Origin of the sequence: Candidatus Kapaibacterium sp. (genome assembly GCA_023957315.1) — a bacterium.
Classification (GTDB): Bacteria; Bacteroidota; Ignavibacteria; order Kapaibacteriales; family UBA2268; genus PGYU01.
Genome location: JAMLHE010000001.1, coordinates 173,015 through 230,685 on the forward strand (window position 1 = coordinate 173,015; position 57,671 = coordinate 230,685).

Below are 57,671 nucleotides of genomic sequence, written 5' to 3' on the forward strand. Positions count from 1 at the left end.
CTTGGGTTCGATTCAGACAAACCGGAATTGATTAGTTTGTAAATTTATTAAAATTCGCTTTCTAAATCAAATGCCGAGATTTTCCTATACAAGGTTCTGACGCTGATACCTAATGATTCAGCTACCATTCGGCGATTTCCCTTGAATTTTTTCATCGCAAACTGAATGATTTGTTTCTCAAATTCCTCAAGATTTAGGTCATCAGAATTTTGCATCAAATCTTCGATTGATTTGACTTCTTCAACTGAGTGCATGTTGACTGAATCCGATTTTCGGTTCATATCTTCGATAAGAACAGCTACGTTGTGCATGAAACGTTTGATTTCGGTTAGGTCACTTTTTAACTCGAGCAAGGTTCTGAAAATAAGCGATAGCTCAGGAGTTCCCGTATATTCAGGCTCATTCAGCTTCATCAGAGAATTATCATGTTCGATATTTCGGATTTCAAAAGCAGGTAGTGCCGGCGGAATATATTTACGTAGAATATCGGGGGTGACGTGTTCGCCTTTATGAAATGTAATGACTTTTTCAATCATATTTTTCAATTCACGTATATTGCCGGGCCACGGAAGACTTCTCAAAATGCTCATCGAATCGTCAGAAAATCCTTTATAAGGAAGGTTTAATTTTTGGCAAGTTTTACGCGCAAAATGCTCTACTAAAAGCGGAATATCTTGGACATGGTTTCTTAGTGGCGGCAAAACGATATGCACAGTATTGAGTCGATAAAACAAATCGGAACGGAATTTTCCTTCGGCAGAGGCTCTGTTCAAGTCTTTATTTGTAGCTCCGATGATTCTGACATCAACTTTTTTGGTTTGCGAGGAGCCAAGGCGAGTAAATTCGCCGGATTCGAGCACTCTTAATAATTTTGATTGCGTCCCGATTGGCATTTCGCCAATTTCATCTAAAAAGACTGTCCCTTTGTTTGCCGTTTCAAAAAATCCGATTCGCTGGTCAACGGCTCCGGTAAATGCACCTCTCTCGTGTCCGAAAAGCTCTGATTCGAGCAAGGTTTCCGGAATTGCAGCGCAATTAACACTCACAAAAGGTTTGCTCTTGCGTTTTGATAATCCATGAGCAGCGTTGGCAAAAACTTCTTTGCCTGTGCCTGTTTCTCCTGTGATTAATAGGCTCAAATCTGTAGGAGCAGCTTGAATGAGTAATCTGACAGCATTGTCTATTTCGTAAGAGTTTCCGATAATTGAGAATGCTTTTTTTATCTCACTAACTAATGAACCTTCGTTGTAGTAGCTATCCATAAACTATTCTTGCCCCTGATGTTTTGACCAATCATCCCACCCACCGGAATATATAAATACATTTTTATAGCCAAAAGTTTTAATCGCTTCTGCTAATTTGTGGCTCGAATCGCAATTGCCGCCATCACAATAAATTACAATCCGCTTATTGGTCGGCAAATCAAGAATTTTAGGCATAAAGACTGCTTCTTCATCGTAAGGAAATATATTTATAGCTTTTCCGATTTTGCTTTTAGCATACATTTCAGGACTTCGCGCATCAATAATTATGAAATCTGGATTATTGATAATTTTTTTCATCTGCTCATAAGTCACCGTCAATTCGGTATTTTTCGGTAATTCCGAATCCAATGATTCCTTATCCTTTTCAACGACTGCTTTTTTGGATTCAGCAACTTCAATTTTATTTTCAGCTATTTTGTCATCAACTAATTTTTCTTCATTTGGTTGAAAAGTCTCGGGCTCAGTGATTGTGGCATCATTCAAATCATTGTTAGTGTGTTCTTTTGATTGTTCCATATTGCCGAATACGTCTTCGTCGCTCAAAACTTTAATCTCTTTGGGTTCCCAAATCCAAGGCAGTGGTTTCGGCTTGGAGAAGTTATAGGCAATAGCGATAGCTATCGAAGCAAACAGTATTAGAGCAATATCTTTGAAATCTATTTTCATTTTACAAATCCTGCTTTTTCCAATATATCATAGGCAGAGTTCAGTTCTTGCGACTTTCTGCGGGACTTTTCCTGTAAGTCCTTATCCAAATTCACAAATCGGTCGGGATGAAATTCTTTCATTTTAGAACGGTATGCGGATTTAATAGTTGCAGAATCGGCATTGGGAGGCACTCCAAGTTCGGCAAAAGCATTTTTCACATCATCGCTGATATTGCTGCTCTTAGATGTATTCTCACTTTTTTTGTCTGATTCTTTCTTATTGTTCAATTCATCAATAATTCGTTTCAGTTCTTCATCTTCTTGATTTAGAATTTTGTAAGAATCACTGCTTTTGATGCTGTTAGATTGAACTAATTTTGAAATTCTATTTATTATTTGCCACATGTTCTTTTAATAATGAAATTATATTTTCGACCCTCTTTTCATAGATTATATTTGTACATGACTGCCTATTGCCACTTTCTATAGCGTCAATTATTGCTTGCCATTTATCGCCGACACAAATCAATGCTTTAGGGCGTATCAATTTTCTGTCTGTCAATGCGATAACAGTAGCAATTTCGAGCATAGTTCCCCACGACCCGTCAAATACAATATACGCAGAGCCAATTTCTACCAAAGATTTCAAACGTTCTAAATAGTCTTTTGTTTTAATGATTTCGGTGACAAAGGGGTTTGCTTGTTTATCTTTAAAATCTTTAGTAATCACTCCTATTCGCCGTGTATCAAATGCAGAAGCACCTTTGTGAACTGCCTCCATTATACCGCCGTATCCGCCGGTTGCTATATCGAAACCGCTTTGGGCTAAGGCAAATCCAAGTTCAGTGGCATATACGTAGCTTTTATCATCGTATCGTAAAGTGCCACTGCCGAAAATGGTAATGATGTTCATTAGATTACTCTCATACCCAGACTGAAATAAAAATGAGTATCGCCCCAAAAGACTCTATCCGGAGACTTTCGGAAAAAGAAGCTCCTACCAATGCTGAATTTAAGAGGACCAAGTGGAGAATCTAATGCAATAGTGCTGCCAACGCCGTGCTTGAAAGAGCTAAATTTTACATCTTCGGGTATCAGCCAAGTTGAGCCAAAATCATACCGAAAAGTTAGATAAGTATCGTAAAAGACTTGAAAAGGCATCAAGTAGCGATACCCGACTGAACCTCGAAATAGTTGCCGTCCGCGTTCTTCATCTTCGAACATTCCAAAGAATGAATCTTCACCACCGAGCGAATAAAATTCGGGGTAAGGAACAGTAATGTCTGCAACTCCGAATGTCAGAGTCGTGTTTAGAGTATGATTTGCAATTGACCTGTTTGAAGAGTAGCTGAATAAAGCTTTTGAAAAAGCCACCGCTTCAGTAACAGGTAGCAAATTTGTTTCGAGCGATACATCTATAACTCTGCCTTCAGTCGGGAAATCGAGTGATTTACGATTGTCGAAAACAGTACCGAATTTAATTGTCGAGATAGTATAAAAATCGGGAATGACATCAGGCATTTTATAAAATCGTTGCTTCTCGTATCGCATTTGAACATATAATCGCCCCTGTCTTTCGAGTTGCATTCCTATTAGAGCTGACAGACCAATGTCTTCCTCGACCATATCTCGAGTTCGGATATTCGAAAATCTATTGGGTTGATTTACTTCTTTCGGCGAGAAACTATTCCTGTTGATTCTATTGTAATATGCAATAAAAGATGTAGTCAGATAAGTCCTGAAAAAGCGTGGATTTGTGAGTGATAATTCCGTTACGAGAAAAGAATTTGCCATCGCAAACCTAATCAAAAATCCGGCACCGGTATTCCAAATATTATCTTGAAGCAAATCTAAGCCTACTTGTGCATTTCGTTCGTTATCAACTCTGCCGCCGATACTAATTGTTTGAGTCCCGCTTTCGCGAACATGAACGTTCATGTGCATATTGCCATGATTGTCGATAGACGGGTAAATATCAACGTCCTCGAATAGGTTATTAAATTGCAAGTTTTCACTTGATTCAATAATATTTTCAGGTGTTATAAGCTCACCTTTTTGAAATTTCAAATCTCGGTCAATCAGATATGATGCAGTTTGTTTATTTCCGCTTATGATTATATCATCAATAATTCCAAGGTTGCACTCAAGCATCAAAATGTTATGAAGCATGGAAACATTAATAATTTTTGACATAGGGAAATTGAGTTGATTCATTAGTTCTGAAGCATATTCGAAAATTTGATATTTCATCTCATTATCAAATCCTTGCCCGATAAATTTTTCGCCCAAAAGCAATGACAAAGTATCGGCGATTGATAAGTAACCCGGATTGACTTTGATTTGAATAACATTGATTTCCGGATTTTTTTCCGCTTGAATTTGGACTTCATCGCCGTTGATTTGGACTGCAAATGATTTATATTTGGCGAATGATTCCTGATTATACATTATGTATAATGCGTTACGCAAATTACGTAATTGCTCATCATTTTGGCTGACAATTAATTGTGAATCTTCCGAATCGAAGCCTTTTAAGCGAATCTTAGCTTCAGAAACATTGCCAAATATAGATTTCGCAAGGCTATCTAATTTTGCTGATTTGATTTTCTCAATTTTACTGATAATGCTTTGGATTGAATCCATTGCAGCTATGTAGCCGAGTTCTGCAGTAATTTCCAAATCGGTGAAATCCGTATTTTTTTTGTCATCAAGTTTCGGGCTTAATACAAAGTCTGCGAGCAACATTTCATCGTCGGATATTTTTTTCATTGCTGTAGAGATTGCCTGGTCGGCGATATTCCAAGGATTCACCAAATCGAAACTTTGTAATAATGGCGATGAAGCATCTACCGCGATAATCAAATCGGGATTAAATTCTAATGCAGATTTGACGGGAATATTTGCCAAAATTCCACCGTCAACTAAAACCATCGAATCAATTCTGACTGCCGGAAAGCGAAGCGGAATTGTTGCGCTCGCTTTGATTGCTCTCGCTAAATTGCCACTTTTCAACGATATTGACTTGCCTGCCGCCAAATCGGTCGCAATTATTCTGAGTGGATATTTCAATGAATCGAAATTCGTGGTCGGCATATAAGGCGAGCTCCAAATCATACTTTGGATGAATGAATCAAAACCCGAACCCGAATTGATAGCCTGAGGCGGTGTAAAGCGGAAATTATTAAATTTCATTGTAACTAATTTGCGGTCGAATAACTCTTTTTGGTCGAAAAATAAATCGCTTCGATTGCCGGATTCCTTAAGAGCAACTATTCGATTCCAATCATAATCAATAATCAAATCCATCAACTCATCTGCTGTATTACCCGTTGCATACAATCCGCCAATTATCGCACCGATACTCGTCCCGGTGATTGAATGAATTTTAATATTATGCTTTTCGAGGGCTTTCAGTACACCAATTTGGCTTACACCTCTGGCACCGCCACCACTTAACACTAATGTGATTTTGGGATATAATTCATCTTTCGTTGGTAGCGAGTGGGCTTGTTTATTTTGGGCAAAAATCGAAGTAGGAATAGCAAATACAAACCCAATCAGGGAAAGTAAACACAATAGAAAAAAATTTATATGAGCTAATTTTTTCAATTTATCTCGAATGAATTGTGATTATTCTTACATTCCGAGAGTATCATTTCGATACTTGTCACTTGCGAACGTGAGCTTCCTCGTTTTAGAATGCTTTTGAAAAGTTCAATTGTTTGCAAATCGGATTCGACCACACATTCGACGGTGCCGTCGTATAAATTCTTCACATAACCTTTCAAACCCATTTCTAATGCGTTGCGTTGCACGAAATAACGATAGCCCACACCTTGGACATGTCCGTGAATTTTAAAAGTAGCTCTGTTGCATTCGCTCATGATTTTTTCCCATTTTTGGCAGCTTCCATTATTTGTGCAGTTCGCTCTGCTTGCAAAGTAAATGCTTCCAATCTCGCTTCAATAACTTGAGGAAAGACGTTTCCGTCCACCTCTATTGTCAAAAAAGGAATAGACATTTTCCCGTTAAATAGCGACGATAGCTTGAAATTCGGCTCTACCTCATTCCGAACGGCTATTTTCCTTTCCACGGTCATTTCCGGAATTGAAACTGCTTCGGTAAATCGAGTCGGCATACATCCAAAAGGACCAAGATTGATTATGCCGCAGTATTTTTCTAATGTTTCGTACATCGAAATGCCCAATGTCAATCCCGGTTCTCCTTTGAAATCCAATGGGATTATATGCTTGCTATGTTCGAGCAGTGGCTTAATCTCAGTCAATGAATATTTGTAATAACCCGATTTAGACAATGCTTTTTTGATTTTTTTCTCAGCCGAACGCATGAAATAATGTCGAATTTCTCGTTCCAATTTTTTCCGAAACGAATTTTCCGGTTCGAGCAATCCGATTTTCAGCAAATAATCAACGTAGTAAATCCATTCGCTGATGTAGCCGATTTTGAGAACGAATCCCTTTTTGGCAAAAATTTCATTCAAATATTTATGCGAAAACAAGTCTCGCCGAACGTAGATTTCTCCAAGTAAAGCTACGTAACGAGCTTTTTCAATCGGTGTCTCAATCGGCACTTTTTCGTGAATTACTTCCGCAAAATTCTCCAACAAAGTGTAAATATTATCGGGGTCTCGTTCAAATCCTTCGCTGACTATTTTGAATTCGCTATCAAACACTTCAACTCCGAGAGCTGGATTTTTCGCATATGCCATAATTGCAGAGCGAACATCATCCAACACATCGCCAATCATAATTGCTTGGATGGCTCTCATTGCAAATTTTGAACCGAAACCTGCGAATCCGTCTTCATTCATCAAAGTGATTTGGGTGACGTTTCGCCATTTTTTTGATTTAATCAACTGCCTCAAAAATACAGGATATTGTCCTAATCGGCAATTTCCGGCACCTTCCACAGTGAAAAATGCGACATATTCTTCCTTCTTTTGGTTCTCGATGTAATCTGAGAGCGAGCCAGCCAAAATAATCAATGGCAAACATTCTTTTCCGCTTGAAACTGCTTTGCCATATTTGATTATATCAGGATTTGAGGGTGGCAAAGCTTGAGCATTGAAACCCAAACTTCGGAATGCAGCAGCGAACATTTCCGAATTCAAATCCCCCATCGAAGGAATCAGGATTTTCACTCTCGGGTCACTCATTTGGATTCGTTCGCCATCGGAAGTGATATAATAATTCCCATCTTTGCCGAATTCTACATCAGCAGATACGAAATCACTATTATCGGGGTCGCTGATGTTGGATTTCAATTTGATATAATTCTTAATTACGTCAATTGCAGCGTCAATCCTTGTGTTGATTCCTGCATCGGCAGTGTGACCGTCGAGTTCTAATGTCAAAGATGGCTTTGTCCCCATGATTTCGCGGAATGATGACAAAATCATCGAATCCGGTCCGCAGGAAAAATTGGAAATATATGTTGCGAACAACCTGTCATCACGCTTGATAAATTTTGCAGATTTGAGAATTTTCTTGCCACCTTCCCAATACATATGGTCGTCCACTTTGTCATCGTGCAAATCGAAAATATCATTTGGCAAAACATAAATCCCGCGTGAAGCGAATTTTCGTGGAATGCCTTTATTGGCAATGTCGGTAAAAGCATTATACGGGCGACCGACCAATACTATCGCTAAATTATCGGGCTTGGAATAAATCTCTTCAAGAGCTTCCTTGCCCAAATTCAGTAGCTCATTTTGATAACTATTTTGCATTTCGATAGCATCTAAATATGCCTTTTCGGCTGCTTTGGCACTTACGCCCAAGTCCAAACCAATTTGAACGAAATGCTTTAATTCCTTGAGATAACCATTTCCAAAATTCAAATTGGGCGATAAGATTCTTTTGTCGGAAATCAAATCCTTATAAGCCTGTTTCAAATACATTGCCTCGCCGCTAACAAAAACGCAAGTGCAATTGAAATCCAAACGTTGGTATTCGCTGTCGTCAACAAGCATCTCAAGAATTGTTGGTACGAAATAAAAGTCAGGGGCTTTGTCAATCAGATTTTTGAACAATCCCAATGAAAGCTGTGCCGGATAGCAAAATGAAGTATTTTCCCGCTCAATGCCTTCGCTATCAATCTCATTGGGCATTACAACTTCAAAGCCCAATAAATTGAAAAAATTATAAAATAGCGGATACAAAGTGAAAGTATGGAAAGACGCATTCAGCCCGACGCGTTTGGGATTTTCCCCAAGTTGACGTTCAGGAGCAAACACATCGAAAGTCAACAAATGGCGCCTTTTGACATAATCATATTTGTCGTAATCGAAGCTTTGTTCGCCCTTTAGATTATAATACTTGTTGCAAGCACCACCAAATGGAAGTTTTCTGCCTTCAATTTCGATGATATTTACCGAGCATCGTCTGTCACATTTTTCCTTGCCACCGTAACATATGAAGGGTTTGCGGTATGACACTTCCCTACCGGCAAGAGATTGCAAATCAAATTGTCCTTCGTCCATCAGACCAAGAGCGAGCCTTTCACGAACAACAAGTGCTACTCCGAAAGCACCCATCAAGCCCGGGTCGGGCGGAACGATGATATCGGCGCCTGTCAAAGCTGCCATTGCAATGGGAATCGCCTTATTATAGCATACGCCGCCTTGCATGAATATTTTTTTGCCGATAGTGCGGTTGCCCTTGACTCGATTTACATAATTCAAGCAAATCGAATACACCAAACCTGCCACAATATCATCTTTGCTTATGCCTTCTTGCAAGGCTGTTTTAATATCCGAACTGATGAATGCTGCGCATTGGTCGCTGAAATTGGGAGGTTTCATGCCATTCATGGCAATTGATTCGATTTCAGTTACTTTTATGCCTAAAGTTTCGTAAGCCGATTCCTCTATAAATGAGCCTGTACCGGCGGAACAAGCCTCATTCATTGCATAATCGGCAGGGACTTTGTTTACGATGTAAGTGTATTTTGCATCTTGTCCGCCAATTTCAAAGAGAGTATCAACTTCGTCATCGAAAAATACGGCAGCAGTTGCATGAGCAACAATTTCATTTACGACGCCTTCGGTCAGTGCATGAATGCCCGATATTTGCCTGCCAGAGCCGGTTGTACCGATACCGACAATCATGATATCATCGGGTAATTGTTGCATCAAACGAGAGTAACATTCTCGTGATGCTGCAATGGGATTGCCATTTGTGTAGAGATAAACATCGGCGAGTATTTCGGCACCGTCTTCGGAAATGACAACCGCTTTAGTCGTAGTGGAGCCAACATCTAAGCCTAAGATGCAGCGCTGACCGGAAATTGCTTTCGAGCGTTTCGATGGTTTGAATGTAACTTTATTGGCGAAATTTTCAAGGGCTTGATGATATGAGAAAGAAGAACTTTTTTCGATTATGATATTTTCAAGCGAACTTAATGGTTTGATGTCTTTTTTGATTCCATAAATTGCTGCACCAATTGCTTCAAATGAATCGGCATTTTTCGGGACAATAATATTCGGATGAGATGCTTTGACAAAATTCATTACAACTGAGTTGCGAGTTACACCGCCAAGAATCAAGATTTTTCCCTTTGGAACTTTATTCAATAACTCGTCAATTTTTTCGGAAATCATATATGCCAAACCGGCTGCCACTTCAGATTTTGGGGTACCTTTGTTCAAAGCATGAGTGCAATCGGATTTGCAGAAAACTGAGCAACGCCCCGAAACTTTGTATGGATTGGCATCTTTGGCAATTTCGATGGTTTCTTCAACAGTCAAATCCATGCGTTTGATTTGTTGGAGGAAGAATTCACCCGTGCCTGAGGCGCATTGATTTTTCGCTACTACATTATTGATTCGGCATTCGTTATCGAGTGTATAAGCCAAAAAAGTCTCGCCACCGAGCGATGCGATTCCGGTAAAATCATGATGTTCGGGGATTAACTCTAAGAATGCTGTCTCAGTTGCTTCGGGCTCTGAAATAGTTTCTAATGCTACCAATGAGCGAAATTTTCGTCCTGTAACAACGATACTCATATCATTTTGGTAATATTTTTCGAGCAAGTTTGTGAAAATTGCTTTAGGGTCGCCTTGATGGAATATTGACAAAGATTGCTCCACCTCAAACCCCTTGCCATTATACTCGACAATGGCAACAGATACTGACGAAGCACCAAGGCAGAATCCTAAACCTTTTTTCATAATTTGATTCGAATAGTGTAAATTTCAATAATATAAATTTAAGAAACGAATTGGAAAGAATGAAAAATTTTATTTTATCTGACGGTTTCCCATTCCCTTGAAAATGACTTGCCAAACCACCAGACGCTCAAAGAATTAATCAGCCAAATCGTAATAGTGCGGATATAGCCATATTTCCTGAATCGTCGTGGCGATTCGTGCACACTGATTATCGGGTCATATTTGATTTTAGCGATTTTTGAAATCCGATGATATAAATCAAAATCCTCGCCGGCAATAATTTTATCGTTAAAACCACCCACAGCTTCAAAAACTTCCTTTCTTATTATTTGGCATTCGCCACGTCCCATCCCCAAACCGATTATATTCAAAAACCAAACATAATTGTTGTGGATGGCATAAAAAATCCTATCTTTCAATAATTCTTCTTCGGGAAATGAACTAACTTTACAAGCCAAAGCACTATATCGGGCATATTTCCCACGTTTTTTGGAGAAATCAATAATTGCAGTGAAAAAAGATTGGCAATCCACAGGAATTGAATCGCCATTCAAAAAAACGAGAATGTCCGAACTTGCTGCTTTGGCACCCATGTTCCGACCTTCGGCTATAGTTTGCCTTTTTTCGCCGGTATGCACAACGACTTTATCGGCATACTTTTTTGCGATTGCAACAGTTTCGTCAGTCGAACCACCGTCAGAGACAATGATTTCAAATCCAAATTTACTCTGAAATTCTTTCAAAATTGTCAAGTGTTTTTCGAGTATTTTCTCCTCTTGCAATACCGGAATAACTACACTCATTGTAGTCCCGACCTTCTTTACTTCATTTTTATCCACGATTGCTTCAGTAGCTTTGTCATTTGTATTTATAATTTTTGCGTCAGCCAAACCAAACCCATTTATACATTTAATATTCATTTTAAAGAATACAAAGATACAAAAAAGTATGCTATGGGGCTTAATTTAGCTTCAAAAATGGATAAAGGAGCATAAATCTTGTTCCGTTGCCAAATTCAATAGCCGGAGCAGGGAATTTGACATGATTCAGTGCTTGTTTGAACCAATTCCAGAAAGGCGGTCCATCGGGCAAAAGTTTGACAAAATCGTAGTCAAGAGCTATGATGTATCGAGGACTTCCCGCTAACCAATCATTATAATACTTGCTATCATTATAGTTGCAATCATAGTCATTTGGAACACACAGATTTCGTGCTGAATAACCTACGCTTAGTTGCAACCAATCGGGCCAATACGGTTTCAAATTATTAGGCAAAATATTTTCTACATTTATTGACATGAAAAGTGAGTGTGAACTGTAATCATCTATAAACATCGATGATGGCTGCCTTTTGCGTTCACCGTGCCAATCTGCAGGAATATAGATAAATTTTGGAGTGAAATTCTGAAAAAACGGCACATAGTGTTGCAATAAATGAAATGCTACACCTGCAGAATTTGAGTAAAAATCCGAAGGGCTAAATCCCCAATCAGCAGCAAATCCATCCATGATTTCTACATAAGCCGTATAAGCAATTCCCATTATCGAACCCCATAAAACCGAGGCATCATAGCTGAATCCGGACCACAAAAACAATTCTGTATATAGTGATGAAGCGAGATAAGTTCCGTAAAAATGACCGAGTTTGTCGCTATAAAGAGCGTAGTCCCCGTCTTCGATGAATCTGAATTTCCCGGTTTCTGCCCAAATGGTATTGACTTGAATTATATGCTGAGTGACATAAAATGTACCAACAATACCGCCGGCAATCGCCGCCCTAACAGGTCTGATATTAGTTTCGAGGAATGGAAGCTCGCCTGTAAATGTATATCTTGGGTTGTCGGCTATCATAAAATCTTTAATATCAATTCTCGGCAAATGAGCGTATGGGTCGCAGGAATCTACTTGTAGAGAGTCATTACCTGATGTTGAAGTAGTTAGGTCAGTCGAATCTGTTTGGGCGTTAATGTAATTACAACTAATAAGAAAGATTAGAATTGCCTTTAAGATGAAATGAAATCGGATTGTGTTCATATTTTAATTTTATGGTATGATATTTGATATTTTCATAAAGTATTTTTATTGATATACAAATATATGAATTAGAATTGTACTGAATGTGTTAATTTAGCACAAATTGTTTTGGAAATTAAATAATTTTTAATATATTGTTAAGATGTTTTTATGGTAAATTTTGAGAGTTCTTTAAAAATTGTATAAATGAGAAACATAGGCAAGCAAATATCGGATGCGAGACGTAAGCAAAACTTAAGCATCAAAGACCTTAGTGAACGAACCAAAATTCGGACTCATATAATTGAAGCTATCGAAGCCGAAAATTACTCAGTAATGCCTGAAGTTTACATGAACTCCTTTCTCAAAACTCTCGCTACTACTCTCAAAATCGATATATCAAAAGCTGAACTTGTAAAAGAAGCGCCGAATGCTCCAAAGCAAGAGACCGACAAAGCCAAATCCCCTGAATTCAAAGAAAGTGCACCCGTAGCTGCTACGCCAAAGCCGCATGTAAATCCGGAAGTCGCAAATTTTGCTGAGATTTTTAAGAAAAAAAACATCGAACGACGAGATAAAAAAGTATTTTATAATTATGCCCTGATTTCGCTATTAGCAATTATTGTTGTGGCAGCGATATATTTCACTATCACATCATTATCCGGCAATGGATTTAGGCATAATACGGACTTCATACAAAATGCAGATACGGCAGTTGTATCCGGTGAAAAACCAAGCAGTTTGTTTTCATACTTCGAAAAAGCAGATTCATTAGTATTGACTGCAAAAGCAAAAGATTCGGCATGGATAAGGCTTTTGATTGACGGTAAGCAAATTATCGAAATTTTGATGCGACCCGGACACGAGGAGCGCTGGTCTGCTTCAAAATATTTCGTTCTTGACCAAGGTAATGCAGGAGCAATTCAATTTTATAGAAACAATCAATTGTTGCCGGCATTCGGCAAACCAGGCTCAGTTGTCAAGAATATCAAAATAACTATGACGGAAATTATCAATCCGATGGATTTTAAAGATACAACTTTGACTCGAAAAGCAACCCGTAAGAAGGCTCCCGATACTGTTGAGAAAAAGCCGAAAATGATAGAGGAATCTAAAATTGATTCTGATAAGAATATTTTCAACAGAGAAGAAAGTGACGAATCACCACAATAATCAGCCGGCACCTTTGATTATATCGTGCAATCTGATTATTCCCATTACTTCGCCTGAATCTGAAACCACAGGCAAAACGTTTATTTCGCTATTTCTGTTTTCCATTACAGCCAAAGCTTCGTGCAGATAAGCCTCAGGGTTGATGCTTATAGGCTTTTTAGTCATGACAGACTCGGTAATGAGCCCTTGAAGATTTTCATTTTTGTGCAAAATTCTCCTAACGTCGCCATCAGTAATTATTCCGAGCAATTTGTTTTCATCGTCAACTACACAAACGCACCCGAGTTTTTTGTTCGATATTTCAATCAATGCGTCTCGGAATGATGATTGCGGCTTGATAAATGGAATATTTTTTTCAGTATGCATCACATCAGCAACTTTGACCGTGATATTCTTTCCGATTTGCCCAAGAGGATGAAGTCTCGAAAAATCTTCCAAACTTGTTTTGCGGCTTTTCATCACAGCCATAGCCAACGCATCACCGATTACCATTGCAAGAGTCGAACTTGAAGTAGGTGCTAAATTAAAAGGGCATGCTTCTTTTACGACAGAGCCATCTAAAACAATATCCGAAATCCTGGCAAGAAAGGAGTTCGTGTTGCCGACAATGGAGATGATTTTGCATTGGCGCATTTTAAGATATGGCACCAATCTAACGATTTCTTCAGTACTACCGCTCTTTGAAAGCAGAATGGCAACGTCGTCCTTTTGGACTAAACCAATGTCGCCGTGAAGTGCTTCGACGGGATGCAAGAATGTAGATGATACTCCGATGCTGGATAGTGTGGCGCCGATTTTTCGTGCGATTAGACCCGATTTGCCGACACCTGAGAGTACAACTTTGTGTGAATTTGAAATCAGTTCGACGGCGTCTGCGTAATTGTCATCAATTTTTTCTAATGCATCTTGAAGCGATTTAATCTCTTCACTAAAGATGCGAACAATCTCGGCGGACAATTCTGATTTTTTATTCACCTCAAACTTGTTCCTTTTCGAACAGACCGACTCTGATTGAATCGCAAGTGTAGATTTCCTCGCCGTCAACAATTACTCTGCCATCGGCAATAACCATTGTAAGTTTCAAATTTATAATTCTTTTGACATCAATAACGTAGGTTACAAGTTTGTTTTCGGGCAAAACTTGACCGAAAAATCGGACAGCATCGCATCCCAAAGCACGTCCTGTGCCTTCGAAACCCATATGTGTCAGATAAAAACCTGTCAATTGGAATAGGGCGTCCAATCCAAGCGAACCGGGCATAACGGCATCATCTTTGAAATGGCAACCAAAAAACCATAAATCCTTCTTGATATCAAGTTCGGCAATAAGTTCGCCTTTGCCATATTTGCCTCCGGTATCGGATACGTGTGTGATTCTATCCATCATCAACATATTTGGTAATGGTAATTTACCGAAATTCTTACCAAACAGTTCGCCGTTGGCAGATTTGATTAATTCCTCGTAGCTGTAGGAGCTCTTATTTGTCATAAATTTCCATTATCACCAAAAAAATGTTTAAGACGCAAATTTACATCCATTATTATTAATTAATAGTACATTATCCCTTTTGAGTCAAAACGACTCCCGTAATCACAGTAACCGCACCACCTATGAAATATAGAGTAATCGGTGTATCGAAAATAAAAAATGCCAAAGCAGCTGTCAAAACGGGCTGTAAATTATTAAACACAGCGAGTTTCGAGGCATCGATTTTTGTCAGGGCATAATACCAAATTGCATATCCGATTCCCGATGTAACAGCTCCCAAGTAAACAAAACCAAGCAAGTTCATCTGAGTCAGTTCGGCGGTTAAATCATTATTTCCGGGTAAAAGAAAGAAAATCGGTATATAAAAAATGAAACCGGTTACCATCGAAAGAGTAGTAGCATATATCGCACCATATTTCCTTGTGATTTTTTTTCCTAAAATCGTGTATAATGCCCATGCAAAACTTGCCGATAATGCAAGCAAATCTCCTTTGAAACCGTCAGAAGTGAAATTGAAACCCTTCTCAGACAGCAAAATCACTGCTCCTGTAATGGCAAGGACTATTCCAGTGGTTTTCAGCATATTCATTCGCTCACCAAGGAAAATGACTGCAATCACAAACACAAAAGCCGGAGTAAGAGCATATGCAAGTGATACATTGGGTGCCGTAGTCATGCTAATAGCATTCAGAAACAGGAACTGATTTAGCGGTATGTTTAACACACCGAGCATGATAATATATTTTATGTCTTTGCGGTCAATTTTTCTAATCTCTTTGCGCTTGAATGACATCCAAACAATATAAACAAGACAAGAAATAGCCGCTCTATAAAACAAAACTACTGCCGGAGTAACACCAAAAGTAAGCCCTTTAGCAACTATATGGGTTGAAGATGCGATTACTTGTTGGAGTAAAATCAAAAAATGTATCATATATCGAAAATTTCATTAATTGTGTCATATTGAGTTTCGTAACAGTACTTTGATGAATATTTTGAATAATTGGAATTGAATTCATTGCGGAAATCGGTGTCGAACGTTTGTTTGATAGCGGTTGCTATTTCGGATATGATTAATTCTTTGCCAACTAAGAGCGAAATTTTGTCTGTATCGGTGACTTGTCTGATTGCGGGCAAATCAGTTGCTACAGAAGGAATTCCTGCCATGCAATACTCGAAAAGTTTATTCGGCAGAGCTAACTGATATGATTTGCTTACAGGCTCGAACAGCAGTATTCCGGTATCTGCCGAGCACGTCCAAAGGTGTAATTCGCCATAAGGGACAGGGTCGGCAATGAAAGCTTTATCTTGGAAATTATTTTTTTCGATAAATTTTTGGATTTCGTGTCGATAACTCCCGACTCCCATAATGCATAGCACTGTATTTTCAATTTGAGCAACTGCTTGGATTGCGTTTAACAAACCGCGTCCCTTCATCAGCATTCCCTGATATAGGACAACTTTTGTGTCCTTGCTTAAATTGAATTTTTCGCGTATTATATTGCTTTCAATTTTGGGGCGAGAATAAGGCAAATTCATAACAGTGTAGTAAGGAACTTTTGAAGTCAGACTTTTTTTGAGATATTCTGAGTCTAAGTTTCCCGAGACAATGATTTTGCTCACTCGTTTGAGATTCATACTTTCATTAAGAGTGATGAAATATTGCTGCAAATCCTTTCCTCGCAAACTACCCAAAGCGGAATAAATCTCGCGCGAATCATACACAAGCATAGATTTCATCACCTTAGTAAGTTTGGATGCTGCACCAAGCGAATATACATCGCAAGCAAGAATGACATCAAATTTGTATCGTTTGAGTTTGCTTATTACTTCACGTTGGTAGTCAAGCCAGATGTAGCGCAATTTGCGACGTAAATCAACAGCTATATTAATACAAGAATACCCACTATCGCGAATAATTTTACTCGTGGTGGTATCACCTGTATTAACAATTGTGACTTCGTGTCCTAATCGAGCAAGCGCTTGAGCCATATTTAGCGAACGCCCGTCGGTTTTGGCATCGAATAATCCTATAAAACAAATCTTCTTTATCAATTCATTGCTCTCTCTAATGAGGCAAAAATAAGGATTATTTGCTTATCATGACTTTTCGTAATTCGATATGATAATTTGTGATGACTTTGATGAAGTAAAAACCCGTGTTCAAATGCGATGTATCGAATTTGATTTTACCTAAAGAAAAATATCCTTCTTCGTCGGTGACTTCAAATTCTACGTCAATATTTCCGCTTGCCAAATCATTTCCGTAAATATCTGTGACTGATGCTTGAATCATAGATTTGGAATTTGAATCCTCTTCGTATTGATAATCAAGCGACACCATACTTGATGCAGGATTTGGGTAAGCATCGCTAATGTAAAGATATTTGCCGCCGAGCTCCAAAGGTGTGAAATATAGCGGAACATCACATCTCGAATTGCTCGAAGCATTAGACATTGTACCATATGATACTAATTTAATAATACGGTCTGAGCAATTATCAACAATCAAAATTGTGTCTCTATCAAATCCAAGTACTAATGGCGAGAAGCAAACCTTGACTTGTTCAGTCGAATTTGCACCGATTATGATTGGGAATTGTGTCAATGGCGACGAAAATGCAATATTGCGAAAGAAATATAAATCATTGAGCACGACACTCTCATCTAAGAGATTTGTAATTTCCAAAACTCCGCATCGAACTTTTTGGTAATGAGTGGTGTCAATCTCGAATTCATTTGCCAAAGCGAATGAAAACTCCAAGGCATCAGTTTCATCTCTGAAAAAGACATCAATTTTGTTGGAAATTCCGGGACAACCAAATTCATTGGTCGCTACAACATAATACAAGCCACTTTCGGATACAATGACCGATTTCTCGCGAGAGAAATGTTCAGTATCGTCATCCTTGTACCAGTAATAATCTACATGCCCGTCACTTGCATAAAGTGTTATCGTATCGCCAATGCAGATATTTCGAGTTCTGCTCAATTCGATTGTTGGTTCGGGAAGAGGATTGAATTGAATTTGAATAGAATCTGAATATACACAATTATTGGTATCAACTACAGTTACATAATAAGTACCCGAGCCGGTTACTGTGAATGTCGGCGTACTAGTACCGTCATCCCAACGATGACTATTTAAAATGCCTGAAATCGAGATTTCGACAGAATCTCCTTCACAGGGGATTTTGTTTCCTGCAACAGAAAGTGCAAAGTCAGTTCTGGGGAAATGAGAGACTCTGATAGTATTTGTGACGCCAACGTAACAAATTGAGTCAACAAAAATTGTAGCGTAGTATTCGCCCTCCTCTGTAGCATAAATTGTTTTGCCAAATTCACCTGTTGACCATTGAATACGCTCGTATTCTTCGTCTAAGGTAAGTATAACTGCTTGTCCTTTGCAAATAACAGTATCGGTCAGCGCTGTAATAAATGGTTTTGGGTAAATAGGTACAAAATACTCGTAAACGCCATCACCGACAACCCATCCGGTAGTATCATCAATAAACCAAATGTCGTCAAGATTGGCTCCCGCAGGAATCCCGCAATTATCATAGACCCAATTTTCACCTCCATCTTCGGTATAAATCACTGCCCTGTTGAAACCTGCACCCCACCCTCTCTTTTCGTCATGAAGAAAAGTTCCGTACATAGGTTCTTGTGTAGAATATCGATTCCAGGTATCACCACCATCAGTAGTATAAGCAACGCCACCATACCCAATACTATTGTCGCCGTCGCAGCCTTTGGAATACGGGAGGAAGTGGGTTAGCCCTCTATGTGTAATTTCTTCGTGCCAATCAATATCTCCGGTGCGTGATAGTATAGCCCACGATTCTCCCATATCAGTAGTAAACCACAATGCGCCACTTCCGGCTCCGAAACCTGTACCATCAGGATATACTATTATATCTGACATCTTTGATAGTGGTTCAAAATATCTGACATATTTCCAATCTGCTCCGCCATCTGTCGTTTTCCAAAACATCTGTGAGTCAAGGCACCCTCCGCCAACAACAAAGCCAATATTTTCGTCAACAAAATAAGTTCCCCAAAGATTGGTTGCACCGGGTGGAGTTACAGATTTCCACGTAACTCCGCCATCTAATGATTTCAACAAGTATGAAACATTATTTCCCGGAAAGGAAAGGTCAGGACCGGATGCATAGCCGATAATTTCATTTACGAAATGAATACTTTCCAATTGAATATTTTGGCTTATTACGCTATCTACTCTCATGCCCTGCCACGATTTCCCACCATTTGTGGTTCGCAAAATTCGACTTTCAAACCCGCAAATCCATCCGTATTGAGGATTGGACGGTAGAAAGAAAACATCAAGATAAGTTTTGTTGATGAAATCACTCGGCATATTAAAATTTTGCCTCCATGCAGCTTGGCTCTCGCTAAAAGCAAGTATAAGCAGAAAGACAAATATTATTGGAGTAAGTATCTTTTTCATTTTTTTTGTTTAATTAAACTATCTTGTATAGTATATGTAATCAATAACGAAAAAGTTACAGATTTGTTTATATGCTTGATAATGTTGTTATTTGACGGATTTATGAGCGGTTTTTCATTGTTTAGCCCTGCCTGCTACGTCGTATAGTGTCACATGAAATTCGATGTCATTCCAAAATCTATATTTATCAATGATTTAGTAGTATTACAAAAGCATTCTTAATCAAAAATTAACACTTATCTCCCGAATCACCTATGAATTCTACAATCCAAAAAATGAAAAAATTATGAAAGAATCATGAATTTTGTAAATCATTGAAAGAGTTCATACTTGAATTTTCCAAATAAAAAAGTTTCAATTTTAAAAATAAAGTTCTTGTATGTTTGTTCAAAAAACTTCATTTTTACAATGTAGTGAATTTGAATTTTGAGAAATGATTATTTACTCGAGTCAATGAATATCTAAATTTGAGTGCTTTTGGATATTCGATAATTTTAAAAAATTATGTTTAGTATTTGTTAAAACGAAATACATGTACTGTTCTTTATAATTTTTTTTCATGACCAAAGCATAAAGGGTAGTTATAGTGAGCAAAAATGCGACTAAATTCAAAGAAGATGCAACTCCAAACGGAGACATCGGAGCCGATATAAAAATTGCATCTAAAAACAACTCTAATTTAAAAAACAGCAAGTCAATTGATATTTGGTCAAAATGTCTTGCTTTCATCAAAGACAACGTAAGTGCCCAGGTATATAAAATCTGGTTCCAGCCCATTCAGGCTCTGGAATATTCAGATAAGGAACTGACTCTATCTGTTCCAAGCCAATTCTACTACGAATGGATTGAGGAGCATTACTACGATTTGATGCGTGCCACAATCAAAAAAATCATTGGTGATGGTGCATCACTACAATATAAGATTGTGTTTGATGATACTTTGAGCCACGAAAGAGCATACATTAAGATGCCGGGTTTGAAGAAAAAAGCTAGCGAAAATCAAAACCACATTCCTTTTGAGCCAATCTCAATCAATAATGATAATTTCCCGACCAATCTAAATTCACGATATAGTTTCGACAATTTCATTTCCGGTGAGAGCAACCAATTGGCATGTTCAGCTGCAAAAGCTGTCGCCGAAAATCCGGGCAAAACACGGTTTAACCCTCTTGTGATTTACGGTGGTCCGGGTTTGGGCAAGACTCATCTTATTCAAGCAATTGGCAACCACATTGCCGAAAACAACCCGCGACTCAAGGTTTATTACACCACGAGTGATATGTTTACAAATGAGTTTGTGAATTCAATCAAGGACAATAAAGTAAGTGATTTTGTTAATTTCTACCGTTCTATAGATGTTTTGATGGTTGACGATATTCAGTTCTTTGCAGGTAAAGAAGCCACTCAGAACAACTTTTTCCATACATTCAATGTGCTTTATCAAGCAGGGAAACAGATTATCTTGACTTCCGACAAAGCACCACGCGAGCTTGCTGATGTTGATGATAGGCTAATATCCCGCTTCCAATGGGGATTGAATGCTGATGTCCAATCACCTGATTTTGAGCTTAGAATGGCGATTTTGCTCAGAAAAAGCTTGGACGAAGGCATTGAACTACCTTCGGACGTGATTGAATACATCGCCAGAAATGTCAAAACGAGCGTCAGAGAATTGGAAGGTGCTTTAATCGGATTGATTGCCAAAGTTACGCTCGACCGCAAACCAATGACTTTGGAACTTGCAAAAGAAGTCGTCTATGGTTCGAAAACTAAAGACAATCAGCCTGTAACGATTGATGAAATCAAAAATTTAGTCTCTGAATACTATAAGTTGAACATAAAAGATATCGAATCAAAATCTCGCAAACACGAAATAGCATTAGCAAGACAATCTTGCATGTATTTGGCTAAAAAATTCACCACAAGTTCGCTTAAGACAATCGGCTCTCATTTTGGCAACCGTGACCATTCCACAGTGTTACATTCGTGCCAAACAATAGATAACTACCTTGTCACCGACAAGAAAGTAAAAAATTCTATCGAGACCTTCATGAAGCAACTCAAAAGAGAATCCTAATATATTTTATAAAATCCCGATTGAAATTGTAAAATGCAATTTCAATCGGGATTTTTTTTTGCCGTTTGGTCAATCATGATTAATTTGCTTAATTGTTTTTTGCAATTTTTCGAAATTTACAATACAAACGGAATAATATATGGATTTTGGATTAAAAAATATAATCTTTATTGTGATTTTAATCGCAGCATTTGTCTATTTTACTAAAAATGTCCTTACCTTAATCAGCTACCTCAAACTTGCAAAGCCTGATAATCGCTTTGGCAACATTGCCGAGCGTATCACGCAAACTCTTATAGTAGCTTTTGCCCAGACAAAAATCTTACGCGACAAGAAAGCGGGCCCAATCCATGCGGGTATTTTTTGGGGATTCCTGATACTGCTTTTCTCGGCACTAAACTCAATCTTTACGGGATTTGGTATAAACCAAATATTCAATTATTTGGGTCCGGTTTATTCATTAATCACCCTTTTGACAGATATTTTCTGCGTTGCAATCATAATTGCCGTCATTTTCGCTCTGTATCGTAGATATATTTCAAAGGTCAAACGATTGCAAGTGGAAGCGGAAAAAGTCGAAGCAGCAATGATTTTGCTCACGATTTTCCTAATTGTTACATTTTTATTTATCGAAAATGCTACATTGATTGCGATGAATGGTGATGCATCTTGGGCTTTCAGACCCTTTGCAGCAATGTTAGCTCCAATATTTGGAAGCTCTGCATATGTGATTCACGAAATAGCTTTTTGGGTGCATATTATATTGATATTGGCATTCATGAACTATTTGCCGTTTTCAAAGCATTTGCATGTATTGACCTCGGTACCCAATGTTTACTTTTCAAATTTGGGTCCCACGAACAAACTCGACACGATTGATTTTGAAGATGAGAGTATTGAAAAATTTGGCGTTAGCGATGTAGAAGATTTCAAATGGAAAACTCTGCTTGATGGCTACACGTGTACTCATTGCGGCAGATGCACAAGCGTATGCCCTGCAAATATCACCGGCAAGGTTTTAGACCCACGCGAAGTAGTAATTCAAATACGCGAACGTACGATGGATAAGATGCCGATTCTTGCAAAAGACGACCAAAGCCAAATTACCGAAGCCGAACAAGCAAAATTGGATAAAAAATTCATCGGTGAATATCAAAATATTGAAGCATTGTGGCAATGCACCACTTGTGGCGCTTGTATGCAAGAATGTCCGGTAAATATTGAGCACGTTCCGGCGATTGTGGAAATGCGACGCTCACTTGTGATGATGGATGCAGAATTTCCGGATTTACTCCAAACAACATTCGGCAACATGGAAAACAATGGCTCGCCTTGGGCTTTCTCGCAAGCTGAACGAGCTGATTGGGCTGAAGGCAAAAACATTGATACTGCCGCCGAAAAGCAAGAATTTGATATATTATTTTGGGTTGGATGTGCCGGTAGCTTTGACGATAGAGCCAAAAAAGTAACAGTTGCATTCTCGGAATTGATGCAAAAAGCGGGAGTTAACTTCGCAATACTTGGTACTGAAGAGCAATGCAACGGCGATGTCGCCCGACGTACAGGCAACGAGTACTTAGCCGATATGATGGTCAAAGCAAATATTGAAACTTTAAATCAATATAATTTCAAAAAGATTGTGGCAACTTGCCCGCATTGTTTCAATACATTCAAAAATGAGTATCCATCATTTGGTGCAAAGTACGAAGTGATTCATCACACACAATTTATTATGGATTTGATACGTGACGGCAAATTATCACTGAAAGATAGTGCTTCGGATATCGAATCGCTCACTTACCATGATTCATGCTACATGGGTCGCTATAACGATGTATATGACGAACCGCGAAATTCATTGCTTTCTGTGCCCGGATTGAATATCAAAGAAACGGCACGAAATAAGGACAAAGGGCTTTGTTGCGGCGCCGGCGGTGGACAAATGTTCTTGGAAGAAACTGAGGGCAAAAGGGTCAATATTGAGCGCACCGAAGAATTACTCGAAACAGGCGCTAAGACAATCGCCGTGAATTGTCCATTCTGCATGACTATGATTAGTGATGGTGTGAAAGCCAAAGATGCCGAAGATGTAAAAGTCAAAGATGTTTCGGAAATTATTTTGGAATCCCTAAAATAGTTTGTGACTTTTTTGCTTTTGATGTGTCTTTATGATATAAAAGAAAATATTCAGGAAAATGAAATGTTGATTAGTGTTAGATTTGCGATTTGTGCTTTGATAATTTTGCTGACAAGCTCAAATATATTTAGCAATGACAAGTTAAACGATAATGTAGTCGAACTCAATGGCATAAAAATCATGAACAATATGCTCGTCGTTCGCGTAAAGCAGGGAATAACAGCGATTGACATGGAAAATTTTGCCAAGAGAAACACTTCCATTAGCAAAATATCGCAAATGTTGCCTGATAGCATCAGTCTGACTCATAAGACGTCAAATTTGTTCCAATTCCCGTCGCAAAATAATTATTCTGAAATAATCAAAGCGGAGAACAAACTCCTCCGAACATATATAATCGAATTCAATGATAAATTTGAGCCAAACTCATTCGCACATGATTTCCGAAAAGAAAACAGCTTTATCGAAATATCAGAGCCATATTATTTGCCCGAATTTATGCTTTATATGCCGAATGATGCACATGTAAACAATCAAGTTACAGCCTTAGAATTGGTAAAGGCATTCGACGCTTGGGAAATCGAGAAAGGCAACCCAAATGTCATCATTGGAGTTAGTGACAGCGGCGTCAATCAAGAGCACGAGGATATCAGTGGTTCTATCTCAAAAAATGGAGGCGAGATACCCGGAGACGGTATTGACAACGATGGTAATGGCTATATTGACGATTATGCCGGATACAATTTTGCTTGGGAAACAGACGGCACAGCAAGGGATTATACAGCAAATTTCTCAAATTCGCACGGTCAAGAAGTAGCCGGAATATCTTCAGCCACAACCGATAATAACATCGGAATTGCAGGAGTTGGGTTTAACTCAACTCTCATTCCAATCAAAATTATTGAAAATAATCGTTTGACTCATGCTTATCCTTCGATAATTTATGCAGCTATACGCGGTTGTAAAGTCTTGAATTTGAGTTGGGGTTCTCCCAAACCATTCTCGGATATTGACCAATCAATAATTGATTTCGCAGTTGCCAGAGACGTTGCAATAGTGTCATCTGCCGGAAATATCGGTTCTGGAGGAGGTACAAAATTTAGTACATTTTATCCAGGGGCATATTTCGGTGTACTCGGTGTAGGTGAATCAACTATAAATGACCTCCCAGATATTGGCACAGTTCTCGGGATACAAGCCCATATTCTCGCACCGGGGAATCTCTATACAACTCAAAATAACGGCTACGGAGGCTCCGGTGGTGGCTCATCATTCTCAACTCCGGTTGTATCCGGTGCCGTTGCATTAGCACGGTCGCACTATCCTGAATTGACAGCATTGCAATCAATTCATTTGGTGCGTCGCTGCAATGACCCGATTGTCAATTCATTCCACACTGACTATTTAATTACACCAGGAAGACTGAATATGGCGAAGATGTTCAGTCGCAAACCAAGCGACATTCACGGTATCGTCCCGGTAAACTATATTTTCAAAGATATTTTCGGTGACGAAACTGACAGATTTGAAAGTGAGGACATTGTCAAAGTCTCTGTGGATTTTCGAAATTATCTTGGAAATGCCACCAATGTAAGATTTGTCCTAAAAGAAGCATACGACCCTGCCAATGCAGTATTTGTGACCGATAGCGTCATTACAATCGAAAATGTAGATGCACAGAGCGATTTCGGGATTGGCGATTTCGCATTTATGATTTTTGCAAATTACTCAGGTGAAGTTATATTCAGACTTGAAGTTTATGCGGACAATGAAGAGCCCGATTTCTTCAAATTTACGTTCACACCGTATAAAACTATAAGCACTTTCGAGAACAATAAAATTGAATTTTCCTTGAGCGATATTGGCGAATTCGGATTCGAAACAACGGGCAGCACACCGCAGGGCAGTGGTTTCAAAATAAAGGGAACCGGCAATCAATTATACAGAAACTCTTCAATAATGGTTTCCGAATCATCAAATCGTGCGGTTTATAATTACGGTTCTGCGTCATTGTATGATTTCAAATCAATCAAAGGATTCATCAACCCTGACAAGTATATCTCAATTATTGATGATTCATTCGCAGGTATGAGACAAATTGGGGTAGAAATCACTCAAGATGTGACATTCCCCCACCAAAACAGCAATTTCGCTCGAATTGGAGTCAAAATCAAAAATATAAATTCGGTTCCTCTTCTTGACTTGTCCGTAGGATATTGGCTTGATTGGGATATTGGAGTCAACGCCGAGAAAAATAGAACCAGATTATTCCCCGAAGCAGTACCAAGCCATATGCCTGAGTCAAATGCGGCAGCACAATTAGCCTGGAATACTGAAGATGAAAATTATGTTGTCATGGCGGCAGGTGTGGCAGCACAAGGAAATAACGTTACTGCTCAAGCAGCAGGTTTGCATTACGGATTTACACGCAATTTTGACGAACTGAAACGAATCAGCGCCCTAAACAGCAATACCAGTCTGCAAACAGATACGACTTTTGATATAAGCATGGTAATAGCAATGCGATTTGACGGCAGTATTTTGCCCGGCGAGGAAAGAATTTGTTGGTTCTGCATTGGTGGTGGAGATTTGGATAGCCTTGACAAAAAATTAGCTGATTGCTTGGCTATTACGACAAGCGTTGAAGATGAAAGTGAAATTATGAGCGCCAATTTATATCCAAATCCTGCATACGGATTGCTCAATTACACAATTCCCGAAGGCAAACTTCTGCGGTCAATAAAAGTATTTGATATTTTGGGAATTGAGCTAATTAGCACTAACAATCAAATTGCTTCAATCAATACATCTCAATTAGCCGCCGGAATGTATTTCGTAGCGTTTAGCTATACTGACGGGAGCATTGAGTACAAAAAGTTCATGGTTAGTTCGCAAAACCGATAAAAATTGCATTTTGCGAGTCAATGCCCGAAGGCAAATCTTCTGACTTGATTTTTTGAATTGAAACTTGGCGAGATGAAAAACGCGACTTAACTTGTGCAGCTAAATTGCGAGCAACGCTTGCATAAATTTCTTCAGTATAAAAAATTACACATTTGCTCTTATTGCTGAAATTCGAGCCAAAGGAATCGAACAATTTGTTTAAATTCTCGGTTGAGCTCGACAATTTGCCTTCAAAAAACGGAATTGGGAACAAAAGATACAAACTATTATTAAAAATGTAGTTCAAATCTTCGTTTGTTTCGGCGAGCGTCACGTACAAATTTTTATATATTGAATTCAAAATATCATCATTTTGCTTGATTTTCAGAATAAATTCGACGTTGTCCGAACTGTAAATGTCATATGCATATTTTGCCAAAGGGAGAAAGAACCTCTGTGGCAGCGTATCTGCTTCCAATTTTATAAGCTCAGATTTATTCTTGAACTCTGCGATAAATAATATCTTGAAATTTTCCGGCGCATTAACCACAGACATTGCAACATCGAGCATTTCCGGCTTCAGATTGTAATTCAGCTTCTTTGCTTGAATTACATTACATTCCTCGCAATTTAAGATACTCAGCGTAAGTTCATTGCTCCTGCCATCATTGCCGCTCATTTGAATTTGATTTTCACTTACATTCCAAGTCAAAAACAAATCCGAAAGACGTCGCCCATGCTCGTTTGATTCGGTAATCAACTGCATATCGGGATTTTTTTGCAATAATTCGGATATATGTAATAAAAATTGAACGTAAATGTTGCCTTTAGTCAACGTGTCTTGAATTAGCTTATCAATCACAATTTTGGGAATGCTATTTAACATCGGGTAAGTATAGTTGATAGTTTGTCGTTCGATGTTGATATTCGACACCTGGAATTGCAGATTCAGTTTCACTTCGTCGAACTCGGAGTACATAGGGTCAACTTGTGAAAGTTTGGCTGAATATAAATCAAGCCCGCCAACTCCGCCGGGACGGTTTGAGGCGAAAAGAAAATTTCTTTCCGGTAACACGCACGGGTCAGATTCATCAAATTCAGTATTGACACCGGCGATGGGGCGAGGTCTCTCCCACTTATCATTTATAAAAACTGAGTAGAAAATATCATATCCGCCGGGACCTTCATAGCCATTGGAAGCAAATAAAAGCGTATCCGAAGACATCAAAAATGGCGTGATTTCGCTGCCGTGAGAGTTCAACTCGTCAATCGGAATAGGTTCAGTCCAAGTGTTGTCCTCTTTTCTCCAGCACATCCACAAATCTGTATCATTGTTATTATTATATAAATCGGTCACAAACACGAGCATATTGCCATCAGGAGAAATAGTCGGATGCGACACGAAGGATTCGAATTTCAGAGATTGAATATGCTCCGGAGCAGACCAACCATTTTTGACATAAACACTGCGGTGCAAATTCAAGTATGGTCTTCGCCCAAAATTTGTGAATTTAGCCAAAAAGGCTTCCCCGGAATTAGCAAATGTAATGTAAGAGCGGTTATCACCGGATTGATTGAGTGGTCCTTTGACTAAAGCGGGCGGTGAATACATGTTCGTGAATTCTGAAGTATAAAATTGGGAACTTCCGGTGATTGTGCTATTGAAATATATCCTCTTTTCCCATTGATTCCATCTCGGAGCGAATTCATCGGCTTTTGAATTCAGTTCAAAAAGGTTGACGGGTTCCGATTCGACATTCAAACCAATTTGATAAGCGGTCGAAATTGAAATAGAACAAAAGTATATAATCAAAAAAATCGGAAGCACTCTCATCATTATTGGTCTAATTCCAAAATTTTCATAAAATCAGCTTCTTTCCCGAATAGCACTAAAATATCTTCGGGATGAAATAGATAAGTCGGCGACGGCACGCCAATTACATCTACAACTTCCTTTTCGCCTTTGGTCAGCAGTCCTCGAGACTTGACGATTCTTTTCACGGTAACAAGGTTAATGTTATAAATAGTACGCAAATTAATGCTCAACAAAGTTTGGGCAACAAATCGTTTTGGCACTTTGATTTCAAAAATGCTATAATCACGATTGATTTCATATGATTCGAGCAAACCCGGCATCATTAGTCTGCTTGCTAAATGTCCGGCAGCTTCGGCTTCCGGCACGAGCAAATCTTGGATATTCATCAATCTCAACAATCTCTCGTGAACAGGCGAAATGGCGCGTACAATGATTTTTTGGCAGCCTAATTCCTGCAAAATTGCAGTAGTATTGATTGAAGCCTCGAAACCTTCGCCGATGGCGACAATTACTGCATCCATATCTCTAATACCGAGACTTTTGACAGCCTTTATGTCTGTCGAATCCATTGTCACAGCGAGACTTACTTTGTCTTGCAACAAATCTACTCGCTCTTCTCGGATATCAATGGCAAGCACTTCGGCACCGTCTTCAGCTAAATTAAGAGCCAAATTCAATCCGAAATAACCTAAACCTATTATACAAAATCTACTATTATTAGCCATATTAACCTCATCCCACAATTACATTTTCCGTCGGGAGCTTATATTTAGGCTCTTGACGTGGAATATGCAAAGATAATAAAAATGTTAGAACTCCAACTCTACCCACAAACATAAGAATAACAATCAAAACTTTTGAATCAGTGCCAAAATCAGGCGTGACTCCACGCGAAAGCCCGACAGTATTAACTGCTGAAATAACCTCGAAGATTAAATCAGTTGTGTCCATTTTCGGCTCAAACCAAACAAGCAACATCGAACCGACGAATATAAACATAATTGAGGCGATTACAACCATGAATGCTTGTTTGACAGTGTTATAATGAATCTCTCGTTTAAAAATCTCAATTCGTTCTTTGCCAACAATCATCGAATATAATGCATATATAGTGACGGCGAAAGTAGTAGTTTTGATACCTCCTCCTGTAGAACCGGGTGATGCACCGACCCACATCAAAAACATTACCAAAATCAATGTAGCGTGTGATAGCATATCTGTAGGGACGGTATTGAAGCCCGCCGTTCGCGCACAAACCGAGATAAAAGTTGCATGATAAAATTCCTCATAAAATGAATCGCCCAACAAAAAGCCCCAAGGCTCGAATAACATAATCAATGCTGTACCGCCAAAGACTAATAAGCCGCTTGTCAGGAGTGTCAATTTAGTTGTCAGTGTTAATCTATAATTGCGCTTGGTCCTTTTACTCAACATTTTTGCTGTCAGATTCATTATAACTGTGAAACCAAGTCCCCCAATTATCACTAAAACAACAATTGTCCAAATGTAAATATGGTTATCTTTAATTGTAAAATACATCAAACCATCGGAATAAAGCGAGAAACCTGCATTACAAAAAGCGGAAATGGCATGAAATAAGGAGTAATAATATTCAACCTTGTCAAAATTTGCCAATGATTTTCCCATCGAAAAATACATGATGAAGCTACCGATGATTTCTACCAGTAATGTAAATCCCAAAATCTTCAGCAAAAGGCTCTTAACTTCGTCAACACTTTCTTGCGAAAGTAAATCCCTCATTAAGATACGAACTCTCAAACTAAGACCGCCTGCAATCGCAAATGCGAAAAATGTTGTCAATGTCATGACTCCAAGTCCGCCAATTTGAATCAGAAATGCTATAAACACATGCCCGATTGTAGTGAAACTTCTCCCTGTATCTACAACTACAAGCCCGGTGACACACACGGCGCTTGCAGATGTAAACAGCGCATCAATGTAGCTAATGGGGTTATCCGGTGGTGTCGCTCTCGGGAGCATAAGCAAGAAACTTCCGACTAAAATAGCAACAAAAAAACTTATCGCGATAATTGCACCCGGATGCAAATTTATTTTGGCAATCAAATGATTATACCGCAGAAGTTTAATCGCGAATAAGAGCATCAATGTCAACGACATCAAAGCCATATATATCATCAAAAAGTCTCGGAATGCTAATTTCGGCAATACAAATGATAGCAAATACATTGTGACATCAGGAAATATCAGTTGAAAAATTATAAGCACACCGATAAGATTTTCAATCCATCGCTCTCGAAAATATTGACCATGTTTTGCAACGATGAACCATCTGCCGAATTCTTGCAACAAATATGCAAAAAGCCCAATATCAGCTATTATTATGATAACATCAATTGTTTCGTCAGGTAGATAAAATCCGATTAAGAAAATCAGACAAATAAGCACAAGCAATCCCGATACAACAAATGTAATATCAAAGATTTTTTTCCAAATGGCAACTTTTTCATTTCGTAGCTTAGTCTTCATGCACTTTCAAGTTGATGTCTTCAATGTTCCAACGAGCTTTAATGGTAACACGATTTTCGAATATGACGAATGGCTCCGAAAATACGTATGGATATGGATAGCCGAATGAGTAAGCCCCGTTACCATCAATATCGCAAAAGGCTTCGATAGTATATTCTCCTTCGGGCAAATCTTTGATGCTCCACTTGGCATCAGCGACTTTTGTCAAATATTTGACGTTGCTGCTGCTCATGAATATCAAGTAAACATCAGATTCGCAAAAGTTATCGGTCAAATAAATTGTACCGCTTGCAGAACCGAGAGCTTTTCTGCCTCCGGATGTAAAATTACGGTTGACATTGGTATCTAAACTATGCGTGGATTTGCTTCCTATGAGTTTCAGCGAAAGATTGAAATCGTAATTAGCTCGCATCTGAAGTGTATCAGTAGTAGTTAATTCCAAAACATTGGCAGATTTCCAGCTATATTTCATTTCCATAGTCGAACTATCAGTCGTATTAGTAATTTTTGAATCAACTTGAGATAAATCAATATTGATGCCACGATTGAAAACCATCCTAAAAACAGGCATTGTTGGCACATTTCCGGCGCTATCTGCCAAATCGAAACTAAACACCGTCAAGCCGGCAGGGTCATTCCCAAATGGAGTTCTGAACCTTTTTGTAACCAAAGAATCAATGCTTTTGTTGCCGAGAGTATCGCTCATGACGCTGATATCAGCTTTGACGATATATGTTTTCCCTGTATCTAAGCTCTGCTCCATAGATACAAGCACCTTGTTCGGTTCGTCGGGATAGTTGAACACAGAAGCCATTTCAAATGGATTTCCCATCGTATCGCTTATGCTGAAATACTGCTTGTCTAAGGCTTTTGGAGCAGGTTGTTCGTCGAAAGTGAGAACAATAAAATCTGAAAATTCGGGATATACCTCACGTAGTTCCGGTCCTTGAACATCAATAATAGAACCGGGTTTGATAGCGACGAGTTTCGAGACGGAATTACGAACTTCAATATCATTCAGTGCCGATGAATACGCATCAACAGGGTCGTACAAGTTGTTTTTGAATTCATCTTTGATAAGCATCAATCTATATATCCCATCTTTTAGAGCAGCGAATGTAAACTCGCCACTTGTTCCCAATTGAACGCGATAATCTGGGAATGTATGAGCAGGATTGATTGTATCGCTGCTTTTATTGTTCAAATTGTATAAAAATGCTACATAACCGTTGGCGTCGTTTGGAGATTTCCCATGAATCATGCCGCTATCAATCTTACTTCCGGCAGAAAAAACTAAATTGAAAGCGGCATCGGGTTTGTTGCCGTGCAAATCGCTATATTCAGTGCCAAGATTTATCAAATATGTAAGATTTGTGTCCAAATCCCCATCTATATTGATGCGTAATTCTTTGCCTGACCAACTGTGTTTCAAATCCACAATGGGTGAAATACTTAGGTTCTCGATTACTTTAGCCTTGTTCATGTATTTGTTGAATTTTATCCTGATTTCCCTATCTTCGAAATTTATAGAATTGTTTTCGGGCGAATACGTCACAATCTCAGGAGGCGTTGTATCTTGCGGACCTCCTGATGGTGCTTGAATATTGGCACAAGACCAGAACAATGTCAATAGAGTAAAGAGAATAAGGAATTTTTTCATTTATTTTTTTTTTATTCAATTAAAAATGCCAATAAAAATAAGTAAAATAATTAAGCGATGGAACTTTGAAATCAATTATTAGAAAATTTAAAGCAAAAGAAGGCTGGATTTACAATGTCTATATGCACATTGACAGAGTGTCGGACAGAATGGAAGAGCATCACCTATACATGCTTGCAGCAGGTATAGCATACAACATCCTAATTTATATGATTCCACTGCTACTATTAGTAATTTTTACTTTAGGGTTGATTTTTGACACAGAGACGATTACAAAGACATTAGAGAATTTGCTCACCGATTACTTACCGCAAACCGGAACAAGTCAGGAGATTGGTCATACAATAGTAGGTGAGATAGAAAAAATATTCACCCATAGCACCTTAGTCGGTTGGATTGGTATCATTGGGCTACTTTGGGTATCGTCAATTTTGATAAGTTCCATCCGGTCATCGCTCAACGCTATTTTTGATTTGGCATCGCCTAAAATTTTCATCTTATACAGATTGAAAGATATGCTTCTTACAATTGTATTTTCGATATTATTTTTGGTTTATGCGTATGCGATTCCACTTGTCAACTTTATCTTAGGTTTCATGGGCGACTATTTACCCGATATTATTAGTTCGCTACTAAGCGATTTAGTTCTAACCTCCGTATCAGTAGGAACATCTTTTGTGCTATTCTATCTTATTTTCAGATTTGTTCCAAATGAAAGATTGCCACGTTTTGTTCGCATTTGGAGTACGCTTATATGCGTATTTGGCATTGAATTCGCACGATTCCTTTTTGGCTGGTATATCGTTTCCCTTTCAAATTACGGCAGATTTTACGGCACTTATGCAGTATTGATTTCGATGGCTTTATGGATATATTATTCGGCTTTGATAATTTTGTTGGCAGCCGAAGTCAGCAAATATATTCATGAGCGTAGAATTTTAGCAAAAGCAATAAAAGAAGCTGATATTTCGGAACCCTCAAAATAATATTATTGCCCTAAACGTTTTATGTCATGTTTTAGAATTAAAGGTGACTGTTATGATAAAAGTTTGCATTTTTTTTGTAACCTTTTTGCTTTTTGGAACATCTTGTAATTCTGAAGAAAAGCAAGGAAAAAAAACTAAACCCGAGAATGAAATGAAATTTGAGATTCAAAAGACTGAACAAGAATGGAAAAAGTTCCTTGATGACGAATCCTACAGGGTTTTGCGTCAAAAAGGCACCGAACGCCCCCATACCGGAAAGTATAATTTACATTTCGAAGAGGGTATCTATGCTTGCAAAGCATGTGGGAGTACATTGTTCGAGTCTGACACCAAATTTGATGCTCATTGCGGTTGGCCCAGTTTTTCAGAAGTAGCCGATTCGGATGCAATCGTAGAAGTCGACGATTCAAGCTACGGTATGATTCGCACAGAAGTTGTTTGTGCAAAATGCGGCGGGCATCTGGGGCATGTTTTCAATGACGGTCCTGCACCGACAGGGCTGAGATATTGCATTAATTCAGTTTCAATTAATTTTGTCGAAAAAAACAAAGATGATGATGAAAAATAAGGCTGAAGACATTTTAAACGATTTGATAAAAAACAAAACTGATTTCGATACTTCCAAGAAGGAACTCATCGAAGTAATCAAAAAAGTAATGCCCACGTTCAATTTGGCTGCACTCAAAGCAGTTGATTTCGACCGTACTTTAATCGAATTCGAAAATTGGCTCGTCCAAACAATCACAGAAGACCCCTTGCCCGGCTCTGTAAAGTCAATCTGGTTTGCGATTACCGATTCATCAAAAGAGGACGCTCCATCGGAGATTCAACTCGTAGTGAAGGGCTCGAAACAAACTCCTGAGACCAAACCTAACGATTGGTATGCAGTTGATTTGTGGGATGCTAACGGCAAATCATCCGAAATCAAGGCATTCAAAACAATCTCGAACGCTATCAAAAACAACCCTGACGATGCAGAAATGCTCTTGAATTTCGTTATGCCGGCATTCACAATCATATTGATAAATTCCGGTTTCGATATTATTAAGCACGAATTCATAATCTACTATCCTCAGATTTATGTCGGGTGTGGTTTCGACGGCGGCAAACAATACATCGTCGGCAAAATCACCGAAGATGGCATTAGTAATCTTTAAAAATCGTGATTGAAAATATGAATCTTGACTTGAGTTATACACTTTTGACATTTTACAAGTTTGTAGATATTCCAAATCCGACGGAGATTGTTGCCGAGCACAAAGAATTTTGTGATGATATTGGGCTGAAGGGCAGAATCTTCATCGGCGAAGAGGGAATCAGTGCAACACTAACAGGCAAAAACGGACAAATCAAGGCATATCGCTTCTATCTTGACAGTATTCCCTATTTCAGAGATATTCCCGATATTGATGATAAAGCGTGCCGCGTGGATAGCCACAAATTCAACAAAATGATTGTCCGATACCGCAAGGAAATAGTGGCTCTGGGCAAAAGTTTCTCCGCAGAGCAAATCGAAAAAGCTACACACAAAATTTCAATTGATGAATTCAAGAAAATTCTCGAAAATGATATTGATTCGCATGTGATACTGGATATGCGGAACGATTACGAATATAAGCTCGGGCATTTCAAAAATGCAATTCCTGCGGGCACAATCCAATTCAGAGAAGTCCCCGATTTGGTAAATAATTACAAAAGCCAATTTGGCGATAAGCCTGTCATAATGTATTGCACGGGTGGAATCAGATGCGAAAAGCTATCGGCGATGCTCGAAGAAGCTGGTATGCCGGGCGTTTTTCAATTGGATGGCGGAGTGGTCAAATACGTCAACAAATATCAAACCACACATTGGCTCGGCAATTTATACACTTTTGATGAGCGAGTTAGTTGCCCAGTAGCTGATAGCGATGAAAAAGTTGTGATAACCAATTGCCATTACAGCGGCAAAGAGGCTGATATATATTTCAACTGCCGATATGGTCCGTGCAACAACCAAATAATCGCTTTGCCGGAAGAATACAGACGCCATTTCGGATTTTGCAGCGAAGAATGTTACCACAATTCGCTGAATGATTTGTTCATCCGCAATGATTTTACATTCGACAAATTCAACTACAAAATTTTGCGTGGGCAAATCAAATCCGACCCTACTCGATATGATGAAATCAGTCGCAAAATCAAAATTCACCTCGGTCATAAGCTCGAAGGCGTAACTTTCAATCACGCAAAATCAAACAAGAACCACAGACTCAGTCCGCTTTCGCAAATAGATTAAAAAGCTTTTAAATATTCCAATTTTCTTACCATAAAAAAAATGGCTGACCCAATTAAGAGTCAGCCATTTTTAATTTAAAAAGCAAAAGCAACTTATCTGATGACAATCATACGATTTGATAATTGAACATCATTAGTAAGCAAAGTAATGTAATAAGTTCCTGACACTAAGTTCAACGCTTTAGAATCAATGTTGAGTGAATGCGTTCCTTCGGATTTTGATTCATTCAAGAGTATTGCTACTTCTTGTCCTGCTTCATTGACCAAAGTCATTTTCACTTGATTAGTTTGTGGCAAATAGAACTTAACTTCGGAATTTCCAATCACAGGATTTGGAACAGGAGCGTTAAGTATATAACCGTTGCGCATTTGTGCTTGAACATCTGTAGTGCCCGGTGTAACTTCGATAGTTATTTCCACACTCTTTACAGTGCCGCAATCATTAGTGACTGTGACATAATAGGTACCGTTATCATCAATTTGAGCATCGCTGAATAACCATAAAGATATGTTTAGATCTTCAATTAAAACGCCATCTTTATACCATGCGTAAACAAGAGTTTCGGAATCGTCGTTTCCAATTGCAGCTACTTCAAGTATAAATCCGCCGCCTTCTTCGACTGTAACTGATTCGGGTTGCATGGTAATTACAGGTACTGTATTCACTTTCAATGATGCCGATGAAGATATTACTGAAGCATCGCCACCGCTAATTCTTGCTCTGAGGCTGTAATTGCCTTCATGAGCCTTTGTCGGAGCCAAAATTGTAAGTGTTGAAGTATTGACATTTTTGTAATTGTCATTTTCCATAATTGGGTTGCCGTTTTTCAGCCATTGATAAACAATGTCCAAACCTTGTGCTGTAGTAGCTTCGGCACTAAATTGTACGCTTTCATCTCCAAGACAAACGATAACAGCACCGGGCTCTTGAGTGAATTTAATGTCCATTTCGATAAGATTGAACATATAAGTTTTGGCACTTGTGCCACATTTGCCGGTTATAACTGCATAATAAGAATCGAAATCAGTTCTTGCCAAATCACTGATTGTCAAGTAGTCCGATTTTGAGCCTGAAATCCTGTTGTTATCAACAAGCATGAGGTCGTTTAGACCGTCCACGTATTTGTACCACTGTACTTTTATGTCATATTGTTGGTAGATAGGGTGGTCTCTTTCAAAACCGTTCACATGAGCACGGAAAGACAAGGTTGCTTTTTGACCCATGACTTCGCCAATTGTTTGGTCTGACATTGGAACGATGAATCCGAGCGGACGGGCAATATATACGGCGATGTCACCGGAATAAACCGGTTCGCATGAGGAATTACCCTTTACAATTGCAGTATAAACAGCCGCATCATGGTGGCGAACACCATTGATTGTCAGAATTTCAGTTTGCGAACCACTGATGCGGACGCCGTCTTTCATTGGGACGCCATCTTTGAACCATTGATATTGCATGTCTGTGCCATCGGCAGTAACGGAAATTTGGACAATTTCTTCAGGGCAATAAATTGCGGATTCAGTGTTACCCATATGAATCGGTGCATCAAAGACTCTGAAAGGACTTGATTCAGCTAAAACATAGCCATGTTCGACAGATGTAATTCTAATTCTGTTTTCAGTCGAAGTATATACTTCACGGAAAATATACCAATCATAGTACCCGTTTCGGGCATCAACATTTGAAGCTATCATTTCCCATGGATTTTCGTCACGTTGAATCCAAATATCCACAAGACTTGTACCACGAGCATCGAATTGAATTGGGAATTCTTCGCCTGTGTTGCAAATATCTTCGTAATACACCGGTGATTCAATTTGAATATTAGGCAATTGGAAGGCAATTTGTCCTTGCGAATTTCCTTCGCGAGGAGGATTCATCCCCCAGTTGCTACTGGCAGTGTTATATCCTGCCCAAGTTCCATCGCTATCAGTCCATTGATTTACAATATTACCTTGTGCATCATATTCGACTACTTTTTGGATGCCACCCGGTAAGTTATTTGGAATCATTGTTGCAAAGGCACCGGTATTTTGCTCATAGTCAGCGTAAAACCATGGTGCTTGATGTGGGAATCCGGGTGTAATAAGCGCCGCACCGCTAAATTGAACAATTGCAGAAGAAACTACTACATCATCTGCATCGTACAAAACTACGAAATTCATTGGTGTAGCCGGGCTTTTTGCATCATAAATGCCGGAAGCATACAACACACATGAAGGGTCATTCGGTACTTCAACTTGTAATTCGTCTGAGTCTTTCTTAACTCCTTCCGGTTGTTCATCATCGCCATCGCCATAATAGTCATCGCAGTTAAAGTCATTTTGCGCTGTTGAGAAACGTAAAACAGCAGATTGAGTATTCGTGAATAATCTTGTGACTTCGGAGCCTTTCTCGGAGCCAAGACCCAAAATCCAATTCACTCTATTTCCTGCATATCTGACATCGAAATCATTATCGGATACTACAGCCATCCACACTTTGGCAGTGCCTGAATTATCTGACATCAATGATGATGATTCAAATGCGTTATTCAAGAATTTGCCGCTATTGTAAGTGTAGTTATTGCTGAAGTATTGCTTGTGAATATTTCGTCCGGCAGTGAAAACCAATTCCTCTACATTTGGAATATCTCTAACCCATCCGGAAACGTATCTATAAACAGTATTTGGGTGGAGTCCGTTCACTTGGACTAAAGCAAAATGAGGAATTCTGCCGTTGCCACCTTGGTCTAAGAACGTTCCTTCGCCTTTGATATAGCGTGGCACAATGATTTCAGTCATGTTTGGTTGGGCAATAACGCTTACATTAGTATTATTGGAATTGCCGAGATGAGGTGCAGTAAATGATACACTATAAGTTGTAGCATTATCAAAAACTATATTTTCAAATTTTGCAATACCTTCTTTGAATTGTGCTGTTGCGCTACCTGAGAATGAACCACCCGAAACATTGATTGTAGCATTGAAGCCATCATAATTTACGTTTGGTGAGCCGTAACTGTTTAAAGCAAAAACTTCCATTGTAGGGTGAACTGAACCGGCGTGACCACGAGTATATACATCAGCCATCAAAACAGGTGTTGCCGAAACATTGAAAATGCGGTCAATCTCGTAATAAGTTTCGTCAGGTGCATAGTTATTGATTACATGTGCACGAATTCTAACTTGTTCTGCTTTGTCATATACCAAGTCTTTAAACGAATAGTAGGTTTGTCCGGCAGGAACAGTCACAAATTTTGTTCCTGTTAAATTGCCAGAACCGTCGCGTAGCATAAGCTCGAGCTGTGTATCATTATCGAATGAGTTAGTTAGCCCGTCGTTATCCAGAAATTGGACGATTGCTGTAAAAGGAACATTCATCATCGGTACAGCCGGAGCAAGACTGACAATCTCAATTCTTGTGGGTGTGTTTCCGTGGTCTTTACCGAAAGTTGTCCATGACAGGTCGTCAATCACAATTTGGCGACCACGATTTCGAAGTTCAATAACAACATCACCTTCGATGTTGATATTGTTCACTTCAAATACTTGGGTTTGAGTGTTGTCAAAAGCCGTCGAAGTAGCAATAGCAACGCCATTAATGTATAGTTCTACTTGACGCGAACCGGCACCTGTAAATGCTTTTTTGAGCAAGCATCTGAAATTGACAATGCCATTAGCAACTGAGCTTGAAAACAAAGTAGCATTGTAATTCGGATAGTCACGGAGCATCAAGCCTTTGCCATTAATCTGGAAACCTGCATCGCCTCTGCCTGTTACATAATTCCATGTGATACCATTTTCGCCGACATAGCTGCCATTTGCATAACTATTTGCCGGAGCATTATGCTTGTCGAATGTTTCGACGAAGTCCCAAGCATTGCTTGTACTTATCATCAAAAAGAACAAAGCGATGAATATCGCAAATCGTTGAGAAGAAATTTTCATAAAATATACCTTTTGTAGTGAGAAATTATAATCAAATTTAAAGGAAATGAATAATAATAACAAATTTTAAAATTTGCATTTTGTTATATTCAAAATTAATCATTGAATTCAAAAAAACATAATCTTTTTCCTGTTAATTTTTTTAGGTTAACCTTAACAAATGATAAGCTAACTGACAATATTGATATATAAATGTAACAAAATTGATTTTGGATTGTTTATAGTACATATATTTGTGAACAAAAATGACATTTTTTCTTCAAAAGCAAGAAATATCTTGCTTTTTAGTATTTTTTTTTTGCAGAATGTAGATAATTTGTTAAATTTAAGTTAACAATAGCGCGAATTATTATATTTTAATAGAAAATTCATTTTTGGTTAATTATTATTTTATATTTTAGGAGTATTGGTATGAAAATGTACTTACGATTTTTTATGCTATTAACAATAGCATTTTTATGGAACAACTCTAAAGCATTGACTCAACCAAGCTATTGTGCGGCAAATGGCACTTGCAGTTATGAGTATATCGAAAGTGTAGACTTTGAGGGCATTGAAACAGGTACTATGGACTGTAAAACTTATATTGATTTTACGAAGGATTATTTACCCGACCTTGATATGGGTAAAACTTATACTATGAAAATCGGACTCGGAAGTTGGGACTACAATGACAACGTAACCGTTTGGATAGACTTCAATCAAAATGGAGATTTTACAGACTCCGGTGAAGAATTCACTTTGAAACAAGATGGAGCTTCATCATCAGGAGATATTAAAATTCCTACAGGTTCTGGTATTAAATCGGGTGTTACGGGAATGAGAATAAGATTGGAATGGGGGCAAACTCCGAAACCATGTGGTAATTCATCTTCTGGGTATGGTAATGTGCTTGATTTTCATGTTAATATTGTTGAGCCACTCCCCGACGCACATATAACTGCAATAACAAACCCAACCACACCTTGGAGAGTAGGCACACATAACGTGACTGCTACACTTCGCAACAGTGGCGACTTAGCATTATTCAATGTTGATATTGATTGGTATATTAATGATGTTTATCAAGGTACTCACCCTTGGACAGGTAACTTAGCTATCAATAGTACCACAAGTATAGCATTAGGAAATTATAATTTTGACTATCCGGCTAATGGTCCATGGGGAGCTTTCCAAATCAAAGCCGTTGTACGAAATGCTAACGATTTAGAAAAAGATGGCGACCCTTCGAATGACACCTATACAAGTTCTGTTACACCAATATTAAACGATGCCGGTGTTATAGGCTTTTTTGGTCCGCCCGAAGGTTTTGGACCCGGTGTCACTCAAGTTAGAGCACGCGTACGTAATTATGCACCCAAACCATTGACAAGTGTGACAATTAATTGGTCTATGGATGGCGTTGACCAAACTCCTGTTACTTTGACCGGAATAAATATTCCACGTGATGAAGTAGCTGACTTAGTTCTCGGAACATATGATTTTTACGCAAAATCACCATTAGGTCCTTTTGCTGTCGAATGTGCAACTTCTAATCCTAACGGAATCGCAGATGAAGATGATAAGAATGATAAATATGTCGGCGGTATAGGTCCATCGCTTGCAGCCGGAAATTATTTCATTGGTGCTACTAATTCACAATTCACATCACCTGCGGAAGCTGCATCTTATATTAACTCAAGTGGTGTTTTTGGACCAGGCAAGGTGACATTTGAAGTACGTCCCGGAACATATACAGGTCAAATCGTGTTGAACAGCCCGTTGCCAAATAAAAACGAGATTGAATTTATCGGTGGCTCATCATTCCCGGAAAATATTGTGTTAGCAGCTAATACAACAGCTCAAAATAATTTTGTGATTTTATTGGAAGGCTTGGAAAATGTAACTTTCCGCAATATGACTATCCGTAATAACAATAATGTGTCAGCCGGAGCCGGTGTAATTGTATCCGCAAAAAATGCAAAAGGATTGAATTTTACAAATGTAAGTTTCATGGGCGTTGCAAATTCACCAAGATACAACACCGGATTTGCGATTATGGACGTATCAAACTGTTCACCTATCAATGTATCGCATTGTAATTTTATGAATGGTTCTGTTGGTATTTATAACCTTGTAAACAGTGTTAACAATCCATCAATCATAATTGGCAATAATGATTTTGCTAATTTCTCATGGTTTGGTGTTTACAACCAAATCACACCAAACGTCGTTGGTAGCAATGTTGATATTTCATTTAATAAATTCAGCTATCTTTCAGGTACTGCTCCTGTCGGCGCTATTGCTTCTTGGAATTCTACTACTATTGCAAATAACGAATTTTCCGGTATCAGCGGTACAGGCGCACCAAACGAATCTGTGATTTATGTTAACCATACTTCGCAAAGTCTTAGTAATCCGGCTGAAATTTTGTCAAATTCGATTGTCGGATGTACTAATATTAACGGCATTTACGTTGTGGGTGCACACACGTTGATTGACAAAAACTATGTTAACATTAGCCAAACTGTCAATTACGGATATGCTCTTTTAAAAGCGGAAAATACTTCCGGCGCTATTGGTAACAACCAATTGTCCGGCACTAACATTTACGGGATGAATTTAATCAACTCACCGGAATTGGGTATCTTCTATAATTCGGTAGTAACTGAAAGTAGTTTCTATCCTACCATTATGTCGAGCAGTGCAGGTAGTATCATGAGAAATATTTTCATGAATATTGGAACTGCTCCTGTACTTCAAGTAGGGATGGTTGAAAATTCGAATCAAAATATTTTCTATTCTAACGGCGAAACTTTGATTTCCGATAATGGTGTAAATCGTGATTTGCCATCATGGCAAGAAGAAGGCTACGACCAAGATTCTCGTGTTGAATTCATCGAATTCATTAATTCCGTAGATTTGCATATTAAGATATATTCCCCCAGCTTACTCTTTGGACCCGCACTTTTCGATTACACTGATGGCTATGCACATACAATCGAATCTTCAGATTTTGACGGTTTGAATAGAATATCATATTATGCCGGTTCTCATGAATTAACATTGTCTGTTTCTCTCATAACTCAAAGCGAAGGTATCGTAAATTGCGTTAATTCCACAGACAATTACATTTCGGTTACTTCAGCAATTGGTTACGATGCTCCGATGAATTACCAATGGTACAAAGACGGCGTTCCGGTGCCGGGTGCTACTGAACCGATTTTGTTCTTCAATGATTTGCAACATCATCAAGCAGGTCTCTATCATGCACGTATCGGCGGTCCGGGTGCGACTCCTCGTATTTATTCTGCTCCTGTTACTGTCTATGTATTGCGTCCAACTGAAATCACTCGTTATTCCGATGATGAATTTGCCGAAAATGGCGGACTTGCTACTTTGTGGTTTGAAGCACATGTTAATGGCACACCTATCGAAGATGCAATTATAAATGACGAAGTCAAAGTTCAGTGGTACTATTATATTGATGGTACTAACGACAGACTTTTAGCTAATGATAACAAATTCGCCGGTGTAAGGTCAAACTACTTAACGATTCGCAATTTCCGCGGTATTGACGAAGGGGAATACTACGCTGTAATCGAGGGTCTATGCGGTACTGTTCAAACTAAGTACATGAACATGGAATTGGAACAACTCGGCATTGCATTCACACAACAACCTGAAAACGCGACAGAATGTGTCAACTCCGATGTTACATTGGAAGCGATGGCGACTACTCAAAGCACAAAAAATATTATTTATCGTTGGTCAAAAGATGCTACGCCATTAACTGACAACGCTAAATATAGCGGGACTATGACTCGTAGCTTGACTATCAAGGGAATCGATGCCGATGATGCAGGTACTTATTCTGTTACTGCAACATTAGAAGGCACTACTGTATCTCTAAAATCTGCTGAAGCAGTTGTAGCTGCGCTTTTGGGTCCGACAATAACAGAAGACCTCGAAGACATTGAAGTTGAAGAAGGCGAACAAATCATGCTTCAAATCGTAGCTGTAAGCAACCCTAACGAAGTATTGAACTATATTTTATATTTATCAGGCGAAAGTATTTACTCAGGTACTGCAATTTCAGGCGAGCCCATTGTTTGGACTAAGGACAATGCTCAACCTGAAGACGCCGGTTTTTATATGTTCATGGTTACAAACAATTGCGGTGATGTGGAATCAGAACAAATAGAAGTTGCAGTTACATCAGGTACAACCGATGTAACTGACGTTAGTTCCGGCGGATACATACTGTCAGCACCAACACCGAATCCTGTCAATGGCGATGCACAAGTAAGCTATTACGTGCCTGTAAGCGCCCAAGTAAGAGTATCGTTGACAGATGCAATCGGCTCGAAAGCAATCGAACTATCCAATGAATACAAAGCAATCGGACAGTACAATTTGAACATTAATTCAAGCACTTTGAATTTGACATCAGGAACTTATTTCTTGATTCTCGAATCGAACGGCAAGAGATTGATGCAAAAAGTATCGGTTGTTAAGTAACAAGTATTACATAAATTACTAAAAAAGGGGCTTTACAGCCCCTTTTTTTATGGTATTTGTGAGATTATTGATAAAACACAAAATATTGATAAATTTTCATAGAAAACTGTTTGTTTTTCTGTAATTTTTATTTATATTGCTACTTGGATATTATAGTTAAGAAGAAAACAATTTAGTTGTTGCAAACTTAATAATTTGTATTAGATGAATATGCCATTAAAAGAATACTAATATTTACTAATTTTATGAGGTGTTTTATGTTTAAATTTAGACTTTCTGCAACACTGATTTTGGTCGGCTTGTTTTTTGCCATTTTCGGAGCAATGACAAATCGAGCTGATGCTCAGGATTATTGTGAACCAAGTTATTCTGATGCAGGTATTTACATGTGGATTTCTTCAGTTGAAATGACAACTCCATTCGGAAAAATGTCAAATACTGCCGGAGCAACTGCAAAACCGGGATATACTTATTACGATAAGTTTACAACTAACGCAAAAAGAGGTGACAGGGTTGATTTCCTTGTAAAATTCTACAGTAGTTATCCTCAGGAAATGGCGATTTTCGTAGATTGGGACCAAGACGGAGAGTTCTCAAAAAGTGAAATGGTGATTTACACAGACTATTCGTATAGTGGTGGCGGATATCAAGGCTACTTTACGGTACCTGATGATGTCAAAACCGGAGTAACACGAATGAGAATAATGACTGAATACTCATACATGGGCCAAATGCCAACTGACCCATGTTATACTTCATATGCCTACGGTGAATGTGAAGACTATAATTTCAAAGTTTTACCAAATGCACCTGATGCGCAAGTCACAGCAATTACTTCGCCTACAAAGCCTTGGAGAATAGGAAATTCACCTATAAATGTTACATTGCGAAACAATAACGAATATATAATGAAAGACTGTAAACTTGATTGGTACGTAAACGACCAATTCCAAGGTACATACAATTGGACTGGCACATTGGATGATGGTCAATCAACAACTGTTAATATTGGTAACTTTGATTTTGATTACCCGGCAGATGGACCATATGGACCATTTGAAGTTAAAGTAATCACAAGAAATCCAAACGGATACGAAAAAGATGAAGACCCAAGCAATGACCAATATATAAGCTATATTACTCCAATTTTGAACGATGTCGGGGTTGTAGGCTTTTTTGGTCCGCCCGAAGGTTTTGGACCCGGTGTCACTCAAGTTAGAGCACGCGTACGTAATTATGCACCAAAACCATTGACAAGTGTGACAATTAATTGGTCTATGGATGGAGTTGACCAAACACCTGTTACTTTGACCGGACTAAATATTCCTCGTGATGAACATGCAGACTTAGTTCTCGGAACATATAATTTTTATGTAAAAACACCATTAGGACCATTTGCTGTTGAATGTGTTACGTCTAACCCGAATGGAGTAGCAGATGAAGACGCTGCTAATGATAAATATGTCGGCGGTATAGGTCCATCTCTCGCAGCCGGAAAATATTTCATTGGTGCTACTAATTCACAATTTTCTTCACCTGCGGAAGCAGCATCATACATCAACTCAAGCGGTGTGTTTGGACCCGGCAAAGTGACATTTGAAATACGTCCCGGTACTTATACAGGCCAAGTTGTGTTGAACAGCCCACTTCCGAATAAAAATGAAATTGAATTCATCGGTGGCTCAAATTTCCCTGAAAATGTAGTATTGGCTGGAAATCCGACTGCTCAGAATAACTTTGTTGTTTTGTTGGACGGTTTGGATAACATCACTTTCCGCAACATGACTATTCGGAACAATAATGATGCAAGTTCAGGAGCCGGCATAATTGTTTCGGCTAAGAATGTAAAAGGCTTGAATCTGCAAAGTGTTAATTTCTTTGGTGTTGCTAATTCACCAAGATACAATGCCGGATATGCTATTATGAATATGAGTAACTCATCACCGGTAAATATAACTCACTGCAGCTTTAATGGTGGTTCTGTTGGATTTTATAATGCAGTAAGCAGCTTTAACAATCCAACAATAAATGTGAAAAATTCCAATTTCATGAATTTCTCATGGCTTGGTATTCACAACCAAATCATGCCAAACGTTGTTGGTAGTAATGTTGAATTCTCTTTCAACCGATTTGATTATACCTCGGGTACTGTTCCTGTCGGCGCTATTGCATCGTGGAATTCTACTACTATTGCAAATAACGAATTTTCCGGTATCAGCGGTACAGGCGCACCAAACGAAGCTGTGATTTATGTTAACCATACTTCGCAAAGCCTTAGTAATCCGGCTGAAATTTTGTCAAATACGATTGTCGGATGTACTAATATTAACGGTATTTACGCTGTTGGTGCACACACATTGATTGATAAAAACTATGTCAATATCAGTCAATCAGTCAATTATGGTTATGCACTTGTAAAAGCGGAAAACGCTTCCGGCGCCATTGGAAACAACCAATTGTTAGGCTCGAACATTTACGGGATGAATTTAATCAACTCACCGGAATTGGGTATCTTCTATAATTCGGTAGTAACTGAAAGTAGTTTCTATCCTACCATTATGTCAAGCAGTGCAGGTAGCATCATGAGAAATATTTTCATGAATATTGGAACTGCTTCCGTACTTCAAGTTGGGATGGTTGAAAATTCAAATCAAAATATTTTCTATACTAACGGCGAAACTTTGATTTCAGATAACGGTGTAAATCGTGATTTGCCATCATGGCAAGAAGAAGGCTACGACCAAGATTCACATTTTGAATTCACCGAATTCATTAGTACATCAGATTTGCATGTTAAGGTATATTCACCAAACTTGCTATTTGGTACTCCACTTTTCGATTACACTGATGGCTATGCACATACTGTCGAATTATCAGATTTTGACGGCTCAATAAGAAACTCCTACTTTGCAGGTTCACACGAATTATTGATGGAAGTTGCATTGATAACTCAAAGCGAAGGTATCGTAAATTGCGTTAATTCCACAGACAATTACATTTCGGTTACTTCAGCAATTGGTTACGATGCTCCGATGAATTACCAATGGTACAAAGACGGCGTTCCGGTGCCGGGTGCTACTGAACCGATTTTGTTCTTCAATGATTTGCAACATCATCAAGCAGGTCTCTATCATGCACGTATCGGCGGTCCGGGTGCGACTCCTCGTATTTATTCTGCTCCTGTTACTGTCTATGTATTGCGTCCAACTGAAATCACTCGTTATTCCGATGATGAATTTGCCGAAAATGGCGGACTTGCTACTTTGTGGTTTGAAGCACATGTTAATGGCACACCTATCGAAGATGCAATTATAAATGACGAAGTCAAAGTTCAGTGGTACTATTATATTGATGGTACTAACGACAGACTTTTAGCTAATGATAACAAATTCGCCGGTGTAAGGTCAAACTACTTAACGATTCGCAATTTCCGCGGTATTGACGAAGGGGAATACTACGCTGTAATCGAGGGTCTATGCGGTACTGTTCAAACTAAGTACATGAACATGGAATTGGAACAACTCGGCATTGCATCTACACAACAACCTGAAAACGCGACAGAATGTGTCAACTCCGATGTTACATTGGAAGCGATGGCGACTACTCAAAGCACAAAAAATATTATTTATCGTTGGTCAAAAGATGCTACGCCATTAACTGACAACGCTAAATATAACGGGACTATGACTCGTAGCTTGACTATCAAGGGAATCGATGCCGATGATGCAGGTACTTATTCTGTTACTGCAACATTAGAAGGCACTACTGTATCTCAAAATCTGCTGAAGCAGTTGTAGCTGCGCTTTGGGTCCGACAATAACAGAAGACCTCGAAGACATTGAAGTTGAAGAAGGCGGAACAAATCATGCTTCAAATCGTAGTTGTAAGCAACCCTAACGAAGTATTGAACTATATTTTATATTTATCAGCGAAAGTATTTACTCAGGGTACTGCAATTTCAGGCGAGCCCATTGTTTGACTAAGGACAATGCTCAACCTGAAGACGCCGGTTTTATATGTTCATGGTTACAAACAATTGCGGTGATGTGGAATCAGAACAAATAGAAGTTGCAGTTACATCAGGTACAACCGATGTTACTGACGTTGTCCCGGCGGATACATACTGTCAGCACCGACACCGAATCCTGTCAATGGCGATGCACAAGTAAGCTATTACGTGCCTGTAAGCGCCCAAGTAAGAGTATCGTTGACAGATGCAATCGGCTCGAAAGCAATCGAACTATCCAATGAATACAAAGCAATCGGACAGTACAATTTGAACATTAATTCAAGCACTTTGAATTTGACATCAGGAACTTATTTCTTGATTCTCGAATCGAACGGCAAGAGATTGATGCAAAAAGTATCGGTTGTTAAGTAACAAGTATTACATAAATTACTAAAAAAAAGGGGCTTTACAGCCCCTTTTTTTATGGTATAAGTGAGATTAAATTCGAAAGTTTCTTTGCCGAATCAATTTTGGCTTTGAATTATCAATCAAAGTCCGCTGGTCGCAAACGATTGTTATAATTTGACGACATTACGTAGCCATATGCACCGACATCGCGAATAATCATCAAGTCCCCAATCTCAGCCGCAGGCAAATGAACAGATTTTGCAAATACATCAGAATTTTCGCAAATCTGACCACATAAATTTACAACTGTGTCCTCTCCTTCCTTTCCGTAGATATAAGTTCTATGGTATGCACCGTACAATGCCGGACGAAGAAGAGTGGACATACCGGCATCAACACCGACGAAGTTTTTGTAGCTGTGCTTTGTACCCGTTACTTGAGTGATAAGCCAGCCGGCATCAGCAATCAAATATCTTCCGGGTTCGAGATAGAGGTAAGGTTCGCCAAATCCATATTTTTGGCACTTTTCTGTAAAAATTTCAGTGACAAGTTCAGCAGTTTTTTCAATGTCGATAGGCAATTCATCGTCCTCATATGGAATGCCGAAGCCACCGCCGATATCCACAAAATCAGGTTTGGCGCCAATTTGGTCAAAAATATCTTTAGAAATGAGCATCAATTTTTCGACAGTTTGAGCAAAATGATAAGGCTCAAGATTGTTCGAACCGGTCATCATATGAATTCCAAATTTTGAAACCCCCAACTGTTTTGCTTTTTTATATGCCTCAGCAGCGTATTCGTAAGGGATGCCGAATTTCGCATCTGTTCCGCCTGTAGTGATACCTTCGTATCCACCTTTACCGACGCCGGGATTAATTCTGAATGAGACAATATTTGGTATAAAATGCTCGATTAAACGGTCGAAGGAAGTCGAATCATCAAGATTGATTTGAACACCGAAATTTTTCAAACTTGCAAAATCGTCACGGCTTTCATAATTTCCGGTATAAATAATATCTTGGTCGGCAAATCCTGCCTTCTGGGCAAGCATCACTTCGTTCGGAGATGAGCAATCAGCACCGGAGCCGAGTTGCTTGAAAATATTCAAAATATGAACGTTACTGTTTGACTTGACCGAAAAATGGATTTTCGTCCTTGGATAATGCTTGACAAAAGCATTATAGAGCCGATTATAATTTTCAGTTATTCTTTGCTTGTCATAGACATATAGCGGCGTTCCAAATTCATCGGCAAGTTCGCGAATATCCTTTTGATTTATATGAGTCATATTATTTTTGTCCTAAATTTACGAAAATTTCATTGTCCGTTGTATCATTGAAAAATTCTTTATGCAGCATATTGACTGCTTTTTCGGTATCAATTGCATCAACAATAATGCTAAGATTGACTTCAGAAGCTCCGAAGCTAATCATTGATATGTTTATTCCGGTCAGTGCTCCAAAAAACCGTGCAGCGATGCCCGATTCATTTCTAATTCCATCGCCAACAGCTGAAATAATTGCCTTCCCGGGAAAAACTTCAACATTAGAAAACTTTTCTAATTCTTTAATAGCCGCATCGAGCGAAGGTCCGTTATCAACAGTCATCGAAATACTCACCTCAGACGTAGCTACTAAATCAATCGGAATTTGATGCTTTTTGAATATATCAAACACATTAGCCAAAAACCCAAATGTACCGAGCATTCTATTGGAAGTTACATTTATAACTGTTACATTCTCGCGAAAAGCAATAGCTTTGATTCTATTTTTCCAACTCGAATGAGCAATTATCTTGGTTCCTGTATTTTCGGGTTTAAATGAATTGAGTACAAAAACAGGGATTTCTGCTTCTACAGCCGGAAAGATTGTCTTGGGGTGCAAAACTTTTGCACCATAAAATGCAAGTTCAGCGGCTTCATCGTAGGAAATTTCCCTGATTAATTTGGTATTTGGCACTTTTCTCGGGTCACTTGTCAAGATTCCATCAACATCAGTCCAAATCTCGAGCCTTTCGGCTTTCAATGATTGAGCAATAAGTGCTGCAGTATAATCTGAGCCGCCTCTGCCGAGCGTAGAAGTTTGTCCGCTCAAAGTTGAAGCTATAAATCCTCCACAAACACAGAATTGCACTTTCTCTGTATTAAATGCCTCAAATATTTGAATTGCAGTCATTTCTCTTGTTTTATTCAGGTCAACTTCCGCATCAATAAATTTTTCTTCTGTGAAAATCAATTCTCTCGAATCAATATGTTTAATGCTCATTCCGAATTGTGAGAAGGCATCGGCAATAATATACGATGATAAAATCTCGCCTGTAGCCAAAAACACAGCATTAGAACGAGGTGTAAACTCGCGTATGATCACTAAAGCATCTAAAATTAAGTTTAATCGATTCAATGTGCTATTGATAAATTCGATAGTTCGGGCGGAGCAATTCAATTTTTGAGCAGTGTTGATATGCCGAGATTTAAGCTCTTCGATAATCGTCGTGGCTCTTGCTGTATTATTTGCTTTAGCTGCATCGAAAAGCTCTATGAGTGAATTTGTAACACCCGAAAATGCTGATACCACTACCACGCTATTCGACTTTTCATTTTTGCAAATGTCAATAACTCTCAGAATAGCAATATCATCTTTAACCGATGTACCGCCAAATTTTTTGACTATCATATATTAACTCAAGATATATAAAATGAATTGTGACAAACGGTTATTGACCTTTGATATTTTTAAAATTGATTTTTGGAGCAAAACAACAGTAGAGTCAGAATTATATATTATATTTGTTAATTGAAAATGTAAAATATTAAATTAGAAAAAGAATATGGTAAATTCCTCGCTAACAAGACTCAGTATTATAAATGCTGAATATTACGCCTACCATGGTGTCAAACCCGAAGAAAAAAAGTTAGGCGGCAAATATGAAGTTGACCTCGATATGTATTACGACTCAACTACTGCAATAATCAAAGACGACGTCCAAGATGCAGTCAATTACGAAGAAGCACTATTTTGCGTGTCGGAGGTTATCAATGGCACAGAAAATTACAATTTGGTCGAAACAATTTGCAACGAAATTCTGAATATGTTGATGGATAAATTCGAGCACCTTTTGTCGGCAACTGTACGTGTCCGTAAGCTCAATGTGCCGATGAGACGTGTAGTCGGTTATATTGAAGCAGAGCAAACAATCGAAAGAGAATAATTACCGCTTTATAAAATAATCTTCATGAACAATCAGAAATAATCGCTTGTGCCAATTGTTAATGACATCGTTTTATCTTTGGGTTCTAATATTGGTGACAGATTAGCAAATCTATCACTTGCTATTGATTTGTTGAGAAGCTCGGAAATCGTTAGCAAAGTAGTAACATCATCAATTTACGAAAGTGAGCCCGTTGACGAAGCCAATCAGGCGAATTTCCTCAATTTGTGCCTTTTGGGCAAATCCGAGCACACTGCTTTGGAATTACTCGGGTTTCTCAAATCTGTCGAGCACTACGTTGGACGGCAAATACGAAAACGATGGCACGAACGTGAGATTGATATTGACATAATTTTTTTCGGCGATTTGGTGATTCAAAGCCAAAACCTCGTAATACCTCACGAGCGAATGCACGAACGTAGATTTGTATTGCAACCTTTGGCAGAAATTTTGCCTAATCAAATACACCCAATATTTGGAGTCACAGTTCAAAATTTGTTAGAGAAATGTAGTGACAAATCACAAGTAAAACTGTTCAAGAGCATAATTTGAAATTAAGCGAAGAAATAATAGCAAAAGTCAAAGATGCAGCTGATATCGTTGATGTAATCGGCGAAACGGTCAATTTGCGCCGTCGCGGTCAAAATTATCTCGGCTTATGCCCATTTCATAACGAAAAGACTCCCTCGTTTACTGTGTCTGCCAACAAAGGCATTTACAAATGCTTTGGTTGCGGCAAAGGTGGCAATGTATTTACATTCCTAACTGATAAATTCGGGATGAGTTTTATAGAGGCGATTGAATCTCTCGCTGCAAAGTATCATGTAGAATTGCCAAAAGACGAGCAGGGAACAACTCCCAAAGACAGTAAACGTTCGCAAATTTACGATGCACTCGAAAAAACCGAAGCGTTGTATAATTCGCTCTTGAAAAATAAGGATGGTAAAATCGCCTATGATTATTTCAAAGGGCGGGGATTTGACGATGAATTGATTGAAAAATTCCGCCTCGGGTACTCGCCCGATGATTGGAATTTCGTCACAAAAACGCTTTCGTCTTCCGGCATTTCAATAGATATTCTGGAAGAAGCCGGAGTGGTAATCAAATCCGACAAGGGCAATTATTTCGACCGTTTCCGTAGCAGAGCCATCTTCCCTATTCATGATTTCATGGGTAGAGTTATCGGATTTGGCGGCAGGTCATTGACCGATGACAAAAATTCTGCAAAGTATATAAACTCGCCACAAACTTTGGTTTACGATAAGAGTAAAGTCTTATTCGGAATTTACGAAGCCAAAAACAGTATAAGAAGCAAGCAATATTCGATATTGACCGAAGGCTATGCGGACGTAATTTCACTCCACGCAGCCGGATTCACAAATGCGATTGCTTCGAGCGGGACTTCGCTTACTCAGGACCAATTACGGGAACTCAAACGATTCGCCCCAAAATTGTATATTGCATATGACGGTGATGCTGCAGGACAGGAAGCGGCTGAAAGAGCCGGCGAAATGGCATTACAGTTCAATTTTGAAGTCTTTATCATAAAAATTACCGAAGATGATGACCCGGATAGCATCATCCAAAAATATGGTGCTGAAAAATTCGAGCAACTGATTCATAGTGCGATTGACTTTTTCGATTTTAAAATCTTGCGCTTGAAATCGAGTTTTAAGTCAGAATCAGCAGGTGAAATCACTGCTGCTGTCAGGGAAATGACCAAAATCACAGCTTCGATACCTGATGAAATGAAGCACGATTTTTATATTCGCAAAATTTCCGAATCTTTCAATCTCACATTCTCCCAAGTTGAGCTTCTGTACAAGGAAAAGGAACTAATCCGAAAGAAAACTATTGCAAATGAATCAAATCGTACCGAGCAAAATCAAACCGTCAATAAAGCGACTGATACTATCATAGACAATGATGAATCGCAATCACTCAGCATTGATGATATTTTTTTCGAGGAAAAATTAGTTCTTAGTTACGCATTATTGGGATTGAACGAATTTTCGGATTTGATGGAGCATTTTGATATTGGAACCGAAACATTCGCGACAGATGTGGCAAAATTAATTTTCAAAGTCATTCAGGATAATTCGACAAACGATGACATTCTGGGAACGATTATCAACTCAGATTATGTGCCAAATGAATACAAAGACATAATCATCACTATTTCGATAAAGGATGAAATTGGAAGCGAGAATTGGGAATTAAAATTTGGGAGAGCAGAGTTCAAACCTGATATGAAGGAAGTAATTGCGAAATCTCTTTTGAAATTGGAAAAACGAAAGGTTGACGAGAGTTTAGTTCAAGTTATGCGATTGTTAATGAATGAACCCGAACACATTGAACATAGAGAAAGATTCAAACAACTTAATGAGAAAAAAATGCAACTCAATAATTCGTTGATGGGAATTCCGAATTGATATCGCACAGAATGTAAGGAATTTGTTCGATTTTCGTCTGATATTGCATGCAAATCATACAAATTTCAATTAAATTGCATTTTTTGCAAAAAATATCGTTTGTTTATGTAACTTTTTTGCTTTAAATTTGTTTATATAAAAAGAGTGGACTAAACTAAATAAAGTTTTTGCTTTCACTAAACATTTTTTTCTTAATATATATGGGAGCCTCTATGAAATCATTAAAAATCTTTGCAGCAGTAATTACTATGGTACTTGCTGTGGGCGTATTCTATGCGAATGCTTGCGATAATTCGAAATCGAAAACAAAAGCAGGCGTCGAAAACTCAGTCGAAATGAAGAAAGTATCCGGTAAAGACGGCTGCTGCTCAGATAAGACTGTGAAAACAGCAGCTAAAAGCGACGGTTGTTGCTCAAGCAAGACTGTGAAAACAGCCGCTAAAAGTGACGGATGTTGCTCAAGTAAGACAGTGAAAACTGCCGGTGTTGAAGGTAGCTGCTCAAGCAAGACTGTAAAAACTGCTGCTAACGAATGTAGCACTAAATCAGCTTGCTCAACTGAGAAAGTTAAACTTGAAGCTAAAAACGAAGCTGTTGAAGCTAACTTGAATACTGCTGAAATCGTAACTCCTGAAACAAAATAATTTGTTTCGGGTTATTATAAATTTGGGGTTGAATACACGAAAGTGATTCAACCCCTTTTTTTTAATCATTATCAGCTTAAAGAATTTTTTGAAGCGGATGCTCTCCTTGGAAAAATGCTTCCGCATCGAATACATCTTCCTTGCTTCCTAAAAACAGAGGCACTCTTTCGTGAATACTATTTGGTTTAATATCCAGAATTCTATTCTGCCCGTCAGATGCTCTTCCTCCACATTGTTCAGCAATCATAGCAAGAGCGTTAGCTTCGTAAACGAGTCTTAGTTTTCCATTTGGAGCTTTACTATCCGCCGGATACATGAATATACCTCCGTATATAATTGTACGGTGAACGTCGGCTACAGCTGTTCCAATGTAACGATGCGAATAGGGGCGGAATTTATCTTTCGAAGGAGTTTTGAGGTAATCAATATATTGACGAATGTTTTCCGACCACAAATAGTAATTCCCCTCATTCACACTATAATATTTGCCACGTTTTGGGGTCCTGATATTTTCCCTCGTGAGCAGAAATTCCCCAATTGTAGGGTCAAGTGTGAATGCATGTGCACCGTGACCTGTAGTATAAACCAACACAGTGCTACTGCCATACAAAGCATATCCTGCCGCTTCTTGCTTATAGCCGGCTTGCAAAACATCTTCTACAGTACCTGATTCATCCGAACTCATATCAATACGTTTGAAAATCGAAAATATAGTGCCGATTGTAACATTGACATCAATATTGGAAGAGCCGTCAAGTGGGTCGAACACAATGAGATATTTGCCTCTATCGTTGACAATGTCGGTAACTACAATATCTTCATCCTCTTCCGAAGCCATTACACATATGTGTCCGCTGCGTTGCATGGCTCTTTTGATGACATCATTGGAATATGTATCAAGTTTGCGGACTTGCTCTCCATGCACGTTTGTATCTCGCGTCAATCCAAGCACATCGTTGAGTCCGGCACGGCGAACATCTCTTGAAATCAATCTCAATGCAAGAGTCAAATCATTTAAAATTGAAGTAAATTCACCTGTAGCTTCGGGATGCAGTCCCTGTTCATCATCTATATGATGTGAGATTGTTGTCAATCTCGGTGTTGTCATTGCTGGCATTTATATATTTCCCTTTAGAGATTTGTATGAGTACGTTCTAAAACTCTAAATTAAGAAAGTTTTTCCGTAATTCAAAGGTTTTTTTTTGAAACTTCAAATTTAAATAAATATATTGCATCTATTATACGTAACCAAAATTATATAAATCAATAGTTAGAAAAGATGAAAAAAATTGGAATTTTCCCCTTAAGATTAGTATTATTCCCCGAATCGGCGTATCCTTTGCATATTTTCGAGGAACGCTACAAAGCTATGATAAGCAAATGTTTGCAAGAAAGAGCACATTTCGGTATCAATTTCATGAGTAATGAAGGTATGAAAGATGTTGGGTGCTCGGCTACAATCACAGAAGTGTTGAGGCATTACGACGATGGTCGAATGGACATTGTAGTTGCAGGCGTTAAGCGTTACAAACTGAAATCATTCGCCGATGGAGCCGACAAATACTACGTCGGGGATGTTGATTATTTTGATGATATTGATAATTCATTCCATCCTGAACAATTAGAAAAATGTGTTGATATTTACAACAGGATTGCCGAAACTGTGAAGACAATCAAGATTGATGCAATAGCAATCGAAAATATTTCGTCAAATTTTCCCTCATTTCAATTAGCTCAAAAAGCAGGTCTTGCCATTGAACAACGCCAATTTTTACTCGAAAGTCGCAACGAAAACGAAAGACTGATTTACTTGTTCGAGCATTTCAACAAAATCTTACCTACGGTCAAAACCATTGACGGAATCAATAATTTAATAAAAAATGACGGCTACATCAAGCCGAATTTGCCAAAAGCATAATGAAAGCATTCCCCAAAATAATGTGCATTTTGAACGCCACGCCGGATTCTTTTTCGGATGGTGACAGATTTGCCAATGTTGATAACGCAGTCGAATTTGCTCTACATGCAGCAGAACGCGGAGTTGACATAATTGATATTGGTGGCGAAAGCACTCGTCCGGGCTCCGAACCTGTCGGCGAACAAGAGGAATTGGACAGAGTGATTCCGATAATTGAAGGAATCAGACGCCACAATGCAAATATTTCGTTATCAATTGATACTTATAAATCGGCAGTTGCTCATGCTGCGGTCAAATCAGGTGCTAACATTGTCAATGACATTTCGGCGGGTACTTTCGATGATAAAATGTTCGAAATTGTTGCCAATCTTAAAGTGCCGATAATATTGATGCACACACCTTCTCCCCCGCGAACGATGCAAATGAATGCAAAATACACTGATGTAGTTGCTGAAGTGAAAGATTTTTTAAGTCTCAGAATTCAAGTAGCTGAAAAAAGTGGCATTAATGAAATTATAATTGACCCGGGAATCGGATTTGGGAAAAATTACGAGCAAAATATCGAACTAATTCGCAATATTGATGAATTCGGAGAACTAAATCGCCCAATTTTATTAGGAATCTCCCGAAAATCTTTCCTTGGGCAACTTACCGGAATCGTATCACCCGCAGAGCGAGATATAGCAACGATTTTATTGCATTCACTCTTGCTCCGAAATAACATCGAATACATCAGAATTCACAATTTTGAGCTCGCAATTCAACTAAAAATGATAAAAAATGAAATTTTTTAAAATAATTTGAGATTTTTTTGCCATTGTTGTGTCTTTATATATAGAGAGGGTATGTTATTTAAAAAAAGTTATAAAATTTGTAAAAATGCTTTGCTATGTTCTTTGACATGGTGGTTGTTTCTTGCAATGTTGATTGTAATGGTGCTGATGAGTTGCGATGTTTGCGACATTGGCGACTCGGGTGGTAACCCTGAAAACCGAATTTACTTCACATCATTGCCCGGCAATACCGATGAACCGTATGTTTATAGTATCAAGTATGACGGCACAGCAATGTTGGCTTTGGTCAAAAACGGGCT

General features: G+C 38.6%; 43 protein-coding genes (2 of these 43 running past the window's edge). 21 read left to right on the top strand and 22 right to left on the bottom strand.

Annotated features, from left to right (window positions below):
- Positions 1-42, top strand: the 3' portion of a protein-coding gene (murI, locus tag M9949_00675) for a glutamate racemase (GenBank protein MCO5249918.1). The gene continues 789 nt to the left of window position 1, outside the view; the window shows 42 of its 831 coding nt (coding positions 790-831); the start codon falls outside the window, past its left edge; its stop codon occupies positions 40-42.
- Between the two features lie 5 nt (positions 43-47).
- Here murI and M9949_00680 read toward each other — a convergent pair whose 3' ends face one another.
- The 9 genes from M9949_00680 to M9949_00720 all read right to left on the bottom strand — a co-directional run bounded on the left by M9949_00680 (position 48) and on the right by M9949_00720 (position 12,137).
- A complete protein-coding gene (locus tag M9949_00680) occupies positions 48-1,262 on the bottom strand; it encodes a sigma-54 dependent transcriptional regulator (protein MCO5249919.1) in 1,215 nt (404 codons plus the stop codon).
- 3 nt (positions 1,263-1,265) lie between these two features.
- Positions 1,266-1,931, bottom strand: a complete 666-nt coding sequence (locus tag M9949_00685) for a rhodanese-like domain-containing protein (GenBank protein MCO5249920.1) — start codon at positions 1,929-1,931, stop codon at positions 1,266-1,268.
- On the bottom strand, positions 1,928-2,317 hold the full coding sequence (locus tag M9949_00690) for a DnaJ domain-containing protein (GenBank protein MCO5249921.1): 390 nt from the start codon (positions 2,315-2,317) through the stop codon (positions 1,928-1,930). The genes M9949_00685 and M9949_00690 overlap by 4 nt, the downstream gene beginning before the upstream one ends.
- The gene (locus M9949_00695; GenBank protein ID MCO5249922.1) at positions 2,298-2,825 is read right to left on the bottom strand and encodes an LOG family protein; all 528 of its coding nucleotides are present in this window, start codon (positions 2,823-2,825) and stop codon (positions 2,298-2,300) included. Before M9949_00695 ends, M9949_00690 begins: the two co-directional genes overlap by 20 nt.
- Complete coding sequence (locus M9949_00700; GenBank protein MCO5249923.1) at positions 2,825-5,521, bottom strand: patatin-like phospholipase family protein; 2,697 nt, start codon at positions 5,519-5,521, stop codon at positions 2,825-2,827. The genes M9949_00695 and M9949_00700 overlap by 1 nt, the downstream gene beginning before the upstream one ends.
- Positions 5,518-5,796, bottom strand: coding sequence for an acylphosphatase (locus M9949_00705; GenBank protein MCO5249924.1), 279 nt, complete (start codon positions 5,794-5,796; stop codon positions 5,518-5,520). Before M9949_00705 ends, M9949_00700 begins: the two co-directional genes overlap by 4 nt.
- Positions 5,793-10,103 (bottom strand): acyl-CoA dehydratase activase, encoded by a 4,311-nt coding sequence (locus M9949_00710; GenBank protein ID MCO5249925.1) that lies wholly within the window; start codon positions 10,101-10,103, stop codon positions 5,793-5,795. The genes M9949_00705 and M9949_00710 overlap by 4 nt, the downstream gene beginning before the upstream one ends.
- 74 nt (positions 10,104-10,177) lie before the next feature.
- Positions 10,178-10,993 (bottom strand): glycosyltransferase, encoded by an 816-nt coding sequence (locus M9949_00715; GenBank protein ID MCO5249926.1) that lies wholly within the window; start codon positions 10,991-10,993, stop codon positions 10,178-10,180.
- A gap of 70 nt (positions 10,994-11,063) precedes the next feature.
- Entirely contained in the window at positions 11,064-12,137 is a 1,074-nt protein-coding gene (locus M9949_00720) for a YfiM family protein (GenBank protein ID MCO5249927.1), read from the bottom strand.
- A 186-nt stretch (positions 12,138-12,323) separates the two neighbouring features.
- Here M9949_00720 and M9949_00725 point away from each other — a divergent pair, with 186 nt between their 5' ends.
- Positions 12,324-13,289, top strand: a complete 966-nt coding sequence (locus tag M9949_00725) for a DUF4115 domain-containing protein (GenBank protein MCO5249928.1) — start codon at positions 12,324-12,326, stop codon at positions 13,287-13,289.
- Here M9949_00725 and M9949_00730 read toward each other — a convergent pair whose 3' ends face one another.
- The 5 genes from M9949_00730 to M9949_00750 form a co-directional block, all read right to left on the bottom strand.
- Positions 13,290-14,264: a KpsF/GutQ family sugar-phosphate isomerase gene (locus M9949_00730; GenBank protein ID MCO5249929.1), complete on the bottom strand. Its 975-nt coding sequence runs from the start codon at positions 14,262-14,264 to the stop codon at positions 13,290-13,292. It lies immediately after the preceding gene.
- Position 14,265: 1 nt separating this feature from the next.
- On the bottom strand, positions 14,266-14,778 hold the full coding sequence (gene fabA / locus M9949_00735) for a bifunctional 3-hydroxydecanoyl-ACP dehydratase/trans-2-decenoyl-ACP isomerase (GenBank protein ID MCO5249930.1): 513 nt from the start codon (positions 14,776-14,778) through the stop codon (positions 14,266-14,268).
- Between the two features lie 70 nt (positions 14,779-14,848).
- The gene (locus M9949_00740; GenBank protein MCO5249931.1) at positions 14,849-15,712 is read right to left on the bottom strand and encodes an EamA family transporter; all 864 of its coding nucleotides are present in this window, start codon (positions 15,710-15,712) and stop codon (positions 14,849-14,851) included.
- A complete protein-coding gene (locus M9949_00745) occupies positions 15,709-16,833 on the bottom strand; it encodes a glycosyltransferase (GenBank protein MCO5249932.1) in 1,125 nt (374 codons plus the stop codon). Before M9949_00745 ends, M9949_00740 begins: the two co-directional genes overlap by 4 nt.
- A 34-nt stretch (positions 16,834-16,867) precedes the next feature.
- Entirely contained in the window at positions 16,868-19,246 is a 2,379-nt protein-coding gene (locus M9949_00750) for a YCF48-related protein (protein MCO5249933.1), read from the bottom strand.
- A 586-nt stretch (positions 19,247-19,832) separates the two neighbouring features.
- Between M9949_00750 and dnaA the strand changes: the two genes are divergently transcribed.
- From dnaA to M9949_00765, 3 genes are all read left to right on the top strand, one after another.
- Positions 19,833-21,323, top strand: coding sequence for a chromosomal replication initiator protein DnaA (dnaA, locus tag M9949_00755; GenBank protein ID MCO5249934.1), 1,491 nt, complete (start codon positions 19,833-19,835; stop codon positions 21,321-21,323).
- A gap of 139 nt (positions 21,324-21,462) precedes the next feature.
- Positions 21,463-23,460: a heterodisulfide reductase-related iron-sulfur binding cluster gene (locus M9949_00760; GenBank protein MCO5249935.1), complete on the top strand. Its 1,998-nt coding sequence runs from the start codon at positions 21,463-21,465 to the stop codon at positions 23,458-23,460.
- 63 nt (positions 23,461-23,523) lie between these two features.
- Complete coding sequence (locus M9949_00765) at positions 23,524-26,364, top strand: S8 family peptidase (GenBank protein MCO5249936.1); 2,841 nt, start codon at positions 23,524-23,526, stop codon at positions 26,362-26,364.
- Here M9949_00765 and M9949_00770 read toward each other — a convergent pair.
- From M9949_00770 to M9949_00785, 4 genes are read right to left on the bottom strand one after another with little or no spacing between them, the layout of a single operon-like run.
- Positions 26,345-28,180, bottom strand: a complete 1,836-nt coding sequence (locus M9949_00770) for a glycoside hydrolase (protein ID MCO5249937.1) — start codon at positions 28,178-28,180, stop codon at positions 26,345-26,347. The genes M9949_00765 and M9949_00770 overlap by 20 nt on opposite strands.
- Positions 28,180-28,884, bottom strand: coding sequence for a TrkA family potassium uptake protein (locus M9949_00775; GenBank protein ID MCO5249938.1), 705 nt, complete (start codon positions 28,882-28,884; stop codon positions 28,180-28,182). Before M9949_00775 ends, M9949_00770 begins: the two co-directional genes overlap by 1 nt.
- Positions 28,885-28,891: 7 nt before the next feature.
- The gene (locus M9949_00780) at positions 28,892-30,667 is read right to left on the bottom strand and encodes a hypothetical protein (protein ID MCO5249939.1); all 1,776 of its coding nucleotides are present in this window, start codon (positions 30,665-30,667) and stop codon (positions 28,892-28,894) included.
- Positions 30,657-32,327, bottom strand: a complete 1,671-nt coding sequence (locus tag M9949_00785) for an Ig-like domain-containing protein (GenBank protein ID MCO5249940.1) — start codon at positions 32,325-32,327, stop codon at positions 30,657-30,659. Before M9949_00785 ends, M9949_00780 begins: the two co-directional genes overlap by 11 nt.
- Before the next feature lie 65 nt (positions 32,328-32,392).
- Here M9949_00785 and M9949_00790 point away from each other — a divergent pair, with 65 nt between their 5' ends.
- From M9949_00790 to M9949_00805, 4 genes are all read left to right on the top strand, one after another.
- Positions 32,393-33,313: a YihY/virulence factor BrkB family protein gene (locus tag M9949_00790; GenBank protein MCO5249941.1), complete on the top strand. Its 921-nt coding sequence runs from the start codon at positions 32,393-32,395 to the stop codon at positions 33,311-33,313.
- A gap of 151 nt (positions 33,314-33,464) precedes the next feature.
- Positions 33,465-33,881 (top strand): peptide-methionine (R)-S-oxide reductase MsrB, encoded by a 417-nt coding sequence (msrB, locus tag M9949_00795; protein ID MCO5249942.1) that lies wholly within the window; start codon positions 33,465-33,467, stop codon positions 33,879-33,881.
- Positions 33,865-34,470, top strand: coding sequence for a hypothetical protein (locus M9949_00800; GenBank protein ID MCO5249943.1), 606 nt, complete (start codon positions 33,865-33,867; stop codon positions 34,468-34,470). Before msrB ends, M9949_00800 begins: the two co-directional genes overlap by 17 nt.
- A 17-nt stretch (positions 34,471-34,487) precedes the next feature.
- The gene (locus M9949_00805) at positions 34,488-35,588 is read left to right on the top strand and encodes a rhodanese-related sulfurtransferase (protein ID MCO5249944.1); all 1,101 of its coding nucleotides are present in this window, start codon (positions 34,488-34,490) and stop codon (positions 35,586-35,588) included.
- Positions 35,589-35,680: 92 nt separating this feature from the next.
- Here M9949_00805 and M9949_00810 read toward each other — a convergent pair whose 3' ends face one another.
- Positions 35,681-39,520, bottom strand: coding sequence for a T9SS type A sorting domain-containing protein (locus tag M9949_00810; protein MCO5249945.1), 3,840 nt, complete (start codon positions 39,518-39,520; stop codon positions 35,681-35,683).
- A gap of 411 nt (positions 39,521-39,931) precedes the next feature.
- Between M9949_00810 and M9949_00815 the strand changes: the two genes are divergently transcribed.
- The 5 genes from M9949_00815 (at position 39,932) to M9949_00835 (ending at position 48,401) form a co-directional block, all read left to right on the top strand.
- On the top strand, positions 39,932-44,020 hold the full coding sequence (locus M9949_00815; GenBank protein MCO5249946.1) for a GEVED domain-containing protein: 4,089 nt from the start codon (positions 39,932-39,934) through the stop codon (positions 44,018-44,020).
- A gap of 257 nt (positions 44,021-44,277) precedes the next feature.
- Positions 44,278-47,817 carry an immunoglobulin domain-containing protein gene (locus M9949_00820; GenBank protein ID MCO5249947.1) on the top strand — a complete coding sequence of 1,180 codons (3,540 nt, stop codon included), beginning with the start codon at positions 44,278-44,280 and terminating at the stop codon, positions 47,815-47,817.
- Positions 47,818-47,858: 41 nt separating this feature from the next.
- Positions 47,859-47,999, top strand: coding sequence for a hypothetical protein (locus M9949_00825; protein MCO5249948.1), 141 nt, complete (start codon positions 47,859-47,861; stop codon positions 47,997-47,999).
- Positions 48,000-48,036: 37 nt separating this feature from the next.
- A complete protein-coding gene (locus tag M9949_00830) occupies positions 48,037-48,189 on the top strand; it encodes a hypothetical protein (protein MCO5249949.1) in 153 nt (50 codons plus the stop codon).
- Between the two features lie 8 nt (positions 48,190-48,197).
- A complete protein-coding gene (locus M9949_00835) occupies positions 48,198-48,401 on the top strand; it encodes a T9SS type A sorting domain-containing protein (protein ID MCO5249950.1) in 204 nt (67 codons plus the stop codon).
- Between the two features lie 112 nt (positions 48,402-48,513).
- On the opposite strand, the gene lysA is transcribed toward M9949_00835, so the two are convergent.
- On the bottom strand, positions 48,514-49,665 hold the full coding sequence (gene lysA, locus M9949_00840; GenBank protein MCO5249951.1) for a diaminopimelate decarboxylase: 1,152 nt from the start codon (positions 49,663-49,665) through the stop codon (positions 48,514-48,516).
- Position 49,666: 1 nt separating this feature from the next.
- On the bottom strand, positions 49,667-51,049 hold the full coding sequence (gene lysC, locus M9949_00845) for a lysine-sensitive aspartokinase 3 (GenBank protein MCO5249952.1): 1,383 nt from the start codon (positions 51,047-51,049) through the stop codon (positions 49,667-49,669).
- 154 nt (positions 51,050-51,203) lie between these two features.
- On the opposite strand from lysC, the gene folB reads away from it, so the two are divergent.
- The 4 genes from folB to M9949_00865 all read left to right on the top strand — a co-directional run bounded on the left by folB (position 51,204) and on the right by M9949_00865 (position 54,660).
- The gene (gene folB / locus M9949_00850; protein MCO5249953.1) at positions 51,204-51,584 is read left to right on the top strand and encodes a dihydroneopterin aldolase; all 381 of its coding nucleotides are present in this window, start codon (positions 51,204-51,206) and stop codon (positions 51,582-51,584) included.
- A gap of 48 nt (positions 51,585-51,632) precedes the next feature.
- Positions 51,633-52,136, top strand: a complete 504-nt coding sequence (gene folK, locus M9949_00855; GenBank protein MCO5249954.1) for a 2-amino-4-hydroxy-6-hydroxymethyldihydropteridine diphosphokinase — start codon at positions 51,633-51,635, stop codon at positions 52,134-52,136.
- Positions 52,133-54,016, top strand: coding sequence for a DNA primase (gene dnaG, locus M9949_00860; GenBank protein ID MCO5249955.1), 1,884 nt, complete (start codon positions 52,133-52,135; stop codon positions 54,014-54,016). Before folK ends, dnaG begins: the two co-directional genes overlap by 4 nt.
- Positions 54,017-54,228: 212 nt before the next feature.
- Positions 54,229-54,660, top strand: coding sequence for a hypothetical protein (locus M9949_00865; protein MCO5249956.1), 432 nt, complete (start codon positions 54,229-54,231; stop codon positions 54,658-54,660).
- Positions 54,661-54,736: 76 nt separating this feature from the next.
- On the opposite strand, the gene fbp is transcribed toward M9949_00865, so the two are convergent.
- Positions 54,737-55,777 (bottom strand): class 1 fructose-bisphosphatase, encoded by a 1,041-nt coding sequence (gene fbp / locus M9949_00870; protein ID MCO5249957.1) that lies wholly within the window; start codon positions 55,775-55,777, stop codon positions 54,737-54,739.
- 162 nt (positions 55,778-55,939) lie between these two features.
- Here fbp and M9949_00875 point away from each other — a divergent pair, with 162 nt between their 5' ends.
- The 3 genes in view from M9949_00875 to M9949_00885 are tightly spaced (at most 51 nt apart) and all read left to right on the top strand, a layout consistent with a single transcriptional unit that may run on beyond the window.
- A complete protein-coding gene (locus M9949_00875; protein MCO5249958.1) occupies positions 55,940-56,578 on the top strand; it encodes an LON peptidase substrate-binding domain-containing protein in 639 nt (212 codons plus the stop codon).
- The gene (gene folP / locus M9949_00880; protein ID MCO5249959.1) at positions 56,578-57,372 is read left to right on the top strand and encodes a dihydropteroate synthase; all 795 of its coding nucleotides are present in this window, start codon (positions 56,578-56,580) and stop codon (positions 57,370-57,372) included. Before M9949_00875 ends, folP begins: the two co-directional genes overlap by 1 nt.
- A 51-nt stretch (positions 57,373-57,423) precedes the next feature.
- Positions 57,424-57,671, top strand: partial view of a hypothetical protein gene (locus M9949_00885; GenBank protein MCO5249960.1) — the beginning only. Its footprint extends 889 nt past the window's final position; only the first 248 of its 1,137 coding nucleotides appear in the window; its start codon is at positions 57,424-57,426; its stop codon lies off the right edge, out of view.

Bases quoted from the DNA above. Each gene is read 5' to 3' on its own strand.
- M9949_00680 (MCO5249919.1), bottom strand. From the start codon at position 1,262: ATGGATAGCTACTACAACGAAGGTTCATTAGTTAGTGAGATAAAAAAA.
- M9949_00685 (MCO5249920.1), bottom strand. From the start codon at position 1,931: ATGAAAATAGATTTCAAAGATATTGCTCTAATACTGTTTGCTTCGATA.
- M9949_00690 (MCO5249921.1), bottom strand. From the start codon at position 2,317: ATGTGGCAAATAATAAATAGAATTTCAAAATTAGTTCAATCTAACAGC.
- M9949_00695 (MCO5249922.1), bottom strand. From the start codon at position 2,825: ATGAACATCATTACCATTTTCGGCAGTGGCACTTTACGATACGATGAT.
- M9949_00705 (MCO5249924.1), bottom strand. From the start codon at position 5,796: ATGAGCGAATGCAACAGAGCTACTTTTAAAATTCACGGACATGTCCAA.
- M9949_00710 (MCO5249925.1), bottom strand. From the start codon at position 10,103: ATGAAAAAAGGTTTAGGATTCTGCCTTGGTGCTTCGTCAGTATCTGTT.
- M9949_00720 (MCO5249927.1), bottom strand. From the start codon at position 12,137: ATGAACACAATCCGATTTCATTTCATCTTAAAGGCAATTCTAATCTTT.
- M9949_00725 (MCO5249928.1), top strand. From the start codon at position 12,324: ATGAGAAACATAGGCAAGCAAATATCGGATGCGAGACGTAAGCAAAAC.
- fabA (MCO5249930.1), bottom strand. From the start codon at position 14,778: ATGACAAATAAGAGCTCCTACAGCTACGAGGAATTAATCAAATCTGCC.
- M9949_00740 (MCO5249931.1), bottom strand. From the start codon at position 15,712: ATGATACATTTTTTGATTTTACTCCAACAAGTAATCGCATCTTCAACC.
- M9949_00750 (MCO5249933.1), bottom strand. From the start codon at position 19,246: ATGAAAAAGATACTTACTCCAATAATATTTGTCTTTCTGCTTATACTT.
- M9949_00760 (MCO5249935.1), top strand. From the start codon at position 21,463: ATGGATTTTGGATTAAAAAATATAATCTTTATTGTGATTTTAATCGCA.
- M9949_00765 (MCO5249936.1), top strand. From the start codon at position 23,524: ATGTTGATTAGTGTTAGATTTGCGATTTGTGCTTTGATAATTTTGCTG.
- M9949_00770 (MCO5249937.1), bottom strand. From the start codon at position 28,180: ATGATGAGAGTGCTTCCGATTTTTTTGATTATATACTTTTGTTCTATT.
- M9949_00775 (MCO5249938.1), bottom strand. From the start codon at position 28,884: ATGGCTAATAATAGTAGATTTTGTATAATAGGTTTAGGTTATTTCGGA.
- M9949_00780 (MCO5249939.1), bottom strand. From the start codon at position 30,667: ATGAAGACTAAGCTACGAAATGAAAAAGTTGCCATTTGGAAAAAAATC.
- M9949_00785 (MCO5249940.1), bottom strand. From the start codon at position 32,327: ATGAAAAAATTCCTTATTCTCTTTACTCTATTGACATTGTTCTGGTCT.
- msrB (MCO5249942.1), top strand. From the start codon at position 33,465: ATGAAATTTGAGATTCAAAAGACTGAACAAGAATGGAAAAAGTTCCTT.
- M9949_00800 (MCO5249943.1), top strand. From the start codon at position 33,865: ATGATGATGAAAAATAAGGCTGAAGACATTTTAAACGATTTGATAAAA.
- M9949_00805 (MCO5249944.1), top strand. From the start codon at position 34,488: ATGAATCTTGACTTGAGTTATACACTTTTGACATTTTACAAGTTTGTA.
- M9949_00810 (MCO5249945.1), bottom strand. From the start codon at position 39,520: ATGAAAATTTCTTCTCAACGATTTGCGATATTCATCGCTTTGTTCTTT.
- M9949_00815 (MCO5249946.1), top strand. From the start codon at position 39,932: ATGAAAATGTACTTACGATTTTTTATGCTATTAACAATAGCATTTTTA.
- M9949_00820 (MCO5249947.1), top strand. From the start codon at position 44,278: ATGTTTAAATTTAGACTTTCTGCAACACTGATTTTGGTCGGCTTGTTT.
- M9949_00830 (MCO5249949.1), top strand. From the start codon at position 48,037: ATGTTCATGGTTACAAACAATTGCGGTGATGTGGAATCAGAACAAATA.
- lysA (MCO5249951.1), bottom strand. From the start codon at position 49,665: ATGACTCATATAAATCAAAAGGATATTCGCGAACTTGCCGATGAATTT.
- lysC (MCO5249952.1), bottom strand. From the start codon at position 51,049: ATGATAGTCAAAAAATTTGGCGGTACATCGGTTAAAGATGATATTGCT.
- folB (MCO5249953.1), top strand. From the start codon at position 51,204: ATGGTAAATTCCTCGCTAACAAGACTCAGTATTATAAATGCTGAATAT.
- M9949_00865 (MCO5249956.1), top strand. From the start codon at position 54,229: ATGAAATCATTAAAAATCTTTGCAGCAGTAATTACTATGGTACTTGCT.
- fbp (MCO5249957.1), bottom strand. From the start codon at position 55,777: ATGCCAGCAATGACAACACCGAGATTGACAACAATCTCACATCATATA.
- M9949_00875 (MCO5249958.1), top strand. From the start codon at position 55,940: ATGAAAAAAATTGGAATTTTCCCCTTAAGATTAGTATTATTCCCCGAA.
- folP (MCO5249959.1), top strand. From the start codon at position 56,578: ATGAAAGCATTCCCCAAAATAATGTGCATTTTGAACGCCACGCCGGAT.